Origin of the sequence: Comamonas sp. CMM02 (assembly GCF_014851485.1) — a bacterium.
In the GTDB taxonomy this organism is placed as follows: domain Bacteria; phylum Pseudomonadota; class Gammaproteobacteria; order Burkholderiales; family Burkholderiaceae_C; genus Comamonas; species Comamonas avium.
Genome location: NZ_JACUZW010000001.1, coordinates 344131 through 401287 on the forward strand (window position 1 = coordinate 344131; position 57157 = coordinate 401287).

Genomic DNA, 57157 nt, shown 5'->3' on the forward strand with positions numbered 1-57157 from the left:
CGGTTGCTCGTTTGCCCCTGCACACCAGCGGCCAGACGTGAGTCTTCCTGCGCAGTGGAGCACCGTGCAAAACCCGTCGGATGTGTCCGCAGTTTCTGCGGCTGCATCGCTGCAGTGGCAGTCGTTTGTCACCGATGACACGCTGCGCGGCTTGGTCACGCAGTCCCTGGCGAACAATCGCAACTTGCGTCAAACCTTGCTGGATGTGGAGGCCGCACGCGCCACCTATCGTGTTGAGCGCGCGGATCGCTTGCCTGCTGTGGGGTTGCAGGGCAACGGGGCACGGCAGCGTACCCCTGCAGATCTGAGCAGCACCGGCAGTTCGCAGGTGCAATCTTCCTACCAGGCGGGCATAGGGCTTGCCGCTTTCGAGCTGGATCTGTGGGGGCGTGTTCGCAGCCTGTCGGACGCTGCGCTCCAGGAGTATCTGGCGACCGAAGAGGCTGCCCGCTCCGTGCAGATCAGTCTGGTGTCTGAAGTCATTCAGGCGTACGTGACACGTGATGGTGCGCTGCACCGGCTGTCACTCACATCCAGCACCCTGAAGGCGCGTGAAGCTGGCCTGACGCTGATAAAGCATCGCCGTGAGGCGGGTGCTGCGACGGCGCTGGAGTACCAAGATGCCCTGGGTCTGGCTGCGCAGGCAAGGGCTGAGCAGGCTAGCGTAGAGCGGCAAGTGCGTCAGGCCAGCCATGCTTTAGGGCTGCTGGTGGGGGATGCCGCGGTTGCCCTGCCTGATAGTCCGAGCACTGCGACATTGCTGGTTCAGGACATTGCGGTGGGAGCGCCTTCTGAACTGCTGAACTATCGCCCTGACATCAAAGCCGCCGAACATCGGCTGCAGGCGCGCAACGCCAGCATCGGGGCGGCGCGTGCAGCGTTTTTCCCGCGCATTTCACTCACCGGCCTGTTCGGTTCTTCGAGTGCCGAGCTGTCGGACCTTTTCTCCGGGGGGCAGCGCGCCTGGTCGTTCACGCCACAGATCCATTTGCCGATCTTCGATGGTGGTCGTAACCGCGCCAATCTGGAGCTCGCAACGCTGCGGCGCGATAGCGCAGTCGCTGCCTATGAAGGCACGGTCCAGACCGCCTTTCGCGAGGTTGCTGATGCGCTGGCTGCGACCGATACCCTGCGGCGTGAAGAGAGCGCGCGCGAGCAGCTGGCCCAGTCAGGCATGGAGTCTCTTCGACTGGCCGAGGCTCGCTGGCGAGCAGGGGTGGATAGCCAGCTGCGGTATCTTGATGCCCAGCGCAGTGATTTCTCCAACCGCATGTCGCTCATTGAAACCTCTACGCAGAGGCAGATTGCCCTTGCCACGCTGTTCACGGTGCTTGGTGGCGGCTGGACGCAGCAGGTGCAGGAGACTGCGCCAAGCAGCGCAGCGGCAGCAGGCTGACGCAAAAGCTGCAGCACAGTGGCTGGGTGCTGCAGCTTTTGCGGCTTTTAAGTAAAGGCATTTTCAATGCCTTAGCCCTGCAGCGTTTGAGTGCACTGCGCCACGAGTGAGGCATCGGGTGGTGTGCATTGCAGCCAGCTCACCAAGTAGGGCCAGCGTCGTTACACCTGTGTCCTCCGGCCATTGCAGGTGTGGGTGTGGGCACGACAGGGTGAAACAAGCAGATCACCTTGTCTGCAAGGCTGTATCCGGCCTGCAAGCTTGCAGTCGGTACCCTGCGATGTGCCCACAACGCTCAAAGCCGGATGCCGGCTTTCTTGATGATGGCTGCGTTGTTTTCGCTTTCCTTGCGCAGCAACTCGCCAAAAGCGGCACTGTCTTGCAGCAAGGCGACGTTGTCTGTGGCTTTCAAAATTTCCTGAATCTCCGGGGTCTGCACCTGCTGCTGCACCACGGCATTGAGCTTTTCCACCACTGCTGCTGGCGTGCCTGCCGGTGCCATGAAGCCGAACATGGAGGTCAGGTTGGCCTCGGGTACTCCCAGCTCGGCCAGCGTGGCGGCTTTGGGCTGGTTGGGTGCCCGCTGCGGGCCGGTGGTGGCCAGTACGCGCAGCTTGCCTTGTTCGATCAGGCTGTTGACGGTGGGGAACGGGTTGCCCAGCATGATTTCAAAATGCGCGCCCACCGCATCGGTCACCGTCTGTGCTACGCCTTTGTAAGGCACATGGATGAACTGCGCGCCGGTCTTGGCCTGAATCTGCTCGACCATGATGTGCCCCACCGAGCCCACGCCCGAGGTGGCAATCCGGATGCTGCCCGGGCTGGCCTTGGCCTGCGCAATCAGCTCTTGCCAGCTGCTGCCCTTGAAGGCGGTGGTTGCCAGCACGTAGACGGGCGAATACATCATCGGCACGACCGCCGTGATGTCTTTGAAAGGGTCGTACGACAGCTTCATCAGGTGTGGTGACAGCGTCAGTGGGCTGATGGCGCTGAGCGCCAGCGTGTATCCATCAGGGGCGGCCTTGGCCACTTCGGCCATGCCCACCGTACCCCCAGCACCGCCCTTGTTTTCCACGACAAAGCTTTGCCCCAGCGCATGACTCATCTTGTCCATGAGCTTGCGGCCCACGCTGTCCGTCACCCCGCCGGCAACATACGGGATCACCACCCGTACAGGTTTCTGGGGCCAGGGGCTTTGTGCCCATACGGCTGGCAAGCCCAGCGCGGCGGCGCTTCCGAGCATGAAGTGGCGACGTTGCATCATGATGCAATTCCTTTCAGTGTTTGCAGTGTGGCTGCGCGGGGCCTGTGCGCATGCTGCACGGCCCTTGGCGCTTGGCTGGGGTGCTGCAATTTTTATGCCGTGGTATTTGAAAAAGACAACGGCCTGCCAAGGTTGTACCGGGGCAGGCCGTTCATGCGGTGGGCTTAGGAAGCGTAGGCTTCCAGCGGCTTGTCGTTAGGCGCTTGCAGCAGTCCTTTGAGCGTGTCGCTCATGGGCAGGCTCAGAGACATGTTCTTGGGCGGAATGGGCTGTACAAACCACTTGTCATAAATCTTGGCCACTTCGCCCGACTTCATCATGCCGACCAGGGCATCGTCCACCGCCTTTTTGAAGGCTGGGTCATCTTTGCGAAACAGCAGTGCAATGGGCTCAGCACCCAGCACTTCACCCACAATTTTGTAGCCCTTGGGGTCCTTGGAATTGGCAATCACGCCAGCCAGCAGGTTGTCATCCAGCACGAAGGCATCAGCGCGGCCTGCTTCCAGCATCATGAAACTTTCAAAGTGGTCTTTGCCCAGTTGCGTGGGCAGATTCACGTTGTTGTCGCGGGCATATTTGCGCAGCAATTGCACGGCGGTGGTGCCTGCAGAGGCGGCCACGGTCTTGCCATCGAGCTGCTTGAACGAGGTAACAGGCGAGTCAGCACGCACAGCCATGCGCACTTCGCTGACGTAGGTGGTCACAGCAAAAGAAACCTGCTTTTGACGGCTCAGATTGTTGGTGGTGGGGCCGCAGCCCAGATCCACGGTGCCGTTTTGCACCAGAGGCAAGGTGTTTTGTGCCGTCATGGCCATGTACTCAATCTTGGCCTTGGGCACGATCTGGCCCAGCACCTTTTCGCACAGCTCTACGTGATAGCCCACAAATTGGGCGTTGGAGCCCAGCGCGTAGGCCATGGGCGCTGAGCTTTCTCGCACACCAATCACCACCTTGCCTTGCTGCTGAATTTTCTCCAGTGTGGTGGCAGTTTGTGCCTGCACGCTGAAAGCGGAGAGCACGGCGGCACAGGCCAGGGTCAAACGGGCAGACAAGAAACGCATAAGAAAAATCTCCATGGTGGGGGCTGAGCAATCTCCGTGCCGGTTGGTGAAAACCTGAGAGGCAAGGGGTGCGCGCTGTAGGGAGTGTCAAGCACTTGCGTCAACTATCTGGCAATTGCCCGTTGCGGCATAACGATGAAATGGAAGAAGGTCATGCGCTGGATGTATGACTAAGGTGTTACACCTAGCCCCAGGGCCGTTGCAGCCAGGGCTTGGCAGCAGTTGCCAGCGCGTGCAGCGCTGCACGCCTGCCAATCTTCCGTTGGGGCCGCTGGGGCCGTTGTGTGGGCGGGTGCAGGTGGCCCGAGGTGCCGCCTGTGGGCGCACGCGAAGATCAAGGGGGTGCGTAGCAGCGCTGGCGGAGGCACAGCCAGGCACAACGAACCACAAGGACGCACGCTGGCAAAGCAGCTGTGCACCAGAAAGGTGCGTGTGCGTTCTCTTATGCAGGGCAGGCGGCGGCGTCTTCCCACCAGCCGCTGACCAGCCCCTGTGGTTTGCGCAGGGCGCGTACCCAGGCGCAATCGGGCCATGCCTGCATCTGTACATTCATGCCCGCAAATACGCCATAGCCTTCGCCCGCGCTGATTTCTCCATCGGCCTGCAAGCTCTCGCCAGCCCGAATGCTGCAAGCGGCGCGCAGATCTCCCAGCGTCTTGATGCCCCAGCCCGCCTGAATGTGGTTGCCGCAGTTCACTTCGCCTTGCGTGGCGATGCCCTGGCCAACGTCCAGCAAGCCTTGCACGCAGACATCGCCCCCTGCACGCAGGCCTTTGGTGCATTGCAGCATGCCTTGCACCTGTACCTCGCGGCCAATGATGGCATCGCCCTGCAACTGCACCTTGCCCCCGCAGCGCAGCTCCCAGCCGGTGCGCAGCGATTCGGCATACACGTCGCCTTGCACCTCCACGCTCCAGGCCGTTTTGATGGTGCCGCCCGCCTTGAGCAGGCTGTCGCAAAAAATGGCACCACCGCTTTGAATGTCTCCGCCCACCTCCACTGTGCCTGCGCGAATGCCAGCCCCCACCTGCAGTTTGCCTCCCACCAGCAACTGCCCGGGCACGCGCACATCACCGTGCACGATCAGCGTGCCGGCAAAGACAAAGTGCTCGGCCTCCAGATGCTCCAGCTCCAGCACCGAGTGGGTAGCGCCAAAGTTCTCCAGCAGCCAGCGTGCGTCCTCAATGCGTCCGGCGGCCACCTGGGTGTCCATGGCGCTTTGGTAGTCCTTGCCACTGAGGTCATTGCGTACAAACCAGCGGTAGCCAGCAGCGCAGGGATTTTTGCCGCGCAGAAAAGTTTGGGTCAGTTCCATGTCCATGGGTCAAGCTCGTCCATTCCGGGTGAATGAGAACGGGCGCATGGCGTGGCTAGGCGGTGTCTGTACAGACGTAGTGGGGCCGTAGCGGTGTGTATGCGCCCTTGCGGTTGCAAGAGGTTGATGCCGTGCGGAGGAGAGAGTGTGTGGTCTTACACCTTCCGCACGGCGGCGGAAAGCATGGCCGTAACGCCACTGAGACTGATGAATGCCGTTGGAACACCATGGCTTTGCGCATGCTGGCGGCGCAAAACGCAGGCACGCGACTGTGGCGCTGCGGTCAAGGCAGTGCGGCGCAGGGCGGTGGCGGATGGTGCAAGCGTGGAGTGCATGGTGGGCACACATTATCGGGGGCATTGCTTTTCAGCATGTTGCAGTGCGACATTCGCTTGCGTGGGGATACCTTGCCCCGCAGCAAGGCATACAGCTTTGGGTAACATCGGCTCCCCTGCGGGCGCGCGCGGTCAGCGCATCTACCTTTGCCCGGCACCTATTTGTTCGTGCAAGCCCACGCCTTTGAGCTGGTGGTCTTGTGCGAAGTGTTTCGAGAACCATGTCCATGACATCCCACACCCCTCCCTCGTTTCTCAGTCGCATCGCTATTGCGATCGGCAGTTTCTTTGCCATCTTGGGCAATGGCCGCCTGGCCGCTGACGTGGCCCGCGTGCGCAATGGCGAAGCCCTGGCCGCCGATGTGGCACCTCAGGAAATCCGCGTTGAAGTGCCCGTCGAGAAAATTGTCGAAGTGCGCGTGGAAGTACCCGTAGAAAAGATCGTCGAGAAAACCGTGGAAAAACGGGTCGAGGTTCCCGTCGAAAAGCTGATCGAAAAAACCATTGAAGTGCCCACCAGCACTGCCGCGCTGCAACTGCTGGGTCTGATGCAGCGCGAAGCGCGTTTTGTGGACTTCATTCAGGAAGACGTGGCCCCTTATACCGATGCCGAAATTGGTGCCGCAGCCCGCGTGGTGCACGAAGGCTGCCGCAAGGTGCTGCGTGAGCACTTCGCCATCCAGCCTGTGCGCGTGGAGGCAGAAGGCACTCGCGTGACGCTGGAGGCCGGCTTTGACGCCGCCGCCGTGCGCCTGACTGGCAATGTGCTCGGGCAGGCACCGTTTACCGGAACCTTGGGCCACCGGGGCTGGCAGGTCACTGAGGTGAAGTTGCCCCAGCTGACCGACACGCAAGCGGCCAAGGTCATCGCGCAAGCCGAAGTGGAGCTGTAAACCATGAACATGTTTGCCTCGATTGCCGCTTCAGGCAACGCCGCCGCATCGTCTGCTGGACCTGTTGCAGATGCGCATACCGGCGCAGCCCATGCAAACCCAGCAAGCGCTAACAGCCAAAACGGCTTGCCAGCTGGCACAGCCCAATACAGCATTGGTATTGACCTTGGCACCACGCACTGTGCGCTGTCGTTTGTCGATAAAACCGCCAGTGATGGTGAAAAAGTCGTGCAAGGCGTGCTCAACGTGCCGCAGCTCACTGCGCCAGCCAGTGTCGAAGCCAAGCCCCTGTTGCCGTCATTTCTGTACCTGCCGCATGACAGTGAGCTGACCGAAGCCGAGCGCACCCTGCCCGGCGCCCCCGCGGCCGGCTACATCACGGGTGAATTCGCCCGCACACGCGGCGCGGCCACGCCCATCCGCCTGGTCAGCAGCGCTAAAAGCTGGCTGTGCCACCCCGGTGTGGACCGCCGCGCTGGCATCTTGCCGCCTGACGCGCCAGAAGAAGTCAGCCGTATCTCGCCGCTGACAGCGTCGATTCGCTATCTGGAGCACCTGCGCTGGGCGTGGGAGCAAGCGCACCCCGAGGCCCCATTTGCGCAGCAAGACATTACCGTCACCATCCCCGCCTCGTTCGACCCTGCCGCACGCGAGCTGACGGCCGAGGCCTGCAAGGCTGCGGGTTTTCATCACCTGACCCTGCTGGAAGAACCCCAAGCCGCGCTGTACAGCTGGATTCAGGCCAGCGGCGGCGACTGGCGCAAGCAAGTCAAGCACGGTGATGTGATCCTGGTGGTGGACGTGGGTGGTGGCACCACCGACCTGTCGCTCATCGCCGTGCTGGAGCGCGATGGCAGTCTGGAGCTGCAGCGCATTGCCGTGGGCGAGCACATCTTGCTGGGCGGCGACAACATGGACCTGGCGCTGGCCTATGGCGTGGCCCGCAAGCTGGCCGCTGAGGGCAAGCAACTGGACGCATGGCAAACCCGAGCCCTCTCGCATGGCTGTCGCGCTGCCAAGGAGCAGTTGCTGGCCGACGGTACCTTGCAATCCGTGCCCGTGGTGGTGCCTAGCCGGGGCAGCAAGCTCATCGGTGGCTCCATCCGTACCGAAGTCACGCGCCAGGAAGTGCTGGCCATGCTGGTGGAGGGCTTCTTTCCCAAAGTGGCTGTCTCCGACAAGCCCCAAACCCGTGCTCGCGCTGCGCTTACACAGCTGGGCCTGCCGTATGCGCAAGACGCGGCAGTCACACGCCATCTGGCCGCCTTCCTCAGCCGCCAGGTGAATGCCCTGCAGGATATTGACGGCCTGAATGTCGATCAGGTGCAAGGCTCTACCTTCCTGCACCCGACGGCCATTTTGTTCAACGGCGGCGTGCTCAAGGCTCCGCAGATTGAGCAGCGCATTCTGGAAGTCATCAATGGCTGGCTGGACGACGAGGCCTGCGAGCCCGCCCGTTTGCTTGTCGGTGCCAATCTTGACCTGGCCGTGGCCCGTGGTGCGGCCTATTACGGCCACATCAGCACCACTGGCCGCGGTGTGCGCATCCGTGGCGGCACGGCGCAGTCGTACTACGTGGGCGTGGAATCGAACATGCCCGCCATTCCCGGCATGGAGCCACCCATGTCTGCCCTGTGTCTGGCACCGTTTGGCATGGAAGAGGGCACTGAGGTTGCGTTGAGCGACTTGGAGCTGGGCCTGGTGGTGGGCGAACCTGTGCGCTTGCGCTTCTTTGGCTCATCCGTGCGCCGTGCAGATGGGGTCGGCACCATGCTGGACTTCTGGGGCCCCGAAGAACTGGTGGAACTGCAGGAAATTGAGTTGAACCTGCCCGCTGCTGGCCGTGCTGCCGGAGAGGTTGTGCCTGTGACTTTGGAGGCACGGGTGACCGATATCGGGACGCTGCAATTGAATGCGGTTCCAGTCGGCGGCACAGACCGCTGGAAGGTGGAGTTTGATGTGCGTGCGGAGACTGCTGACGAGGCTTGATCTTCCTCATCGCTTCAGCGGTTGAATCCAACGGTTGATGTGGTTGCAAAGCCTGCTGGCCGATGGTCAGTGGGCTTTTTTGTTTTATGGGCGTTTTGAGGTTCTGGCGCGCGTGTGGCTTGCGCAGGGAGTTCTGTTTTTGTTGTTGCTGTGATGTTGTTGGCAGAGGCCGGTAATCGCCCCGGCGGGCGAGTAACTTTCTTGTTCGCGACAAGAAAGTCACCAAAGAAGCGCGTCTGCCGACGGCTTCCGGCAGAACTCACTGCGCGCTTGCAGCGCTGTGTTCAAACAGCTGCCGGAAATATGAGGGGCTTCCACGAAGTGGTGCGCGACGCCTGCGCGCGCAGCTGTTGTAGAAGTACGTGATCTCGTTTGCTGGCGTGGTGTGAGAAAGGTAGAAAATCGTTAGATTTGAATCAAGCGCTCGATGTCGATCAACAAGCAGAGCATCGCTAATAACAAAGAATAAGGAGTGGATGCGTGCGCACTATCAATTACAAGCTTTGGTTGAGCTTGCTGGCAATGCTTGTTGTGCCATCCCTTTACACCACACTACGCGTTTTTTTTCTTAATAAAGCGCCTGATACCAGTCATATAAATATTGCTGCGCAATCGGTGTGGTTGGGGTTGATTTATGAAGTGCTTTCAGAGGCGTTGCTGATACCGCTTTATTATTTCTTTGGACAAGTTTTGCACCAAGTGGTTCAGCTTAAACAACGCGTTTCAAGTGCTTTTGTTGCCAGTTTTTTGCTGTACAGCTTCGCAACGGTAAGCGTTTGGTTTTTTGCTCCAGACCTGCTGGAGGCTATGCAGCAGCAAACGGTGGGGCGGGACGTTGCGATACGCTTCATACGACTTGAGGCGCTTTCATTCATGGTCGGTACTTTGAATGATGTGGCCTTGGTGGTGCTGACCGCAATGTCTTTGTACCGCTGGATCACAGCGATGGTGATTATGCGCACGGTACTTACCATCGTTTGTGATGGCTGGCTGGTTTCCCAGTTACCTGGGGCGTTGCAACTGGGTGTTATCGGGGTTGCACTGACCAACTTAATCGTTGGTACTTCGTTGTTTGTGTTTGCCTTTATGTTGCTGCGTCGGCTGGGTCTGCTCAGCCTTTCTGGTTGGCGAAACTCTATTGACTGGTTTAAGCCATGGCTGCGTGTTGCTGGCTATTGTGGATGCGAGGCTGCGCTGCGAAATCTGGTTTACGCATGGGTCATTCTTCGTTTGATTAATCACAGTGGCTCCGCGCCCGTGTATTGGAATGCCAATCAAATCATTTGGGGTTGGTTGTTGCTTCCGATTTTGGCTTTGGGGAAAGTAGTGCAGCAAGACGTTGCAAATACCCGTGGTGAACTAGCTCTCCGCCGGGGAAAATATGTGATGGTCGTGGTTCTTTCTATGCTGTCTTGGCTGTTGTTAACTCCAGCGTGGGGCTGGTTAATCAGCCAAGTTCTAGGGGTGAAAGATCAAGCCCCTGTACATGACGTTTTAGCGCAGCTATTGCCGTTTTATGTCGTATTTAGTATCGGTCATATGCTGCAGTGCTACCTCTATGGAATGGGGCGAACAGACTTGATTTTTCGACAATCTCTTTGTGTGAATGTAGGCTATTACGGGGTTGTCGCTGTTGTCCTGAATTGGGCGGAAATCACGCTCAGTGTCACTGGCATCATCTGGATTTTTGGTTTGGGCGTATGCCTTGGGTTATTGATTACTTTGTGGCAAATACAGCGAACTGGCTATGGGAAGAAGTTGGGATTTTCAGCGCAACAAAAGACTTTATGAGGATGGGGAATCTGGCTTGTTGAGGCTTTATTTCGTTTTCTGCTTAGCTTGAACCATGGCGTGATAAGCAATCAATAGCAGCTTGTCTTCACCAGAAATCACGGGGCGATCTTTGCCGTGGGTGACGCAGTGCAAGGGGGCTTGCTACGATTCCAGCCTCTGTCGCGCACCGTTTGTATTGAGATTTCATGCCCGTAGTCCCGCCGTCTCCTGCTTTCATTGTTGGTATTGATCTGGGCACCAGCCACACAGTGGTGGCCAGCGTGCCGCTGGGCGGATCGGCCAAAGACATTGCCCTGCTCCAGATCGCACAGCGCAGCACGGCGGGTGAAGTGCTGGCGCAGCCGCTGCTGCCTTCGGTGCGCTACCAGGCGGCACCCGGTGAACTGGGTGATGCGTGGCAGTTGCCGTGGCCGCCTCAGGGGGCAGAAGCCGCCACCCCAGCCGTGATTGGTCGCTGGGCGCGTGATCTGGGCGCTGCTGTACCCATGCGCCTGGTGGCCAGTGCCAAAAGCTGGCTCTCGCACACGGGGGTAGATCGCACGGCCGCCATCCTGCCGTGGGGGGCGGGGGACGATGTGGCCAAGGTGTCGCCGCTGCAAGCCAGCGCTTCGTACCTGGCCCATGTCAAAGCCGCGTGGGATGGGCAGCACCCCAGTGCACCGCTGCATCAGCAAACCGTGGTGCTCACCGTACCTGCCTCATTCGATGAGGGCGCGCGCGCACTGACGCTGGAGGCCGCCAGTCTGGCCGGTCTGCAGCAGGTGAATTTGCTGGAAGAACCCAAGGCAGCCTTTCACGACTGGCTGTTGCTGCAAGGCGAGCAACTGGCTTCCCAACTGGCCGACAGCCGTCTGGTACTGGTGGTGGATGTGGGCGGCGGCACCACTGATTTGACACTGATCCGCGTGGAGGCTGCAGACTCTGAGGGCGAACTGCCTGTGCTGACGCGCACTGCCGTAGGCGAGCACCTGATGCTGGGCGGCGACAACATGGATCTGGCGCTGGCGCACCAGCTGGAGCCCGCACTGGCGGGGGCAGGCCAGCGCTTGCCAGCGGCGCGTTTTGCGCAGCTGGTGCAGCGCTGCCGGATCGCCAAAGAGCAATTGCTGGCACAAGATGCACCCGGGCATGTCACGGTCACGCTGCTGGGGGGCGGCAGCCGTTTGCTGGCCCAGAGCCAGTCCGTCACGCTCACACAGGCGCAGGTGCAGCAATGGGTGGTGGAAGGTTTTTTACCGCCTGCTGCCATGACCGATCACCCCGCCAAACGCCAGGGCGCGTTGCGCGGCTTTGGTCTGCCGTACCCGGCAGACGCTGCCATCAGCCGCCATCTGGCGCAGTTTCTGGCGCAGCACGCAGCGGGCGCTTTGCCCGATACCGTGCTGCTCAATGGCGGCGTGTTTCACGCCCATGCGCTGGTAGAGCGCTTGACACAGCAGCTCAGCGACTGGCGCGGCAGTCCCGTGCGCGTGCTGCACAACCCGCATCCTGACTGGGCCGTGGCCCGGGGTGCTGCCGCCTATGGGCTGGCACGGGTGCAGGCAGAGCACGCACCGGCAACCGATCGGCTGCCTGCATCCGAGCAGTCAGCACAAACAGCGGCCACAGCCATATTGCCGCAGATTGGGGGTGGCTCGGCCCGCAGCTATGGGCTGCTCTTGCCCGGCAAGGCCGGGCAAGCCCCGGATATTCTTTGCTTGCTGCCCAGGGGCACGCCAGAGGGGGTGCGCATGGTGCTTTCGGGCCGCCGTTTTGCATTGCGGCTGGGGCAGGCGGTGCGCTTTGTGCTGCTGGCTAACAGCCAGCACCGTGCCCCCATGCAGCCGGGGCAGTTGATCAAGCTGGAGGGCGAGGGCTGGGTGGAGCTGCCACCACTGTCCATGGTGCTGCCAGCGCCGCAAGGCCAGGTCATGGCGCAGGTGGAAGTGCAGTTGCAAGCTTGCATGACCGAAGTGGGCACGCTGGAAGTGCGTTGCACCCGCATTCAAGACGGTGTGGCCGACCCAGCGCAGTCCTGGTTGCTGCCTTTTAGCGTGCGTGGTGCCGTGGGGCAGGCGGCACAAGAAAACCCGGCGGCTGACGCTGATGCAGAAAGCACTGCAGACCAAAAAGACCCAAAAGACTCAAAAGGCCTGAAAACAGCCGACACCCTATTGCCCCAAGCAGTGGCGCAGCTGGACCGTATCTTTGGCACGCAAGCGCAAGCAGTCACGAGCAAAGAAGTGCGTCAGTTGCGCCAGTCGCTGGAGAAATTGCTGGGCGGGCGCGAGGGCTGGGATGTGGGCCTGCTGCGGGCCCTGTTTGATGCGCTGCTGGCCCGTGCCAAGCGCCGCCGCCGCAGCGCAGACCATGAGCGTGTCTGGTTCAATCTGGCTGGCTGGTGCCTGCGCCCCGGTGTGGGGGCGCAGCTCGATAGCTGGCGGATTGCACAAGTGTGGTCACTGTACGAGCAGGGTCTGGGCCACGCCAAAGAGGCCGCCAACTGGACGGAGTGGTGGGTCTTTTGGCGCCGTGTGGCGGCCGGTCTGAATGAAGAGCAGCAAATGCAGGTGCTGGAAGCCGTGGCCGGTGCCATGCAAAAGACTGTGCAGCAAACCACCCAGCGCAGCGTGGCAAGCGGTGGCGGTAAAGCCAGCTTGGGCAGCTATGACGACATGCTGCGCCTGTTTGCCGCCATGGAGGCTGTGCCCTGGTCCTACCGCCAGGAGATGGGGCAGTGGATGCTGCAGCGCCTCAAGCGCCCCGATGAATCCGTGCAGACCTGGTGGGCCATTGGGCGCGTGGCTGCACGCCAGCCGCTGGCCGCCAATGCGCATCTGGTCATGCCGCCAGCGGCTGCGCAAGAGTTTCTGGATGCCACGCTGCAGCAAGACTGGCGCAAGAACGAAACCTCCATGTTTGCGGCTGTACAGATTGCGCGCATGACGGGTGACCGTGCACGCGATGTACCCGATGCGGTGCGTCAGCAGGTGCTGGAGAAAATGCGCGCTTCAGGTGCGCCTGAACGCTGGGTGACGCTGGTCGAGCAGGTGGTGCAGATGGAGGCCGAAGACCAAAAACGCAGCCTGGGTGATAGCGTGCCACCAGGGCTGGTGTTGCTGCCACCGGGCAGCCGTGCGCCAGCGTAAGCGCTGGCATTCAGTATTTTTTTGAACATGGGCTGAGGAAATCAGCCCTCTTTTATGCACCAAGGTTGGCTGGGTATGCGATGGTTTGTCGGGTGGATGGGCTGTTTTTTTAGCCTGTTTCTGTACAGCAGTGCGGTCTACGGGCTGCTGCATGGAGTGCTGGGACAGACGCTGGTGTTTGGTGCCTTGTATCGCATGTTCATGTACCACGATGCCTATGCCTTTCAATACATTGCGTTGTTTTGTGCAGTGCATGCCTCGGTCGCTATGGCGGCCATCTATGGCCTGCCGCAAAGCCTGCGCAGTCACCGCTGGCTGCTGGCAGCAGGCACTTTGCTGGTGACCATCGCTGTGGCTTCTGTCCTGGGCGGTGTGCTCTGGAAAATCCATGACATGCTGGCGGGCTACTTTCCTTCTGGGCCAAGGCTGTGGCAAGACTTGCTGTGGGGCGCTGAAATGGGCTTTTATCTGGGCTGGCAGGTGCTGGCCATGTCGCAGCCCTACAGCTTGCTGTGCCTGCTGGGCTTTGTGTGGGTCACGCTCAAGTGCAGCCAGCTGGCGCACGGGCCCCGCAGCGCGCATATGCTCTGACACCGCCTTGTCTGCAACCAGCCATTGGCCCGCGTACTGGCAGCTATGCCTAGGCGCACTCGGGCTGTAGGGCATGGCTCGCCCCGTTGATCTGTTTTGAAATCTTGCTGTGATGTCTGCTTCTAACTCCGTGCCCGTTTCCGTGTTTCGTTCCCGCTTGTGGCTGGCGCTGCTGGCGGTGCTGGTCATCGCTGTGGGACTGGCTTCGCGCCGTGGCTGGTCGCCGTTTCCTGCGGTGCTGGGCAATTACCCGGGCGACATGCTCTGGGCATGGCTGGTGTTCTTGTGCATGGCCTGGCTGCGGCCCGCCATGGCGCGCGGGCGGCTGGTGGCTGCTGCTTTGCTGATTGCGTTTGCGGTGGAGTTGCTGCAGCTGTACCAGGTACCGTGGATTCAGGCCGTGCGCGCCACCACACCGGGTTATCTGGTACTGGGCAATGGGTTTGATCCTCTGGATCTGCTGGCCTACGTGGTGGGCATAGGTCTGGGCGCATGGGTCGATGCATGCTGGCCCTGGGCGGTGCCGCGTACGGCTGCAGGGCAATCGATGCAGCCCTGATCAGCGCTGGCCGCTTTGTGACAACACTCTTGCTCGCACTGCCTAAAATTGGCGCGTCACAACACGCAGCGAGGGGATTGCAATGGGATTGCTAGATGGCATGCTGGGCAACGCATCCAAGGTGGATGCGGCCAAGTTTGAAACGGAATTTACGCAAATTCTGGCTCCGGGCGAGAAGATAGAGCACGTCTACCAGCTGATTCGTGACTACTTCGTCTTTACAGACAAGCGACTGGTGCTGGTGGACAAGCAGGGCATCACCGGCAGCAAGGTGGAATATCACTCGCTGCCGTACAAAAGCATTACCCACTTCAGTGTGGAGACGGGCGGCACCTTCGATCTGGATGCGGAGTTGAAGATCTGGATTTCCGGCACGGCGGCACCCGTGCAAAAGCAATTCAACAAAAAACTGAGCATCTACGAAGTGCAGTCGGTGCTGGCCAGCTACGTACTCAAATGACTATGAAACCCTTACTGCGCAGATCTGTTTTCGCCCTTTTGGCTTTGGGTGGACTTGCCCCATTGGCGTGGGCACAACCGGCCACCTGGCCCACCAAGCCCATCACGTTTGTCGTGCCGCAAAACCCCGGCGGTGCCAACGATGTGATTGCGCGCGCGGTGGCGCAAAGTCTGGGCACCTCGCTGGGCCAGCCCGTGATTGTGGAAAACCGCCCCGGTGCCAACGGCAATGTGGGCACCAGCCAGGTGGCCCGCAGTGCTGCCGATGGCTATACGTTTTTGGTGACGGCACAAAGCGCATACACCATCAACCCGGCGCTGTATTCCAGGGTGCCGTTTGACCCGATCAAGGACTTCACGCCGGTGATGCAGCTGGCTGTAGCCCCTTATCTGCTGGTGGTGAACCCGAACTTTCCGGCCAAGACGCTGGACGAGCTGGTGGCCTATGCCAAAGCCCACCCCGGCAAGGTTGAATATGCATCGGCAGGCAATGGCACGCTCAACCACTTGCTGGGAGAGATGCTGAAAAAGCAGCGTGGTGTGGACTTGCTGCATGTGCCTTACAAGGGCGCAGCCGCTGCGGCCACCGATGTGGTGGCGGGCCAGTTGCCCGTAACGTTTGGCAGCTTTCCCGGTGTAATGCCCTTTGTGACCAGCGGCAAGCTGCGCGTGCTGGGCGTGGCCTCTGACAAGCCCACGCCGCTGGCCCCTGAGGTTGCAGTGCTCAAGGAGCTGGCGGTCACATCGTGGTACGGCTTGCTGGCCCCGGCTGGCACACCCCGGCCGGTGGTGGACAAGGTGTACACGGCCATCACTCAGGTGCTGGCCACCCCGGCGATGCAAGAGCGCCTCAAAACACTGGGCGCTGAGCCTGTGCAATCGAGCCCCGCCAGTTTTGCCGCCAGCTTGCCCGCTGAGCTGGCGCACTGGAAAAAGGTGGTGGATGCCTCGGGTGCTCACATCGACTGATGCGTGACTGACGGCGGTGCCCAGCGCCTGCCGTGGCCGCTTGGGCATGCCATATGCTGCGTGGGCGACTGTGAATGGTTCCGGCTGCGCTGCGCATTTGCTATGTTCCAGCGCAGTCGTTTTTTCTCTGGAGTGCCTCCATGCCAACGCCCAATCTTTTCAAACGTGCCCTTAAAGCAGGCCAGCCACAAATTGGTCTGTGGTCCACACTGCCTTCGCCTTATGTGAGTGAGCTGGTTGCAGGCAGTGGCTTTGACTGGCTGCTGCTGGACACCGAGCACACGCCCACTGATGTTCCGCAGATGGTGCAGCAACTGCAGGGCGTGGCGGCGGCGCAGGTGCGCGCAGGCTGCGCACCTACACAGGCGGTGGTGCGGCCAGCGTGGAATGACAAAGTGCTGATCAAGCGCTATCTGGACATTGGGGCGCAAACGCTGCTGCTGCCTTTTGTGCAAAACGCCGATGAAGCCCGGGCTGCGGTCGACGCTGTGCGCTACGCACCGCAAGGGGTACGCGGCATGGGGGGCAGCATGCGCGCCTCTAACTTTGGACGTGACAGCGAGTATGTGGCCAAGGCGGCCCATGAAATTTGTCTGCTGGTGCAGGTGGAAACGCGCGATGCGCTGGTGAATCTGGAAGAAATTGCCAGCGTGGAGGGGGTCGATGGCGTATTCATTGGCCCGGCAGATCTGTCGGCCAGCCTGGGCTACGCAGGGCATTCCACGCACCCGGACATGACGGCCATCATCGACGACGCCTTGCACCGCGTGCGCAGCTGCGGCAAAGCGCCGGGTATTTTGGTGACCAGCCCCGAGCGCGTGCAAAGCTGCTTGCACCAGGGCGCGCTGTTTGTGGCTGTGGGCATGGACATGCTGCTGCTGCGCGCAGGCGCCGATGCGCTGGCTGCGCGTTTCAAGCCATCGCAAATCAACGCTGGCGCTAGTGCTTCTATGTATTGAGCCGTTCATCGGGCTTTCTACAATGCTTGAACTGCGGCGGCTCGGGCGCTAGCGCTCAGTGCCTCTTTAAAAAAGAAGCGCTCAACGCTTACCTGTAAACGTTTTCAAATACTTTTGTATCTGAAAACATTAACTGGTAAGCGATAGCAGCTATTAAAACCTTCTTTGCACCGCGTTGTCTCTGGACGGCCTTCTTCATTCCTCAGCTGAGAACATTCCATGTCCCATTCTTATCCTGACACCCAATTGCTCATCAACGGTCAATGGCAGCCAGCGGCCAGCGGCAAGACCATTGCCGTGCACAACCCGGCCACGGGCGCTGTGATTGGGCAACTGGCGCATGCAGGCATCGAAGACCTGGACCGCGCGCTGGCCGCTGCTGAAAAGGGCTTTGCCATCTGGAAGAACACCAGCGCCCATGAGCGCCAGGCCACCATGCGCAAGGCAGCAGCGCTGCTCAAAGAACGTGCCGACGATATCGCCGCGCTGCTGACACAAGAGCAGGGCAAGCCACTGGCCGAGGCCAAGGGCGAAGTGCTGGCGGGCGTGGGCATCATTGAATGGTTTGCCGACGAGGCCCTGCGCCTGTATGGCCGCATCGTGCCTGCACGCCGCGGCGATGTGCAGCAACTGGTGATCAAGGAGCCCGTGGGCCCCGTGGCGGCCTTTACGCCGTGGAACTTTCCCGTCAACCAGATCGTGCGCAAGATCAGCGCTGCGCTGGCCACGGGCTGCTCTTTCCTGTGCAAAGCGCCAGAAGAAACCCCGGCTTCGCCCGCTGCGCTGTTTCAGTGCTTTGTCGATGCGGGCGTGCCCGCTGGCGTGATTGGTCTGGTCTATGGCGACCCGCACGAAATCTCCAGCTACCTGATCCCCCATCCCGTGATCCGCAAGATCACCTTCACCGGCTCTACGCCTGTTGGCAAGCAACTGGCGGCCATGGCGGGCGCGCACATGAAGCGCAGCACCATGGAGCTGGGCGGCCACGCCCCGGTGATCATTGCCGAAGACGCCGATGTGGAACTGGCCGTGAAAGCCGCCGGTGCCGCCAAGCTGCGCAATGCAGGCCAGGTGTGCATTTCGCCCACCCGCTTTCTGGTGCACAAGAGCCTGGAAAAGCAGTTTGCCGAGCAGGTGGTGGCGTACTTTGCATCCATCAAAGTCGGCAATGGGCTGGATGCCGATACCAAGATGGGCCCGCTGGCCAATCCTCGCCGCGTCACCGCCATGCAGTCGCTGGTTGCCAACGCGCAGGCCAAGGGTGCCAAGCTGTTGATGGGCGGCCAGACGCTGGGCGATGCAGGCAACTTTTATGCGCCCACTATCTTGGCCGATGTGCCGCTGGATGCCGATGTGTTCAACAACGAGCCCTTCGGCCCCATGATTGCCATGCGCAGCTTTGACAAGCTGGACGAAGCCATTGCCGAAGCCAACCGCCTGCCGTATGGCCTGGCCGCCTATGCGTTCACCGCATCGCTCAAGAACGCGCACCTGCTGACCCAGCAGGTGGAGACCGGCATGCTGTGGATCAACCAGCCTGCCGTGGCCTCTGCCGAAATGCCGTTTGGCGGCGTCAAGGATTCGGGCTATGGCTCGGAAGGCGGCATGGAGGCACTGGAGGCCTACCTGATCCCCAAGGCTGTCTCGATTGCGATGGTCTAAGACACCCAGTACGCTGACAGAAAAAAGGCCGCAGCTGCGGCCTTTTTAATTGGGTTAAAGCATTCGGATCAGGGTCAGGGGGCTGGCACATCGTCACCCAGCGGCCTGCCATCGCTGGCGCGCTCATCGGTGTTGACCAGGCCTTTCTTCACATCACGGTGGGCTTGCTGCATCTCAGGGGCCGGCTGCTGGTCCGTCATGTTCACGGACTGATCTCGCTCGTGGGGCAGCTTGCCTTGTGCGCCTGCGTCAGTGGGGCGCTGCTTGCGGGTCGTATCAATGTGGGGTTCTGCCTGTGTGGCGCTGGGCTTGTGCTGGGGCATGGCGGCCTCCTTTCAGGCTGCAGTGTGGCTGCATCGGGCGCGTGGCGCTGTAGTCCAGTGGCTGGCATGGGGGCTGGCAAATGAAAAGTTCTTTTCAAGCTGTTGCGCGCAAGTGCGCTGACTGGCAAGTCCTACAGCGCATGGCCGCAGCTTGCGGCACTATCAAGGCATCAGCCGTGTGCTTGCACTGCGCGCATGCGCAAAGCCTTTTTCAATCACAACATGGAGGACACGAATGACTTTAATCCCCGGCGAAACCCAACCCGGCTTTACCGAGCTGTTTGCCCAACTGGGCCTGCCCAATGATGAAGCCAGCATTGCGCAGTTCATCCGCCAGCACGCGCCTTTGGCCGATGACGTACTGCTGCACGAAGCACCATTTTGGTCGCCACAGCAGGCGCAGATGCTCAAGGAAGAGATACGGCTGGATGACGACTGGGCCATTGTCGTGGACCAGCTCAATGCCGCACTGCGTGGCAAACCCAGACTGGAAAAAGTCTGAACACCGGGCGCGCAGCGTCCCAATAAAAAGGCAACCTCAGGGTTGCCTTTTTATTGGGTTAGAAGCGCTTCACCCAATCACCCACTAGCCCAGCCAGTGCGCCAGGAGCAGGCCTGCACCCAGCAGCCATGCAAACAAGAGGGCTGCCAGCAGCAAAGGTTTGACGCCTGCAGCACGCACTGCGTGCACATGGGTGGTCAGGCCCAGAGCGGCCATCGCAATGGCCAGCAGCAGGTTGTCCAGCTGCACACCCAGCTTGACCAGACTGGCAGGCAGGATGCCCAGCGAGTGAATCCCGGCCATCACCACAAAGCCCAGCGCAAACCACGGAATCGTGACCTTGCCAGCGCTGCTGGTGCTGCCGCCCTGGGCGGCTTCATCGCGGGCCAGCCACCACGACAGCAGCAGCAAGAAGGGGGCGAGCATCATCACGCGCACCATCTTGGCAATCACTGCGGTGTCTGCCGCTTGCGGGCTGATAGCAGCCCCTGCCGCCACCACCTGTGCCACTTCATGCACGGTGGCGCCAACGTACAGCCCGTAGTTTTGTGCATCGGCCTGCAGCCAGCCATGGCTGGCGTTCCACTGGAACAAGGCGGGGTACAAGAAGGTGGCCACGGTGCCAAATACCACGACGGTGGCAATTGCCACTGACACATCCTGTGCGCGGGCTTTGGCAACGGGGGCGGTGGCCAGCACGGCGGCAGCGCCGCAAATCGAGCTGCCTGCACCCACCAGCAGCGTGGTGCGCCTGTCCATTCCCAGTACGCGCTGGCCCACAAGGCAGGCCAGGCCAAAGGTGCTGCACAGCACCAGCGCATCCATCACCACGCCACTCCAGCCAACCGAGGCAATGTCCTGAAAAGTTAGGCGCAAACCGTAAAGCACGATGCCTGCGCGCAGCAGTTGCTGCTTGCCCAGAGCCACACCAGGCGTGGCAACGCTGGCCATGCGCGGGTAAATGGTGTTGCCAATCAGCAAGCCCAGCACGATGGCCAGTGTGAGTGCACCCAGACCGTGTGAGGCAAACCATGGGTGCTCGGACAGGGCCACAGCCACAACGGCAACGGCTGCGCTGAGCCCCAGACCGGGCCCTATGCGGCGCAGCCATTCGGCGGGATGAAAGAGAAAATCAGAAAAAGTGAAAGTGTTCATATGCCATCCGAAGCGGTAATGCCTTGTCCGGATGCATGCACTTTAGATAAGTTGGTTATATTTGTATAACGAATAGTTTGAGTAAAAACTACCTGCTTTATGGGTAGATGAATCACGGGCTTGCCATGCTGCACCTGACGCTGCGACAACTTGAAATCTTCTGCGCTGTTGCGCAAAGTGGCTCCACCGTGGCGGCTGCTGATGCGGTGGGCCTGTCGCAATCGGCCACCAGTGCGGCTTTGCAGCAGCTCGAAGGCGCTTTAAATACCTTGCTGTTTGAGCGCGTGGGCCGCAATCTGGTGCTTAACGATGCAGGGCGTGCCTTGCTGCCACAGGCGCTGTCTTTGCTGGAGCAGGCCCGCAGCCTGGAGCAGGCACTGGGCAATGGCGGCGCTGGCTTGCCAGTGCGCCTGCGTGTGGCAGCCAGTACCACGGTAGGCAGCTATGTATTGCCCCCTGTGCTGGCGGCGCTGGCCCGCAGCCACCCGCACATCAGCGTGGACGTGCGCATCAGCAACACACGCAAGGTGGCACAGGCCGTGGAGTTGCTGGAGGCAGACATTGGCCTGATTGAAGGCAGCAGCCACTGGAGTGGGCTGCAGGTGCAACCCTGGATCAAGGATGAGCTGGTGATTGTGGCTGCCCCCAGTGATGCGCTGGTGCATGCGGCGCAGAGCAAGCCTGTGGGGGTGGGGGTGCTGCGCCAGGCGCGCTGGTTGCTGCGCGAAGAGGGCTCAGGCACGCGGGAGATGGTGGAGCATGCCTTGCTGCCACGCTTGCAGCAGCTGCAGGCCACGGCCACGCTGGGCAGCTCTGAAGCCATTGCACGCTGTGTGGTGCAGGCGCTGGGCATCAGCTGCCTGCCACGGGTGCTGGTGCAGTCCATGCTGGATGACGGCAGCTTGGTAGTGTTGCCCACATCGCTGCCCAAGATGGAGCGGTACTTTTCCATCGTGCAGCGCACGGGCAAACATGCATCGCCTGCGTTGCAGGCATTTCTTGATGCCTGTATGGCGCATGCACAGGTGTAGTTGCAAGTTCAGAATGCTTCTTAAAAAAGAGCTGCTAGCGCTTTGTTTATAAGGTTTTCAGATAGTTATATATCTGAAAACAAGTGCTGATAAGCGCTAATAGCTCTCTTTTTACTTGACTGGAATGGGTGTGCTGCGCGGCACAGGCACAGCGGCCACGCTGTTTTGGGGCGAGCCTTCAATCACGCGGTCGGAATACGTCATGTACACCAGCGTGTTGCGCGTGGTGTCCACCATGCGCACCACGCGCAGGCGTTTGAACAGCAGGGATGTGCGCTCGGTAAACACTTCTTCCTGCTGCTTGATGGGGGCGGCAAAACCAATGGGGCCAGTGGCCTGACAGCTGATGGACGCCTCTGAGCGGTCTTCCGCCAGACCCAGACCGCCTTTGATGCCGCCAGTCTTGGCGCGTGAGACGTAGCAGGTCACGCCAGAGACCTTGGGGTCGTCATAAGCATCCACCACAATCTTGTGATCAGGCCCAATGAACTTGAACACCGTATCGACCGAGCCAATCGTCTCGGAGTTGGCTGCGGCGTAACCGCAACCGAGCAGCAGGGCTGCGCTGGCAAGCCAGAGTCTGTGTGCTTTCATAGACCGCAAGCATACGGCCAGCCTGCGTGTTGTGCTGGTGCAAGATGCACCACTGCAGTTGCAGGTTTGCCCGCAGTGCCGTGCAGCCATGGCTGCACCACCGCACAATCGCCGCTCTTTTGGAGATGCGCAGGCATGGCTAGTAGCCCATGCCGCTGCGCCCATGGCCTGCTGCACGCAGGCCAATTTTTCGACTGTGTTGCCATGTCCCGTGATTCTTCTTTGGCGCAACCCTCTGTATTGGCTGCGCCCGCTTTGCTTTTGATGGCCGTCGCCTGCGGGCTGTGTGCCGGGGGCAATTACTTCAACCAGGCGCTGCTGCATTCCATTGCCCTGCATTTCGGGGTGGATGATGCCGCTGCGGGCCTTTCGGTCACCCTGGCGCAGGTGGCCTATGCCGTGGGCCTGCTGTTCATCACGCCGCTGGGTGACAAGTTCGAGCGCCGTCGCATGGCCGTTGTGCTGATGCTGCTGGCGGGCGCAGGGCATGCCATGGTGGGCTGGTCCAGCAGCTTTGCCATGTTCATGGCTGGCACCCTGATTGCAGGCTTGTTCTCTGTGGCCTCGCAGGTGCTGGTGCCCATGGCCGCTGCGCTGGCTGCGCCCGGCCATGCGGGGCGCAATGTGGGGCTGGTACTGAGCGGCTTGCTGGTGGGCATCTTGCTCTCGCGCAGCGTGGCAGGGGGACTGTCAACGCTGGGCGGCTGGAACCTGGTGTACCAGGTGACCGCCATCACCATGGTGCTGATGGCGGTGTCCATAAGCCATTTGCTGCCCACCTCGCGCCATGCTCAACCTATGCCGTATGTGCAGGTGCTGCGCTCCATGGGCGCATTGCTGCGCACCCAGCCTGCGCTGCGCTTGCGCACCACGGCCAGCGCACTGGCCTTTGCCTCGGTCAGCGTGATGTTTGCCACCATGGCGCTGGTCCTGTCCAGCGCACCCTTGCAGCTGAGCGACATGCAGATTGGCCTGGTGGCTCTGGCCGGTGTCACAGGTGCACTGATTGCCAATGTGGCAGGCAGTTGGGCCGATCAAGGCAAAGACCGCACCTTGCTGCGAGCCGGGGCTGTGGCGCTGCTGCTGTCATGGCTGCCGCTGTGGTGGGGACAGACCAGCGTGGCGTGGTTTGTAGTGGGCGTGCTGGTGATGGATCTGGGCCTGCAAGCCATCAACGTGACCAACCAGTCGAGCATTGCCAGCCTGCTGCCCGAAGCACGCAGCCGCATGAATGCGGTCTACATGACGGGCTACTTTGCAGGTGCATCTGCCGGTTCTGCCCTGGGTGTGTGGGCATGGAACCTGGCAGGCTGGCAAGGCGCGTGCAGCGTGGGTGCTGGCTTGGCGGCACTGGCTGCGGTGAGCGTGTGGCGAGGCGTGCGCTGGGCAAAGCGCCAGCAACGCCTCAACAACATGCAGACGGCTTAAGCGCGCTGGAGAGCATTCGTGTGCTGGCCGGCAGCCGAGCCATTGCGCAACGCCGCATGCTCAACCATCGGCTGCGTGCTATCGATGAAGAGCTGGCTCGTCTGAATGAAGAAATTCAGTTGCAGGGACGTCGCGCCGCACTGGCTCAGACACATCTGGTGCGCCAGCAGGAACTGGTATCCGAAAGTCGCCGGCGTTCTTTAGGATTTCACGGGTGCGGGGCAAGCTGTTCTAGCGCGTGACACTATAGGGCCTGAGTCCCAGAGCCTGACCGTCTATGGGCGCCGCAACGCCTGCAGGTGGGCATGCTGTTGGAAGCCGGCATCATCCTGAACAGGTGCCGACTTTATGAGTGGGCGCTGGAGCCTATTTATTCCGTTTCGGGGAAATGGCTCGAGTAGAGAATAAAACGGTGATTTCTATTGACAGTTGCGTGTCTGTATATGATTGTTTTTGAGGTTAAAAGTAGGAGACGGCGCAGAGTGGTCTATTAAATTCTTGGGGGAAAGGTTTATGTTGGGGGGATTTTCAGACTTCTGGCTAACTATGGTTCTTGACTTGCTGGCCTATGCAATCTTGTTTGGCGTTTATGTAGCGCTATTGCATGCGAAAGGGCGCAGTTATGACAGAAAGAGCGTAATACCTATTCTGATTTTGCTCCCGCTTGCATTGGTTGTTGGCGGCATAGCAAAGTCACAGCTGTTGTAATAAAAAATCGCGATAAGAAAAAAGCAGAGGTAAAGCGCGTGGACTCTCCACGCGAGATATGGAGCTGGTGGCTGGGTCCTCTGGCCCTGTTGGCGCTGCAATTGGTGCGGCCAGCGGCGCAGCAACATATATCGGGTCGGCGGCGATAGGTTCAGGAGAAGAAAGCCTGACAGGACTTGCCGGCAGTACAGTGACGGGTGCTGCTGTTGGCGGCCTTACTGCGCCTGCTGGAATATCGGCCATGCAGGCTGGTGCACTCACCATTGTCGGGACCCAGGTTGGGTATTACCGAGGGATGGCTGGAGGATTTGCACAAAGCGCAGCAGAGCAGGCTGGGACTGACCATGGAGTTGGCGCAGGCTGCATGCGGCATGGCCATGCTGGCTAATCCTGTAGCTGTGCGCCAGACATTCCATTAAGCTGAACCTCCCTTTGTTATCCAGCTGGGAGTAGCCATGAAAATCAGTGCGCGCAATGTTCTGCCAGGCAAGGTCGTATCGATGGTGAAAGGCCCCGTGAGTACCGAATTGACGCTAGAGATTGCGCCGGGTGTTCAGGTCACGTCTTCCATCACATCGACATCGGCCACATCTCTCGGGCTCAAAGAAGGTGATCAGGCGTATGCCGTCATCAAGGCCTCTTCCGTGATGGTGGCGGTGGACGACTAAAACCCTGCGCGGGCAATGAAAAATGCCTTGGCAGGCGTTGGTGCTTCGCCCGTTGAATCCATGTCTGAAATTGACCGCCAGTCGCCCCATATTGGGCCTGCTTCGGCTTCTCAGTAGCCAGTCAGAGCCCATGTCAGCTCGGCGCTTTCAGACTCCTTTGTCACACTCACAACCTGTCCTCACCGCTTATGACTCTCGCAGAAATTTGCATCCTGATTGCCTGCCTGCTTCCCATCGTCTGCGCTGGTATTGCCAAGTCCAAGGGCTTTGGCAAACCGCGCCGCGAAGGCGGCTTTGACAACCACAATCCACGAAGCTGGCTGGCTGACCTTCAGGGCTGGCAGGCACGTGCCCACGCGGCCCAGCTCAATAGCTTTGAGGTCCTGCCGCTGTTCATCGCTGGCGTTCTGGTGGCCCAGAACCACCAGGCCGCCCAGCACACCGTCGATGCGCTCGCGGTGGCCTTCATCGTCCTGCGTATCGGCTTTATCTGGGCGTACCTTGCTGACCGCGCCAACCTGCGGTCAGCCCTGTGGGCGCTCGGTCTGGCTTGCTGTATTGCGCAGTTCTTCGTGTAACAGCCGTTGTCTGTGTGCACAGCCGCCTGTGGGGGGGCGGCTCTGGGCTGGCTGCAAGATTTTCAGCCAAGCCGCTGCAATCGTTTGACGGCCACCCATGGGTGCTTAAAAATTCCCGTGCTTCACACGCTAAGTGCTGCTGGCAATGCCGAGCAGAACCCCAAAAAAGACCAGAAGGCCGCCGAACGCCCGGTCAATCCAATGGCGCACGGCCAGCAGGCGCTCGCGTACAGCGCCCGCCGAAAAACACATGGCCACGATGGCAAACCATGCAATATGTGCCACTGCAATAAAAAGGCCATAGCTCACCTGCATGCCTAGCGATGTGTCTGGCCGCACCACCTGTATGAAGAGGCTGACGATGAACACGGTGGTTTTTGGATTCAATGCATTCGTCAGAAACCCTGTGCGCAAGGCCTCCAGATCCGACACCGGCACCAATGCTGAGTGTGCGAAGTCTCCGGGCTTTTGCGTGCGGAGCATCTTGAGGCCAAGATGAATCAAGTACAGCGCCCCCAGCAGTTTGATTGTGGTGAACAGCCATGCTGACTGCTGGATAAGCAGGCCGACCCCCAGCAGGGTATAGCTGACATGCACCAGAACACCCAGTCCAATTCCCAAGGCGGTGAGCACGCCTGAGCGCCTTGACAGCAGCAAACTGTTGCGGCTGACCATGGCAAAGTCGGGGCCAGGGCTGATGACAGCCAGCAAAGTGATGGTGATAACAGCTATCCATTCGGTCATGGGAATACATTAGAGGTATTGGTGATTCAGCCAATGCTATGAGGCTGTAGCTCTGGTGCATAACGATGATTTCTGACATGAATGGTGAGCACAGCTCACAGAATATGGGTGCACGCCTGCCTTCACTGCTGGCACTACGCTGCTTTGAAGCAGCGGCACGCTTAGAGAATTTCAGCCGTGCTGCGGATGAGCTGCACTTAACGCACGGCGCTGTCAGCCGTGCTGTGCGTCTGCTGGAGGATGACCTCGGGGTTGCGCTGTTTGACAGGCGCAGCAGGCGCGTATACCTCACTGATGCAGGCCGTCAGCTTTCGAAAGCCGTGGCTGGAGGTTTCGGCCTCATCCGCAATGCCGTCAACGAATTGCGTGCCAATGCCCGGCAAGAAAAACGGTGGGTACTGTCCTGCGAGCCCACATTGCTTATGCGCTGGTTGATACCTCGGTGGCCAGACTTTCAGGCGCGGCATCCGCAAGTCAATATCCATCTGGTGGCAGGCGGCGGGGAGTTTTCTTTCGCCAGCGGCATTGACCTTGCCATACGCCGTAACGATTTTCAGTGGCCTGACCACTATGAAGTGGAGCCACTGTTTACTGAAAAAATTGGCCCAGTCTGCCGTCCAGACAAAGTCGGCGATTGGTTGAATGTGCATGCCAAGAGCGCACAGCTGCGCTCTGATGCACCTTTGCTGCATACCCATACGCGTCGCAGCGCATGGTCAGACTGGGCGATGGCCGCAGGGCAAGAATTGCCAGAAAAAAACAGTCTTTTCTTTGAACACTTTTACTTCAGCCTGCAAGCAAGCGTTGCCGGTTTGGGCATCGCGATGGGCCCATGGCTGTTGGTGCGTGATGACCTTGAAAGTGGCTTGCTGACCGCCCCTTTGGGCTTTGTAGAAGATGGTTCGCAGTACTGCATATTTTCCTCGCAACCGCTGCACCAGGCTGGGCCTGCAGCCATATTGCTGGAGTGGCTGAGAGACAAAGCATCGCAAGACGCAATGGGCACACCAAGCAAGACAGCGTAGTGGTGCCGCGACCGGCTGTTATGGGCAATGGCCTGGTTCCTCACCCAAAGGCTGCCGTCAAGCCATTGTGAAACGGGCAGGCGAAGGTGGTTCTTCAACCACGGACAGTTTTAGCCTCCCCCAGGGGGAACTCTGAAGTTATCGATGATCTTTTTCTCTGCGCGCACCAGAGCACTGCGGGCTATTTCGAGCCAATGCGTCAGACGGCTTTTCCATGTGCTCTTTACGGCTTCGCGTGGCTGACCAGGGGTGTTTTTTTGATCACTTTTCATGTTTGCCAATGCTCGGGAGCTGGCTAACATCTGTAAAGTTGAATTAAATGAATAGTCAATTCAGATAATCTGACGGTAAGACTTATGCGCAATCTCAATCTTGACCAGCTGCAGACATTGGTGGCGATTGCCGATCTCGGCACTTTTGCAGCGGCAGCACAAGCGCTGCATCTGGCTGCACCCACCGTCAGCCTGCATATCAAAGAGCTGGAGCAGCGCATGGATGCCACCTTGCTGGTGCGTGGCAGACGGCAGGCGGAGCTGACTTCTGCCGGGCAGTTGCTGGTGCGAGAAGGCCGCAAGCTGCTTTTGGCCTGCGACGATCTGATGGAGCATGTGCAGCGCCATGCCGCAGGCCGTGCGGGCACTGTGCGGGTTGGTGTCTCTGCAGGTGTGAGCACCCGGTTGCTGCCACTCATGCTGGAGGCATTGAGCCAGCGCAGCCCTGGCGTTGAAATTCGATTGGAGGCCGTAGGCTCTGCAGAGTCCATGAAGCGCTTGGCGGCAGGCACTCTGGATGTGGCCATAGTGGCCAGCCCTCAGCCGTCCAGTGCCGTGATTGCGCTTACGCCTTGGCGCAACGATCCTTTGATCGCCTTGCTGCCCGCGAGCTGGGAGGTGCCTGAAAAAGTCACGCCCGAATGGTTGTCGCAGCGGCGCTGGGCCTCTTTTTCAGCGCCCACGCAAATGCATGGACTGATCGCCACATGGTTCGCGCAGGCAGGCTATACGCCGCGCCCTTTTCTGGCGCTGACTTATCCAGGCGCGCTGAAAAGTTTGGCCGCTGCCAGCCAGAGCGCAGCACTGCTGCCGCTGGAGGAGGTGGAAGACCAGCTGCACTCCCCTGATGTGCAGATACGCCACCTCAGTCCTACGCTCATGCGCCCAATGGCTGTGGCCCACCGCGTGCAACCCGATCTGAACCCCGCTGTGTCCAGCGTGCTGGAGGTGCTTTCTTTATTTGGGAATGAACACCGGGGCGAGGAAATGCAGAAGCATCTAACAAAAAAATGAGCTGGATGCACCAGCCAAGAAATGACCGTGAACTGCCCTGCATAGGTGGCGGCTGGCGATCCGTTGCTGCCGCTCCGGATCAGAGCGCCAACAACTCATAATGTGCTCTAACAATTCCAAGCATCCATGCCCTCTCAATCAGCAGCGTTTTCCGCAGCGGTCAATCATCCTTCGCAGTACTCAGAATTCACCCATGCGTATCGGTGAACTCGCAGCTGTCACAGGCTGTACACCCAAAGCCCTGCGCCTTTATGAAGCGCATGGTTTGCTCGGCACAGTGGCACGGCGGCACGGCGGGGAAGTTACCGCCACTATGGCTTGAAAGATGTGCAGCGCGTGCAATGGATTCGCCAAGCATTGGCACTGGGATTTCGCCTGGCTGCACTTGAGCCGCTACGCACCATAGAAACTCCTGACGGTGCCGCAGCAGTTTTGACATTACTCCAGACCCGGCGAAGCGCCATCGCCGACGAGCTGGCGAGGCTGCAGGCTGCCGACACCGTGCTCGCCGAGCTGGCCGTGGAGCTAGCCACATGCGACGGTACAAACACGTGCCGCGCACCAGAGCCACTGGCGTAGCGCTTGACTCTGCCCCATAGGGCAAGGTGATGCTGGCGGTTTTCTGACTCAGCCTATGTGTATCACCATGCCACGCCGTATTCTCATCCTCCTCGGGCAGCCTTCTTCCAACAGCCTGTGTGCTGCTTTGGCTCGCACCTATGCCGACGCTGCGCGCCACTGTGGTGCCGAGGTGCGCCTGTTGGTATTGGGGGAAATGGTCTTCGATCCGATCCTGCACCATGGATATGAGCACCCCCAGCCACTGGAGCCCGACCTACGGGTGGCGCAGGCCGACATTACCTGGGCGCAACACCTCGTGTGGGTCTATCCGATTTGGTGGGGTGGACTGCCTGCGTTGCTCAAAGGATTTCTGGACCGCATCTTCCTGCCAGGCTTTGCGTTCAAATACCGAGCCAATTCTGCGCTGTGGGATCGCCTGCTCATTGGCCGCAGTGCCGAACTGCTGGTGACCATGGATTCCCCGCCTTGGTACTACCGCTGGGTGCAGCGCCAACCTGGCCACCGGCAAATGAAGCAGGCCATCTTGGAGTTCAGCGGAATCCAGCCTGTGCGCGTGCACAACTTTGGGCCAGTGGTCAAGTCCAGTGACGCCATGCGTGCGGACTGGATCAAACGTGTCCACATGCTGGGAACTCGTGCTGGCAGACGCTGAGAACGCATGCTCCTTATCCCTAAGTCGAGCTGATTGAGCAACACCAGCAGAGATTGCCCGATTGCAGATGCTCTAGGGCGTAACTGCTGTGCCCATGCTTGCGGGCATCATGTTGACCCAGAGCAAGGGGCCGAAGGCTTGCATTTTCAGCACCCGAATACCGCATAGCGGCACATTCATCGTCCTTCATAGGTGGTGGTTCACGACCCATTGCAGTCAGTCCTATACGTTCACATTGTCGATAAGAATGGGGGAATGAACGATACCAACCTTCCAGAGCGCCCCCTGTATGCAGCCGCATGTCATTGCGGAACTGTTCGTTTTTCTTTGCGTTTAACAGATGGCTTGAGAACAGCCCGTAGATGCAACTGCTCTTACTGCAGGATGCGAGGGGCAGTAGCGGTATCAGCCAACCTAGACGATATACAGGTCACGCATGGTAAAGATACGCTAACCCTGTATACGTTCAATACGGGAGAAGCCAAGCACTATTTTTGTTCAAAGTGCGGTATTTACACCTTCCACCAGCGTCGCTCATCGCCAGACCAATACGGAGTCAACGTGGCGTGTATAGATGGCATGAGTCCTTTTGACTTCGCAGAAGTGCCAGTTAACGAAGGCAGATCTCATCCGAAAGACAGAATTGGGGGTGGTTCTGCGATTGCAGGGTGGCTTAGATACGAAGCGAACCCCGAATCCGGCGAGCGCTGACCCTGCTTAGCACGTTCGCCTGCGTATGCTTCTGGCCGTACTGTCCTTAATAGGCGGCTCACTGCCCAAAGTTTTAATGCGCATGCATGCAGCTGTCAAACGCACAACCACAAAGCAAATGCATGTCCAGAAACGCTCTCCTTCGAAAGCTTGAGGGTGACTCAATTGTTCTTGCAAATAGAGTGTTTCATGCTTGCTCATGTGCACTGCACAACGCCAACAGGCTTGTAGTAGATCGCGAGTACGTAATTGAGGTGGTTGTCGATAGCATCAGCATGCTTGCATTACTCAGCCATGTCGCAACGACAGGCCGTTACCCATTTGGTAAATACGAATTAGTCGCATCTGTGTAGAATGCAACGCAATTTCATTGCCAGAGCCATCCCGTGCCAACCCCTCACAACTGCGACGCAGGTCAATCTGTAGGTCATATCTACACACTGCACCATGGCTGGCTTGTTGCATGGCTGCAGAGAAAGTTAGGGAACAGGGATGACGCGGCAGATATCGCACAAGACACGTTTACACGTCTGTGTGCCAGTACCAGAATTCAGTCCATTGAGCAGGCCAAAGAACCACGGGCCTATTTGACAACCGTTGCCAAGCGATTGATGTTCAATCACTTGGAGCGGCGTTCACTGGAGCAAGCCTACATCGCATCCCTGCAGCTTTTGCCTGAGGAAACCGCGCTGTCTACCGAGCAGCGCGCTATCTTGCTCGAAACGCTGGTTGAGCTGGATGCGCTTCTCAATGCACTGCCTGCGCCTGTGCGTACGGCATTTTTGATGTCTCAGCTTGATGGCATGTCGTATGAGGCTATTGCTGCGCAGATGCAGCTGAGCGTGCGAACTGTGGGCCGTTACATGGCACAGGGATTTAGGCAGTGTTTGCGCGTCATGATGGATGCATGACATGGCGAAACTGATCGACGAGAAGTTGCTTGATGAGGCCGCGCACTGGCTTGCCCGGATGCATGCATCTGACTTCAGCGCGTCAGAGCAGGCAGCGCTGGTGCAGTGGTGTACCCAAAGTGCAGCCCATGCGCAAGTATGGCGATGTGCGCAACATATAAAACGCCAGTTGCATGAGGTTCCGTCCTCGCTAGGCATGGCAGTTCTCAACCGTCCAGCTTCTGTAACGAATCGCCGGCACCTGCTGCGCAATACAGCCCTAACATTGGTAGCTGTGCCGGTGCTGGGCTGGCTCACATCGCAATCTTTGCCGTGGCAAGCCTGGAGTGCGGATTACCGTACCGCCAAAGGACAAAGGCGCACAGTTGTTCTGGCAGATGGCAGCCGTATCACGCTCAATACCGCATCGGCCATTAGTGCCAGTATGCGCAGTGATGCCCGCCTGATTGAGCACTACGAAGGGGAAATTTTGGTGGAAACCGCGCACAACGCTGTTTACCAGCATCTGCCCTTTATCGTGCAGACCAGAGACGGTCAGATGCAGGCACTGGGTACAAAATTCATCGTGCGTCAGCACGAGCAGGGCACCACGTTGTCAGTGCTGGAAGGCGCGGTACGAGCCACACCGGCTCACCTGGAGCAGGCCGCTACGGTTCACATACGTCAGCAGTTGCGGTTCACCGGTCATGCACTGGGAGCCACCACTGCACTGGACACCCACGCCGGAGCTTGGACTCAAGGCGTTCTATATGCAGAAAACATGCGACTGGAGGACTTTTTGCGGGAGCTTGGGCGCTACCGCAATGGAGTGCTGCACTGCACTCCAGAGGTGGCAGGTTTGCTGGTTTCAGGTGTCTATCAGTTGAGTGATACCGACCGCATTCTTCATCTGCTGGCACAAACACTTCCCGTGCGGTTGCAGATGCGCACACGATATTGGGTGAGCGTGGTGCAAGCCTGATCTTGGGCGGGTATTTTTACGTGGCACTCAAAAAGATGGTGCAAAGCTGTCCGGTTTTTGAATCTCGGCTGTTGTATGTAGTGAAGCCTTTTCATTACATATACGAGGATTGACAAATATGCCGGAAATTTGCGCGTTACGAGCTTGCCAAGCTCATTGCCAAAAGCCTTTGCGTCCCACAGCCCTAGCTGCAAAGGCCATGATGGCCGCCATTCTTGGTGCGGCAGTCATTGGCGCACAAGTCTTTCCGGCCCATGCCCAGAGCACACCTGCAGTGAATGCTGTTGTCGCGTTTCAGATTCCTGCCGGTCCGCTGGGTCAAGCGGTAATGAGCATGGCGGCGCAGGCAGGTGTCAATCTCAATGTCGATCTGCGCCAGCTCAGTACAAAGACCACCAATGGATTGTCTGGCAGCTATTCACTCGAAGAAGGCTTTGCGCGGCTGCTTGCAGATTCTGGATATCGCGTGCGTTTGGTAAGCTTTGGCAATTACTTGATCGAGCCGGCGCCTGCCAAAGTGGCCGCCACTGTGGAGCCTCCCAAAGCCCTCTCAGACACGAAAGAAGGAGGAGAGCTGGGGACTGTTACGGTCTCAGTCACTCGTCTGGAGCAGTCCACTGAAAACGCGCCTCAGAACATCAAAGTCATCAGCAAGGAGGACATAGAAAAACAGCTGGCTATTACATCCAGCACGACGCAAATCTTGAGCAATCTGATTCCGTCAATGACGCCATCCATGCAAAAGATGAGCAACTATGGCCAGACAATGCGTGGTTTGCAGCCGCTGGTCATGATTGATGGCATTCCGCAATCGAGCCCTATGTACACCAGCATTGGGCGCGATATGACGACGATTGACCCATCAATGATTGAAAGAATCGAAGTTATTCAAGGGGCCAACAGCAGCAATGGCATTGGCGGCATGGGCGGTGCGATCAACATCATCACCAAGCGGGCTCAGGCGGGCAAGCCACACCAGCATGTCACGATTGAGGCTACTACGCCGACCTCGCAGCTCAAGGGGGACACCATGTCATACAAGACCACGTATGGCATCAACGGCAGCAGCGGCAACCTGGAGTACCTGCTCAACCTGAGTTATCAGAGCCAGGGTGCGTTTCTGGATGGTTCCGGGAAACGCATAGGCACTTACGACGACCAGGGCGACCTGATGGACTCAAAGTCCTACAACTTGATGGCCAAGTTGGGTTACTGGATCGATGATGAGCAGCGCATTGGACTGACTATCAATCGCTATCGGATCAAGAATAAAAACAACTATTCCGTTATCTCTGGTGACAGAGACAACGGTATTGCTACGAGTTCTGGAAGAAACACTCCCATGGGGACAGCCCCATTCAATGACGCCTGGACAGTGGGAGCCAACTACGAGAACAACAATCTCAACGGCATGAAGCTGGATGCTTCGGTCTACTACCAGACGGTGGACTCGCTGTTCAGGGGCAATACCAAGTTCTTGGCCAATAAAGCTTATGACCAGAGCCGTGCTGAATTCGACAAATTCGGTGCCAAGCTTGCCCTGACCACAGCAGACTTCATGGACAAAAAGATGAAAGCGACAGTGGGTCTGGACTTGATGCAAGAGACATCCAAACAGACCCTGCTTTACAGCAATCTGTACTGGATTCCCAAGATCAACTACACCGACATATCGCCATTTGCCCAATTGGAGTACTCACCGCTTTCATCGGTCAAAGTTGTTGGTGGTGTGCGCTATGAGCATGCCAATATCAAAGTTGATAGCTTCACGACTTTGCCGCGCTATGGCGGAAAATTTGTCGAGGGTGGGACCTTCAGCTTTGGAAAGACGCTTTTCAACCTGGGCGCATCTTGGTCACCCATAGAACCTCTGAACCTGTTTGCCAACTACTCTCAGGGCTTTAAGGTGCCCGACATGGGCAAAGCCATTCGAGGTATCTCGGTAGATGGTGCCAAGCTATCTCAGGTGTCCTATTTCCAGCCTGATATCGCAGACAACTATGAAGTGGGTTTTCGCATCAAGGGGGAGCAGCTGTCACTTCAGGCAAGCTACTTTCATACCCGCGTCAAACCTGGCACTGTGATCTCTTACAGCAAAGATCAATGGGTAGCCAATCGCTACAAGACACAGATCGACGGTGTGGAGCTGAATGCCAGTTACCAAGTCAATCGGCAGCATCAACTTGGTCTGGGCTACTCACACTTGCGCGGTCGCTACGACATCAACAGTGATGGCAAGGTTGACACCAAGCTGGACGGAGCAAACATCGCACCTGATCGCCTGAATCTGAACTGGTCGGCCCAATGGAGCGAGGAGCTCACCAGCAGTTTGCAGGCCAACTGGTATTTCAAGCGTAGCTTTGATGGCAGCAACGCCGTGAACACCTATGACGCTAGCAAGTACCATTTTTCAGGCTACGGAGTTCTGGATTTATCGATTGGCTACAAGTTACCAAAGGGCCAGTTAAGCATTGGTATTGCCAACTTGCTCAACCGCAAATACATCACGTATTACTCACAAAGTGGCATTGTGGGCAACGACTATTACTTCGCAGGTCAGGGGCGCGCTCTGACCGTGGGCTACCGGCACGATTTCTGATGGCATCTCTGGATGCATTTCACTGCTGAATGTGAAGTTGCGTCACCCCACGGGGTGACGTTTTTCGCTCTCTTGCACGCTTATGACATTTAAAAAAATCTGCTTCCAGTTGCACTGGTGCATAGGCATTAGTGCAGGTTTTTTTCTGATATTGATGGGCTTATCAGGTGCTGCACTGAGCTTTCAGGAGGAGATTCTGGATGCGTTGAATCCCGGCAGCGTAACCGGCGCAAAAGGTGAGGGCGCGGTGCTGACGCCAGCCCAACTGCTGCAAGCGATACAGGCCCAGCTAGTCACCACGCCAAGAGAGGTTGAACGCTTGGAGCTGCACGCTTTTTCGGGTCGCAACCCCTTGATTACTTTTGCGGCCTTGCCAGGACAGTCGCATGGGGAGCGAGTCTGGGTTCATGCATACACCGGGCAACTGCAGACCATGTTGATTGGCAGCCGTTTCTTTGACTGCATGGAGAGGTTGCACATCTGGCTGCTGCTGCCCACTGGTATTGGTCAGCCACTGACCGGAATATTTTCAGCCTGCCTGCTGGTGCTATGCCTGTCGGGGCTATATCTGCGCTGGCCTCGTCGTAACGCTGGATCACTGAAAAGCTGGCTGCATCTGCGCCTTGCACTCCGAGGAAGGCCGTTGCTGTGGAGCCTTCATGCAGTTCTAGGCACTTGGGTTTTACTGCTGTATCTGGTGCTGGCTGTGACAGGAATGTATTGGGGTCTTACGCCTTTGCGTTCTTTGGTTGATGGTTGGGCCGGCATTGCACCACGCACGACAGCGGTAGCAGCGGCGGCTGCCTCCATTGAACCTCTGGTCAATGCCGATACGGGTACAGCCCCTCAATCATTGCACCTGCCTTGGAGCCGGTTTGAGCAGTTAGCCAGCCAAGCCGGAGGCTGGCAATTTGTGCAGATTCGTCTGCCACGCAAGGCTGGCCAAGACTACCAGTTCAACTGGCTTGGAACAGGCGCGCCACATGCCATGGCACGCAACCGAACGCGGATCGGGAATGACGGGCAAATCAAGCGCGATGAGCCCTATGCCAGTCTGAGCACAGCACGCCAAGCGCTGACCAGCATCTATCCGCTACATGTGGGCAGCTACTTCGGGCTAGCCGGACGCATTGTGATGATGCTGGCATCGCTACTGGTGCCATTGTTTGCGTTCACAGGATGGATGCTCTATCTGGATCGTCGCCGCAAAGCCCGCAGCGTCATAAATTCTGGTTTGCAACCTGTGGCAACGCCAGTGCCTGACCAAATACAGCTAACAGTGGCTGTGATCTATGCGAGTCAGTCTGGCTATGCACGCAGTTTGGCGGAGAGTACAGTGCAGCGCATTCGCCAATCTGGCCATGCTGTCGAGCTTATGTCGGCTGCCAAGCTCGGCCCGCTATCACTGAATAACTTTGCAACGACCTTGTGGGTTGTCAGCACCTTCGGTGAGGGGGATGCTCCAGACGATGCCCGCAGGTTGCTGTGCGTGCTCCAAAAAATCAAACTGTCTTACCCTGGCAACCATGCAGTTTTGGCATTGGGTGACAGTCGATACACGCATTTTTGTAGTTTTGGATTGAAGGTTCAAGACGCACTGAACCAGATCGGCTCTAAAGCGCTTTTTGATGCAATTTTGCAAGATGGAGAAAGTGCATTGGGCTGGGACCGCTGGTGCTCAGCACTCTTGCAACATGGGTTGTTGAAACAGGCTTTGCCCATCAGTGAGCCGCATGAAAGAGCATTCAGCGAATATCAGCTGATCAACCGTACTTATTGCAATCCACAAAGCCCGGGGGCACCGCTTTACAGGCTTGAATTACGGGCGGTTCACAAGACATCTGCGCATTGGCAGGCTGGCGCGATTGCTGAAGTTGTGATTCAGACCCAGACCGGGCAACGCAGCGTGAACGCGCTTCACACAATCGAACTTGAGCGGCCACGCCGTTATTCCATAGCGTCTTTGACGGAGGATGGATACATCCAGCTCTGGGTGCGACAGGTTCAGCACGGCGGACGCATTGGTCTGATGTCGGGCTGGCTCACACAAGGCATGCAGCTTCATGGTCGGATTCAATTGCGATTACTTGCTAATCCCAAGTTTTCAAGCGTCGATACGCTAGAAATGCCGGCCATTTTCATTGGCAGTGGCTCGGGTTACGCTGGCCTGAGAGCGCTGCTGCTAGAGCGTATTCAGTGCAGCCAGTATCAAAACTGGCTCATTTTTGGGGAGCGCGATCGGCAGGCAGATGGGTGGGCTGAAGCAGAGGTATCACCTTGGAAGGCTTCTGGTCAGTTGCTCCACGCAGATTTTGCTTACTCCAGAGATGCAGAGAACCCATGCTATGTCCAAAACCTGCTGGACAGAAATGCTGAGCGACTGCGTGATTGGGTCACTCAAGGTGCTGTCATCTATGTCTGCGGTAGCTACCAAGGCATGGGTCACGATGTGGAACAAACGCTTAAGGGATTGTTAGAGGGCGGGGTATTCCATGAGTTGCAAACCTCTGGGCGCTATCGAAGAGATGTTTATTAATGTCTATGGTCTGCGCACAGTGACTCCAAACGAAGCCGTGCACTGTCGGTTTTTATGCATTTAAAAATACAGCGGCCTCTCACTTCGCAATGGATAAATCAGCGCTAATAGCACTGGTGATCACTACTTTGCTGCTACGTAGCCAAAGTATCACCTTGTAGCAGGTGCCCTGGAAGTGCAGGGCTGCGAACGGACCTCATAAGTGGCGGCGCACAATCCCGAGTCGACGGTGGGTCAGACTCTCCAAAGCGTTCATTGATCCCAAAAAGCTTGGTCGCAGTCCTAGGCCTGTCGCTAGACAGCCCGATCTTTGCCTGCTCGCAAGCTATATTGCGTCCCGAGTTAACGATTTTCAGATTTCACGGGAATATTTATAGTTGGACTGTCCAAGCAGTCGTCCGTTTTTAAACCTAGGCCACAAGCTACTTCCAAGAGTAATCATGACCTGCCCCCTTCTGGCCCGCTCACCCAGTCGTTTGATGCGCTTTATCTGGGTCACCACTAGGCGGGGTCGGTGCTAGGCACTTTCCATATCCTTCGATCCAAACGTTGGCAGGCGCAGACATCTGCACGGCAATACGTGTTTTGCGTATTCGTACGTTCTTCGAGGCGCAATGATGGGAAGTGGCACCACTTTGAGTCATTGCCTCATCCACAGGCTGGGTGTCACAGGTTCCATCGCCAGTCAGGTTGAGCATGTCTTTGCTGAGGGGGCTTGCTCACGCCGATCCGCTTCGACATCTGAATCACTGACTTCATCCCAGGTCACGCAAATCGACCATATTCGCAGTGGCTGTGCATCCATGCTGATGTATAGCTTGCGCCTTGGGTGACGGCGTACAGCGCCGTGCTTTTTCATTTTCCTGCGCCTTCACCGTCACCCAGAAACTTGATGCCTGGGTAGTGCGCAACCAAGTGCACACCAGTTTGGCTGTTGCGCTCCTGCATGCGGCATCTAGACCCGCAGACTGCGCGATAGCTGGGTACTGCTCACGGCCATACCGATATGAGTTCTTGGTGGTCAAGCAAAACTCAATTGCAGCATCCGAGAACTTCGGGCTGTGTCCGTGTAGGCCGCTGGCAGAACCTAGCCAAAACATGCTTATGTTTACTCATACGTTCACACATACCTTCAATACCCCCGTGTTTGAAGTTATGCGGTGACCGGTGTAGCAGCGAGACTTGGGCTGGCTCATGCACGCAGCCTGCCAAGCAGCGAATCCTGCAACAACGCCTCTCACATCGCTCTGAGCAGTTGCCATGAGAAGGGTTGCTCGTGGTGCAATTAGTTTCGCTGTACGAAACATCATTGTATCCCTTGAAACTTTTTCCTAAAGTCGTGCACCACTTGGCGTAAGACCAAGATGGAAATCAATAAACGATATGGAGACAACGTATGACTATCACGACACGAGCATCTTTCATGTCGGCGCGCCTTTGTACTTTGGTGCTGGGCACGGCCGTATTCGCAGTCGCAATGGCCAGTGCGCATGGGCAGACCAGCTATCCTGTCAAGCCGATTCGTCTGCTTGTCCCATTTCCTCCAGGTGGAGGCACAGACATGATTGCGCGTTCTGTGGCGCAAAAAATCACTGAAAAGACCAGCTGGAACATTGTGGTGGACAACCGTCCAGGTGCAGGTGGAAACCTGGGGGTTGACGCTGCAGCCAAGGCTGCTCCAGACGGATACACCCTGGTGATGGGGCAGACAAGCAACTTGGCAATCAACCCGGCCTTGTACAAGAAACTTCCCTATGACCCGCTGAAGGATCTCACCCCCGTCGCTTTGGTGTCATCCTCGCCGGTGTTGATGGTCAGTGGTACTGGCACACCATTCAATTCCATTGCTGAAGTTTTCAAAGTTGCGAGAGCCAAGCCTGACGTCGTCACGGTTGGCTATGCAGGAAACGGCACGGTTGCGCACTTGGCGGTGACCCAGGTAGAGCAAGCAACAGGCGTGAAGCTGCGTCACATTCCATATAAAGGTATTGCCCAGGCAATCACTGATTTGTCGGGTGGACAGATTGATCTTTTTGTCGGATCAATTCCTTCATTAATTGGCCAAGTGCGCAATGAAAAACTCCATCCATTGATGGTCACTTCCAAACTGCGCGCAGGCCAATTACCGGCTACGCCAACCATGGCAGAGTCAGGCAGCAAAGACTTTGAAGCCATTACTTGGTTCGGAATTTTGGCTCCCGCAGGGACACCAGAGGCCATTGTGGAAAAGCTCAACAGCGCCATTAATTCAGCCCTGTCCGAGCCTGATGTGGCGGAGAGGTTGCGTTCGGAAGGCGGTGATGTTCTGGGAGGCAGTGCAGAAGCTTTCGGCAAGCTCATGCAAGCAGAAGTGCCTCGCTGGGCCAAGATCGTCAAGGACTCGGGTGCCAGCTTGAACTGAGGGCGCTTTACATACCTTGGATCACCCGCGCCATGCACGAAGACCGCTTAGCTTTGCCCGTGGGCAATGCCACGGTGTCAGTCACGTGTGTCTGGCCGGCTGCTGCATTAACAACCGTGGTGTGCAGCAAGACCAGGTAGCGCCTGGCGCAGGGGGCATGACTGCGTTGTGCAGTGGCTGAGCCAGGGCATCCATCAGGTGCTGAAAGATCAGCCCCTTAGCGCGCTGGCCGAGTGTCTGAACCTGGCACAGGTAGGTGGTGGTCCCACGTCCCCCTCCAAAAAATATCGGCGATCTGCAGAAGGTCAATCTGATCAATCTGGTCAATGGGTCCTGGGCCAAAAGGACAGACGCATTCAGGCCCGGTGAGCTGGCTGTTTTCGCTGTTGCCGTAGTTCACGAACTTCTTTCTGTTTCTCTCACCCTTTTGTAGTCACACCATGAACCAACTTCCCGAAGTTATTCGCGATATCGAGCGCGTTAGCGCCGACGTTGTCGCCAAGGCCGGCACCTTTCAGGCTGCCATACTGGCCGATGTGGCCGGTCGTCGCGGTACGATGCACAGCCGTGTGGCGCCCGTGCACCAGGACATGAAAGTGGCCGGCACCGCCTTCACCGTAGAAGTGCGTCCCGGCGACAACTTGATGATCCACGCAGCCATCGCACTGGCCAAGCCGGGCGACGTGCTGGTGATCGATGGCAAAGGCGATCAGACAGCGGCGCTGATGGGCACGCTGATGCTCAGTGCGTGCAAGAAAGTTGGCCTGGCTGGCGTCATCGTGGACGGTGCCATTCGTGACAAGCTGGAAATTCTGGATCTGGGCTTTCCTGTGTTCAGTGCCGGCTTCAATCCGGCTGGCCCCACCAAGTACGTACCCGGCCGCATCAACCATCCAATCTCCGCCGGGGGCGTCACCGTGAGCCCGGGTGATCTGGTCGTGGGCGATGCCGATGGTGTGGTTGTCATCGAGCGCGAAAAGGCCTCGGCCATGATGACACTGGCCGACAAGAAGGTGGCTGACGAAGCCGCACGCATCGAAGCTATCGCCCGCGGCGACACCGCATCGAAGTGGCTGCCCGCTGCACTGCGTGCCGCTGGTGTGCTCAAAGAGGGGGAGTCACTGTGAGCAACACCATCATCGTTACAGGCGCTGATCTGGCGCAGCAGGCGCTGGACTTGCTTGCTGGCTACGAGATCATCTACGCCGGCAAGGCTCCCACCGAAGAGGATATGGTGGCCTTGTGCAAGCAGTACGACCCCGTGGCCATCATCGTGCGATACGGCAAAGTGAGTGCGCCCATGATGGATGCGGCACCTTCGCTCACGGTCATCTCCAAGCACGGCAGTGGCACGGACACCATCGATAAAGTGGCAGCCAAAGAGCGCGGCATCGAAGTGGTGGCCGCCGTAGGCGCAAACGCGGCCGCCGTGGCCGAGCAGGCTCTGGCGCTGCTGCTGGCGTGTGCCAAGTCTGTTGTCACGCTGGATTCGCGCATGCATGCCGGCCACTGGGACAAAGCTGCGCACAAGAGCATGGAGCTGGGTGGCCGCACCATAGGGCTTGTGGGCCTGGGCGCCATCGGCCTGCGCTTTGCCAGGATGGCAGATGCGCTGGGTATGCGCGTGATCGGCTTTGATCCGTTTGCCAAAAATTTGCCGGACTATGTGCACAGCGTTAGCCTGGAGGCGATCTGGCGCGATGCCGATGCCATCTCGCTGCACTGTCCCCTGACCGATGAAAACCGCGGCATGCTGAACGCAGCCACGCTGGCGCAGTGCAAGCGTGGGGTGATCGTTGTCAACACCGCACGCGGTGGCCTGATCGACGAAGCAGCGCTGCTGGAGGCCGTTCGCTCGGGTCAGGTGATGTCTGCCGGGTTAGACAGTTTTGCGGTAGAGCCTATGGCAGCAGGCCACCCATTTCAGGGTGAGAAGAGCTTCGTTCTGTCTCCGCACATCGGTGGTGTGACGCACGATGCCTACGTGAACATGGGCGTTGGCGCCGCGAAGAACTTGCTACAGGTGCTGTTGCGTTGTACGGCGGCTGTGTGATTGACCGCTGAAAAATACTCATCAAGGCTGCCAGTCTTACCTGCCTGAGGAAGGTCGGTTGCTTTTGATGAGGTGAGTTCTTGCCTGATTAAGCGAAGAGTAGGTTGCAGGCTTTGTCACCGCAGGGCTTGCCAATGCAATGGATGTGCTGCCTGCGATGCGTTGATGCATGACGCACCGCCGGTGGCAGGCGGTGCTGCCATCAATCCAGTTCCTGAACCCCGCCACCAGAGACGGTGAGGATCTGGCCGCTGATCCAGCTGGCAGCAGGCGAGCATAAAAAGAGCGCTGCGTTGGCTATGTCTTGTGGCTCGCCGATGCGACCAATAGGGGTGTGCTTGAGCATCGTTTTCAGGATGTCATCGTTGAGTACGGATTCAAGCGCATCGGTGCGGGTCGCGCCAGGAGCAATACCGTTGACCCGGATGCCCATCGGCCCGACATCAAATGCAATATTTCGAATCAAGTGGTTGGTGGCGGCCTTCGATGCGCCATAGGCGGCCATGCGGCGATTCTTGTTTTCACCGGCCATGGAGGTAATGGCCAGCATGGAGCCGCCGCCCGTTTTCTCCATCTCCGGGGCCGCAAGCTGAGCGAGCCGGAAAAGAGAAAATACGTTCAGATCGAAGGCACGTCTGAAATCTTGCATGGGCATGTTAAAAGGTTTGGGGCCACCGCCGCCAGCGTTGCTGACCAGGATGGTCAACCGGCCAAAGTGCTGCATGGCCTGATGGATCAGGTTGCCCAGATCTTCTTCGCGCGTGACATCGCAGGCCACAGCAATCGCCTGGCCACCCCGCTCTTGGATGCCTTGGGCCACCGTCGTGGCTGTTTGCAGATGCAGATCACTGACCACTACTGCGGCCCCCGCTGCTGCAAAGGTTTCTGCAATGGCGCGACCTATGCCGGCCCCCGCACCTGTGACAACGGCAACTTGGTTGTCGAGTCTGAAGTGAGCTGGTTCATACATGGCGGGACTCCTGGGAAGACTGGCTAAGACGGTTGCGTGAACCGCTGGGGTACCTGTGGCAGTATGCAGAAAAGGCAAAAGAACTGCGAGCATCATTTTTCACCGGTGATGCACCATTTACTCAAACTTTGGAAGCACCATGAAGCTTGGTTACACCATCGTCTACGTTCCTGACGTAAAAGCGTCCCTGCAGTTTTTCTCTGACGTTTTTGGTTTTGCAGTGAAATTTCTGCATGAGTCCGAAACATACGGTGAGCTGGCCACTGGCGAGACGACGCTGGCATTTGCCGTGCATGAGCTGGGTCGCAGCAATTTTCAGGGCGGCTACGTTGCCGCATCAGAGTCAGACAAACCACTGGGTATGGAGCTTGGGCTGGTCACTGAAGATGTTGAAGCTGCACATGCCCGAGCGATAAAAGCTGGGGCATTGGAGCTTGCAGAGCCGACCAAAAAACCTTGGGGGCAGGTTGTCTCTTACGTCCGATGCCCGGATGGCACTTTGGTTGAGCTTTGTACGCCCATTGGTGCGTAAATCATGACTCTGAAGAGGCGCTTGCAGTCAACGGCTGCTTGATACTGCCGACACCAGCAGTGCTGGCGCAGTTGCTACAGCAACAGAATCTGCACCCCAGCTTGCACAGTGCGCTGTTGCAGCAAGCGATAGTGGTTTTGCACCATGCCAGCCAGCGCTAATGTGACCAGTGGGCAGACGTTTGCTGGCTTTGCTGCGTGGCGATGAAGTGCCGCTAGACAGCGCCGTGCCCAAGGCGGGGGCAGCACAGACTTTGTGGATTGCGTTGTCTGTGTGCTGGTGTCTGGCGAGTGAAGCAGCGCCCATCAAGGCAGAAAGCTGTGGCGGCTGCCACAGCTTTCTCAAGGCTTTTTATCTGCAGGCGGATCACCAGCTCGAACTGGTGGCCGATGACTTGGCCAGCCTGGCGCTGGACGCCGAGATGGAAGCCCAGGACGTAGCGCGCAGTGGCTTTAATCCGCTGATGTTGCCTTGAGCTGGTAGCGGCGATAGCAGCTATAGAGGTAGCGGCTATCACCGTCCAGCGGTTTTGCGTTTGACGCACCGCTGGACGGCATGCCTAGGCCCAAGGCCCCGCGTGCAAGCGTTGGGCGGCTTACTTGCTGGTGGGGGCGGCGCCCGCCAAAGCCTGCAGGGGAGCTCCTGTCAAGCGGTAGCGAATCCACTCTGACTGGGGCTTGGCGTCCAGACTGTCGTAGAACTCGATCGACGGCGTGTTCCAGTCCAGCACGCTCCATTCAAAGCGGCCGCAGTCTTTCTCCACAGCAATGCGCGCCAAGTGTTGCAGCAGGGCCTTGCCCGCGCCTTTGCCGCGTTGCTCGGGGGAGATGTACAGGTCTTCCAGATACAGCCCATGCTGGCCTTGCCAGGTGGAGTAGTTGAAAAAGTACACGGCAAAACCGACCGGAATGTCACCATCCAGGCAAATCAGTCCAAATACCTTGGGGTTCTGGCAAAACAGCGTGCGCTTTACATGTTCAGGGGTGGCCAGTACTTCGTGTTCAGCTTTTTCGTAAATGGCCAGTTCACGCACAAAGTACAAGATCAGATCGGTGTCTTCGGCGGTAGCGGGGCGGATGGTCAGGGCAGTCATCAGGTATTGGGGAAAAATCAAGGTAAAGCGGGGATGGGGCCATGGCCCCAGCGTTCAAAGCAGCGGCGCAGCACGTGGAAGTGGTCTTCAAACATCTGGCTTTCCAAGGCGGCGATGTCATTCACAGGCACCCAGCGCGCGGCGGCAGCGTCGTCACCCGCCTGCACGGCAGGCAGTGCGGCAAGCGGCAGGTGAAACATGAATACATGGGTGATGGTGCGCCCGCGCAGGCTGCGCTCGGGGTGGTCAAACACCTCGGTGCCCAGCAATGCGGCATGCATGTCGGCGGCGGTCAGCGGCAGGCAGGTTTCTTCATCCAGCTCGCGCAGGCACGACTGCCACAGGGTGTCGTGCGGCTCGACAAAGCCTCCGGGCAGCGCCCACAGGCCTTGCCCGGGTGCGCGGCCTCGCTGAATGAGCAGTACATGCTCTTTGCAAACCAGCAAACCATCGACTGTGACGAACACCGGCGGATAGGGCGCGGCAGACCATGCCGCCTTGTAGCCACTGACCATGCGCCATTCTTCACGCATGGCGGTGTAATGGGCCATGGTTTGCCACGTGCGCAGCCACGTAGCCACGGCAGCAGGTACCAGGGCGTCAAGCTGCGTCCACATCTGGGCTTGGGTGTGCTCGGCCAGATTCCAGTAAATGTCGCGCGTGGGCGTGCCGTCAAAGGCGCCCTGGCGCGGCAGGCTCAGCAGCGCCCAGTCGGGAAAGCGCGCCAGATAGTTGCTGCTGACATCTTTGAAGTGGCCCACCAAGGCAATGCGTGCACCAGCAGGTGTCTGGCTTTGCACGGCGGCAATGACGGCCTGAACCCAGCGGGGTTCGTCGTAATAGTCACGCACCGGCACGCAGCGCACGCGTGCGGTTTCTTCATCGCTGAGGCTGGCATGCACCAGCTGCGCACGCTCTTGGCAGGTAAATGGGTTTTTGGGGCTGCGCGCTTGCCAGGCGCTGCCCAGTACCACCACCACTTGCTGTGCGGTCTGCAGGGCTTGGCGCAGCAAGGCCAGGTGACCGTTGTGAAAGGGCTGAAAGCGGCCAATCAAAACGGCGGTGTGCGGGGCATTGTCAGGCAGGGGCATAAAGAAAAGTGAGCGCTTGGCGCTGTTTTTTTAACACTTTCAAAGTGTTTTGTATTGAAGATTGTTTATGGGTAAGCGCTGGCAGCTATATTTTTAAAAAATCAAATGATGGGATCTGCAATGTCAAACACCTGACGCAGGTAGGCCAGGTAGGTTTCATCGTCGCACATGGTTTTGCCGGGTGAGTCAGAAATTTTGGCTACAGGCTGGCCGTTGGCGCGCACCAGCTTCATGACAATGTTCAAGGGCGTCAGGCCCACGTCATTGGTCAGGTTGGTGCCAATGCCAAAACCCAGCTGAATGTGCGGTGCAAAGTAGCGCCACAGCTCCAGGGCTTTTTCCAGATTCAATCCATCCGAAAACACCAGGCGCTTGGTGTGCGGGTTGATGCGCAGCTTGCGGTAGTGCGCCAAAGCCTGTTCGCCCCAGTCAAACGGGTCTCCGGAGTCGTGGCGCAGGCCGTCAAACAACTTGGCAAAGTACAGGTCAAAGTCCTGCAAAAAGGCGTGCATGCCCACGGTGTCGGTCAACGCAATACCCAGGTCGCCCCGGTACTCCTGCACCCAGTCTTCCAGTGCAGCTTTTTGAAAGTCGCGCAGCCGCACGCCCAGAGACTGAAAGCTTTGCAGGTACTCATGCGCCATGGTGCCAATGGGCACGATGCCCAGCTCTTTGGCCAGCAGCACGCTGGAGGTGCCTTTGAACCACTGCGGCACCTTGGCGGTGAGTGTGGTGACCACTTCACGGTGCCAGGGCTCCGAGAAGCGGCGGCGCATGCCGAAGTCGGACAGCTCAAATGGGTGGGCCAAGATGGGTTCGTATTTGAGGGCGTGCAACTGCTCAATTTTGGCCTGCAGGCGATGGCGGCCTTCGTCCAGCGTGTCAGGGGTTTGCAGACGGCGAAAGTACAGCTCATTGACGATGGCCAGCACATGGATCTCAAAGCCCATCACATGCACTTGGGGGCCATGGGCTTCAATCGACAGGCCGCCTTGCGGGGTGGCCCTGACCTGCACAAAGTTGCGCTGAAACTGGAACAGGCGCAGAAAATCGACAAAGTCGCTCTTGATGTAACGCAGGCTGGCCAGATACTCCAGTTCATCCTTGGTAAAGCGCAGGCTGCACAGGTGATCCAGCTCTGCGTTGACTTCATCCTCCAGCAACGCCAGCGGGTAGGCCGTGGCATTGCGGCAGGCAAAACGGTATTCCGCCTGCGTTTGCGGGTGGCGGTGCAGCATGGCCTGCCACATGGTGAACTTGTAGAGGTCAGTGTCGAGCAGGCTGACAATGATGGGCATGCGGGGGCTCCGTAGAAATCTGTTTACAACGCCAGTGTGGCGGTGCTGCAAAGCTGCACACCCGCACTGTGCATGCGTTGCAAGAAAGCGTGGTGCTGGTCATCAAAGCCGTGAACAGGGCTCATGGCATCGGTCAGCAGCACGATGCGCTGGGCAAAATCATCGGGTGCGTGTTCTAGCAAATGCTCCATCGTGGCGCGCACGCAGTGGCTGCTGGCCTCTCCCGCTACCACCAGGCGCTGCGCTTGCAGCAGGCTGGAAAGAAGAGGGCGGTTAAGACAGGTTTCTGGCGCGAGCGGATGGGGCACTTCGGCTTCTAGAGCGCTGTAGTGCTCGGTCCATGGATTCGTGCCTTTGAAGACGTTGAGCACGGCGCGCTGTCTTTGGTGCTGCCATTGCTGGCAGGCCTTCAGTACATCGGCATGTACGCCATGGCCCCAGCTGCCAATTTCGCAGTGCACGGGCCACACCATGAGTGTGTATCGGCCTCTGGCCTCCAGTGCATCCATATAGGCCAGCGCGCGTGCAAGGTGCACAGGCTCGCGTGGCAGGAACACCCCCTGGCGCACCTGGGCAGCAGTCAGAGCGGTAAACGGTGCCACGGCGCTGCCATCTGCTTGCTGCCAGAACGTGGGGTGGGCAACGTCAAATGCCTGGTGCGAATCCAGTGTGATGCTGATGTGATCGATGCGAGTGCTGAACTGAAGCAGCCAGTGAGCAAGACGCTGCATGTCTGCATGGGCACCGGGTACGGGCAGTGAAGGGCGTAAATCGCCGCAGCAATAGGCAGCAGGCAGATCACAAAAATCATTTTGTGGATCAATCAGTAGCAGCTGGGTGGCAAGCGTCATGGCAATGGCACAAGGATGAGATGGCCTCGAGTGTAGAAGCTTGCACTGCTACAGCCCATGAAAAAGGCTGCTTGCGCAGCCTTTATGGCAAACAGCGATTGCCTGTTTATTTCATGATTTTGCGTGCTGCGCCCACTCCCAGCGCGGCCAAAACGACAAAGACCACGGCCAGGATCAGGAACAGGATGAATAAAATTTTGGCAATACCTGCTGCGCCTGCTGCGATGCCCGTGAATCCAAACAGGCCTGCAATCAGGGAGATGATGGCAAAGATGATGGCGTACTTCAGCATGTCCGTTTCCTCTATGTGTTGAGCACCTGTGTTGGTGCTTGTTGTCACCGTAGGCTGACAAGGCCGTTCTGTGCGTCGGCAAGCCATGTTTCACTGTGTAGGCCTGTTGCGTGCAGTGCATGTCTGTCAGACATGAAAAAGCCCGCACAAGGCGGGCTTCGTGGGCAGGAATGCGCGGGCGCGCTGAATTACTTCAGGCCGGCAGCCGCACGCAGCACGGCGGACTTGTCGGTGCGCTCCCAGGTGAACTCGGGCTCTTCACGGCCAAAGTGGCCGTATGCCGCCGTCTTGCTGTAGATGGGGCGCAGCAAGTCCAGCATTTCGATGATGCCCTTGGGGCGCAGGTCAAAGTGCGCAGCCACCAGCTTGGCGATCTCTGCATCAGGGATCACGCCGGTGCCTTCGGTGTACACCGTGATGTTCATGGGGCGTGCCACGCCAATTGCGTAGGCCACCTGCACCTGGCACTGGCGCGCCAGACCGGCAGCCACCACGTTCTTGGCAACATAGCGTGCCGCGTAGGCGGCCGAGCGGTCTACCTTGCTGGGGTCCTTGCCAGAGAAGGCGCCACCACCGTGGGGGCAAGCGCCGCCGTAGGTGTCGACAATGATCTTGCGACCCGTCAAGCCGCAGTCACCTTGCGGGCCACCGACCACGAAACGGCCAGTGGGGTTGATCAGGTACTTGGTGTCTTGCAGCCACTCTTTGGGCAGCACAGGCTTGATGATTTCTTCAATGATGGCTTCGGTGAACGATGCCTTCATTTTGGTGGCCGACTCGGACTGGTCTGGGCTGTGCTGGGTCGACAGCACCACGGTGTCAATGCTGTGGGGCTTGCCATCCACATAGCGCATGGTCACCTGGCTCTTGGCGTCAGGGCGCAGGAAAGGCAGACGGCCATCCTTGCGCAGCTGGGCCTGACGCTCCATCAGGCGGTGGGCGTAGTAGATGGGAGCGGGCATCAGCTCCGGGGTCTCGTCGCACGCATAGCCAAACATCAGGCCCTGGTCGCCCGCGCCAATGTTCAACTCGTCGTCGCTGGCTTTGTCTACGCCCTGTGCGATGTCCTGGCTTTGCTTGTCGTAAGCCACCAAGACGGCGCAGCCCTTGTAGTCAATGCCGTAGTCAGTGTTGTCGTAGCCGATGCGCTTGATGGTGTCGCGGGCTACCTGGATGTAGTCCACGTTGGCACCGGTAGTGATTTCGCCCGCCAATACCACCAGACCGGTGTTGGTCAGCGTTTCGGCTGCCACACGGCTGTGGGGGTCTTGGGTGAAAATAGCGTCCAGAATTGCGTCGGAAATCTGATCCGCTACCTTGTCGGGGTGGCCTTCTGAGACCGATTCCGAGGTAAAAAGAAAGTCGTTCGCCATTGAATAAACTCCGAGATTGGTTCATTGCGTTGCCGCGGCCAACTGGAGTCGGGCGAACGCTTTAGCAGTTTTGTTTTATGTCGCCCTGCAAGTTGCTCTGTTAACTCGGCGACAACTTGAATTGTAATGCTAACTTTATTCCGTATTCTTTCTGTAGTGCCTTTGTGGCTGGCGCATCTGTGTGGTGCAGCCATGGGCTGGCTGGCGTGGTTGTGTTCGCCCACGTATCGGCGGCGGTTTGGCATTAACAGTGCGCAAGCAGGCTATCGTTTTTCTGAAGTGCGAGCGGCGATTGGACACGCGGGCCGCATGGTGACGGAGTTGCCACGGCTGTGGCTGAAAGAAACGCCAGTCAACGCGATGCATGGCACCGAGGTGGTTGAACAGGCGTGGGCCAAAGGCAAGGGCATTTTGTTTTTGACACCGCATTTGGGGTGCTTTGAGCTGTCGGTGCAAGGCGCAGCCCATCGGTGGTCTGCGCAGCATGGCCCTATCACGATCTTGTACAGGCCTGCCAAGCAAGCCTGGCTGGCCGAGATGATGCTGACTGCACGCAATCGCGGTGGTATTCAGGCCGTACCCACTACGCTGGCTGGTGTGCGGCAAATGATCAAGGCCTTGCGCAAGGGCGAGGCTGTGGGCCTGCTGCCCGACCAGGTTCCACCCCATGGACAAGGCCAATGGGCCCCGTTTTTTGGTAAAGATGCATACACGATGACGCTGGCTGCGCGCCTGGCCCTGCAAACTGGAGCTACGGTGATTTTGGTGCGTTGCGAGCGTTTGCCTGCAGGGCGGGGTTACGAACTATTTTTTGAAGGATTGCCAACGCCCTTGGCGACTCAGCTCGATGAGGCCGTTGTGCAAATTAATCAAGCCATGGAACACACGATTCGCCAGTGCCCGACCCAGTATCTTTGGGGCTACGGGCGGTATAAACAGCCTCGACACGAAGCACAGCCCACATCGGCAGACAGTGGTGCCGCATGAGCTGGAGCAAATTGGGTATTGCGTGTATGCATGGGCTGGCCAAGTTGCCACTGCCGGTGTTGCGCGGCTTGGGCCGCGTGGTGGGGCGTGTGCTGTTTGTGGTGGCTGTGCCGCGGCGCAAGATTGCACTGCGTAATCTGGAGCTGTGTTTTCCGGAGAAGACCCGGGCAGAACGTCAGGCGCTGGCCAGAGAAACGTTCGTGGTGTTCTGCCAGACCTTTTTGGACCGCAGCTGGCTGTGGTTTGGCTCTGAAGCGCTGGTGCGCAGCCGCGTGAAATTGACCGGGGCCGTTCATGAGCTGCAGGGCGATACGCCCACCATCGTTTTTGCACCGCACTTTTACAGCATGGATGCTGGTGGTCTGGCTCTGCCGCTCAATACCGAGCGCGAGTTCACCTCCATTTTTGCCACCAACCCTGACCCCGTGCTTGATGAATGGTTCATGCAGGGGCGTCAGCGCTTTGGCAATGTACGCATGCTCAACCGCGCCGATGGTGTCAAACCCATCATCTCAGTGCTGCGTAAAGGCGGGTTGCTGTATTTGCTGCCGGATATGGACTATGGCAAGAACGATTCCGTGTTCGTACCTTTCTTTCATGTGGAGCAGACCGCCACCATTCCTTCGCTGTCGCGCTTTGCGCGGCTGGGCAAGGCCAAAGTGGTGGGCCTGTACAACCGCATGACACCAGACGGTTATGTGGCGCAGATGACCCCAGCATGGGAAAACTTTCCGACGGACGACCACGTTGCCGACACGGCGCGCATGAACCGTGAACTGGAGGCCGCCATTCGCACCATGCCAGCGCAGTACTACTGGGTGCACAAGCGTTTCAAAACGCGGCCAGAAGGCCAAGCTTCGCTCTACGGGCAAAAATAAGAAAAAGTGTCTTCAAATCAAATAGCTATCAAATAGCTGCCAGCATTGGCAGCTATTTTTTTTATGGCATACCCATATCGCTGCGGGTGATCTGGCGCACGGTATCTATCACCAGCTGTGGCATCTCATGCACCAGCCAATGACTGCCGTGTGAGATGCGCTGGATGTGCAGGTGAGCAATCCAGTCATCCAGCCCGTCCAGGAGTTCGGGGCGCAAAGCCACATCTTTCTCTCCCCAGAGGATGTGGGTGGGTACTTCAATGCGCAGCATGCTTTCGGGTAACGCCAGCTGGTGAGCGCCGGCGTCATCTCCTCGGGGAGGCACCAGCGGACTGGCGGCGTAATACGCACATGGCCCGTGCAGGCCCAGTTGCCAGTGCGCTAAGTATTGCGTGCGCAACGCCGGGGTCAGCCAGGCGGGCCATTGGCCCTGAGCATCGCGGAAAAAATCAAACAACTTTGCCCCCTGGTTGGCCAGCAGCAGCTCGGCTGCATCGGGCCTGCGCAGATAGTGCATGTACTGGCTGGCAGCCTGCTGTGCGGGGTTGCGTTGCAGCTCACGCACAAAGCTGCCGGGGTGCGGAGCGTTGATGATGAGCAGGCGCTGCATCAGGCGTGCATGCTGGTTGGCCAAATTCCATGCCAGTGCGCCGCCCCAGTCATGGGCAATCACACAGGCTGCTGGGCGACCCGGTGTGAGCTGCTCAATCAGGGCCACCAGATCTTGCACCAAAGCCCTGGGGCGATAGTCGTCTACCGCAGTCGGCTGGCTGGAGTGGCCATAGCCACGCAGATCGGGTGCTACGCAATAGTAGTCAGCGCCCAGTTGCTCCAGCAGGCCATCCCAGATGAATGCACCCTCCGGGAAACCATGTAAAAAGACCAGCAATGGCTGGTCTGGGTGGCCGCTGCTGCGGCAGCGCAAGGTAATGCCATGCGGCAAAGTGAGTGTGCCTGTGCGAACCATCAAGATCTCCCGCAAAGCAGCACCTGTGTGGTGCTGTTGCGCTCAATCTTCAGCAGGTTTTGTGGGTGCTGGCGTCTCAGGGGCGACGGCTGCAGGCTCTGTTTTCCCTGTGTTGACACCTTCTGGGTGGCTCCAGTGCCATAGCAGCTGCGCCACATCGTCCACGCCCTGTTTTTTCAGGGCCGAGAACATGCGCACCTCGCCACCACCGGCGTTGAGCTTGGTGATGGACAAAATCTTGGCTTGCTCGGCTCGTGTCAGCTTGTCTGCCTTGGTCAGCAAGATCAGGAACTTCAAGCCGTTTTCCACGCGCGGACGGATGGCATTGAGCAAAGCCTCATCCAGCTCCGTCAGGCCCAGGCGGGGGTCACACAGCAAAACGACCGCAGTCAGGCTTTCGCGCTGCATGAGGTAGTTCAGCATCACACGCTGCCAGCGCTCTTTGTCCGAGCGCGATACTGCGGCATAGCCGTAGCCTGGCAGGTCGGCCAGCACGGCATCTGTGACACCTTGCTTGCCCAAAGAGAACAAATTGATGTGCTGTGTGCGGCCTGGTTTCTTGGATGCAAAAGCCAGTTGCTTTTGCTGAGTCAGTGTGTTGATGGAGGTGGATTTACCAGCGTTGGAGCGGCCTACGAAGGCAATCTCAGGCACATCCACCACAGGTAAATGGTGCAGTTGTGCAGCCGTAGTCAGGAAGCGCGCCGTGTGCATCCAGCCCATGGCGAGCTTGGGATCAATAAGGTCAGAAGTTTGACCCGAAGCAAATGCGGGAGAGTTGGTCGTCATGGGGGGGTATTAAGCGTTAGGGCGTCATTGTAGAATCTGGCAGTTTTGCGCACATAACCAGACCCACAATATGAAGTTGCTCGCCTCTTTGCTGACGGCTGCCGCACTGGCAGCACCCGCTCTCCCGGCCTTCGCGGCGGGCGAAACACCAGCCAAGCCTGATCTTGTTAAGGGTCAGGCCAGTTTTGAAGCTGTTTGCGCAGCTTGTCACGGTGCGGATGGCAATTCGACTATTGTCGTCAATCCTAAATTGGCACAACAACATCCAGAGTATTTGCTCAAGCAACTCCATGATTTCAAGGACGACAAGCGTGTCGACCCCGTCATGAAGGGCCCCGCGATGATGTTGTCCGAGGAGGATATGACCAACATTACCGCTTGGCTGGCCAAACAGCCCGCTAAAAACGGCTTTGCAACCGACAAGCAATTGGTGGTATTGGGAGAGCGCATCTACCGTGGTGGCATCCCTGATCGTAAAATTGCAGCCTGTGTCAGTTGCCACAGCCCGAACGGCGCAGGCATTCCGGCGCAGTACCCCCGCCTGTCTGGGCAGCATGCCGACTACACCGCCAAGCAGCTGAATGCTTTCCGTGATGGAACGCGTGGCAACAACATCCAAATGCGCGATGTAGCAGCCAAGCTGAACGATCGTGAAGTCAAGGCCGTTGCAGACTACATTGCTGGCTTGCGTTAAATCAAGTTTTCCGCGCTTAAACGCGGAACTTGCCGCCCATAACAAACCCTAAAAAAGGCGGGTCCATCAAGTTGTGATGGCCCGCCTTTTTTTTATTTCGGGCCCTGAGTCTTTTTTCCATGTCTGATACCTCTTCTGGCAAGCCGCATGAAGTCGAGCGCCCGCAACTGATGCGGTCGGTGCTCGAGTTGCTGGCTTCCATGCGTTTTGCGATTTCGCTGCTGACCGTCATTTGCATTGCTTCGGTCATTGGTACGGTCTTAAAGCAGCACGAACCTTCGGTGAACTATGTCAACCAGTTTGGTCCATTCTGGGCAGAGCTGTTTGCGGCACTCAAGCTCAGTGCGGTCTACAGCGCCTGGTGGTTTTTGCTGATTTTGGCGTTTCTGGTGATCAGCACCAGCTTGTGCCTGATTCGCCATACACCCAAGTATTTGGCTGATCTGCGTAACTACAAAGAAAACATCCGCGAGCAAAGCTTGCAGGCTTTCCACCACAAGGCTCAGGCACAGCTGGCAGAAACACCGCAGGCAGCGGCGCAGCGCATTGGCGGCATCTTGACGCGCAGTGGTTGGAAAGTGAAGCTGCAAGAGCGTGAGACGGCGAATGGCAAAGGGTACATGCTGGCGGCCAAGGCGGGCGCTGCCCACAAGATTGGCTACATGGCAGCCCACGCGGCCATTGTGCTGATCTGCATTGGGGGCTTGCTCGATGGTGATCTGGTGGTGCGTGCCCAGATGTGGCTGGGCGGCAAGACGCCTTACACAGGGGGTGGCCGTATTTCGGATGTGCCCCAGGAGCACCGTCTTTCGCTGCGCAACCCTACCTTCCGTGGCAATTTGATGGTGGCAGAAGGCACGCAAGCGGGCACAGCCATCTTGAACCAGTCAGATGGCGTGCTGCTGCAGGAGCTGCCGTTTTCCGTAGAGTTGAAAAAGTTCATCGTGGAGTACTACGACACGGGCATGCCCAAGCTGTTTGCCAGTGACGTGATCATTCACGACAAGGAAACGGGCGAGCAGATTGAGCAGCGGATCAAGGTCAACCACCCGGCCAATTACAAAGGCATTGAGATTTACCAGTCCAGCTTCGATGACGGCGGCTCTACGGTCAAACTGCGCGCAGTGCCGTTTGTTGAAAATGGCGAGACCTTTGAGGTCACAGGCCAGATTGGTGGCACAACGCAGCTGCTGCGTGGAGGCTCCAGCAAGCCAGAAGATGTGCTGACGCTGGAGTTCACAGAACTGCGCACCATCAATGTCGAAAACTTTGGCGCGGCCAAGTCGCCCGGCGCTGAGGTGGATGTGCGCAAGGTGGACTTGCGCAGCTCGGTGGAGTCCCGCCTGGGTGGTGGGCACAAGACCGTCACCGATAAAAAACTGCGCAACATTGGCCCCAGCATTGGCTACAAGTTGCGGGATGCATCGGGTCAGGCCCGCGAGTTCCAGAACTACATGAGCCCCGTGGACTTTGGCGATGGTGTGCCCATGTTCCTGCTGGGCGTGCGTGATACACCGGCTGAGGCCTTCCGCTACCTGCGTGTGCCTGCGGATGACCAGGGCAGTATTCAAGGGTTTTTGCGCCTGCGCGCAGCCTTGAACAACCCAGCGATGCGTCAAGAGGCGGTGCGCCGCTATGCCCTGCAAGCGGTGGCTGCAGACCGCGCAGATCTGCGCGAAGCACTGGGCCAGTCGGCATTGCGCGCTGTGGGTTTGTTTGCAGGCACAGGCAATTCAGAAGGCAAGCCCGACGGTGGCTTGCAGGCCATTAGCCAATTCATGGAAACCAATGTGCCAGAGGCTGAGCGTGAGCGCGCCAGTGAGGTGCTGATTCGTATTTTGAATGGCGTGCTGTTCGATCTGGCACAGCTGAGCCGTGAAAAAGCGGGTCTCAAACCACTGGAGCCCGGCGAGCAGACACTGGCCTTCATGACGCAATCGGTGTTCTCGCTCAGCGATGCGCAGTTCTATCCGGCCCCCATGACGTTCATGATGGAAGACTTCACGCAGGTGCAAGCCAGCGTCTTCCAGGTGGCGCGTGCACCGGGTAAAAAGATTGTGTATCTGGGCTGTCTGTTCCTGATCATTGGCGTATTTGCCATGCTGTATGTGCGCGACCGCCGCCTGTGGGTGTGGCTGACTGCGCAAGGTGATGCAGCAGCCCGAGCAACCATGGCGCTGTCATCCAATCGCAAGATCATGGACACTGACCGCGAGTTTGAGAATTTGACTGAGAAATTGCTGGCCGCGCCTGCGGCACAGCCATCCCCCACGGAGCGTTCTGTATGAGTAGTGCAACTACTTCCACCATGACATTGAATGAAGGCTACTTTGTGCGCCGCAACTGGTTTGACTGGTTGTTTGCAGCACTGGTAGTCATGGGCGGTGTGTTTGCACTGCAGCGGTATTACGGGGCCATGGATGTCTATGAAAAAGGCATCCTGATTGGGACCATCCCCACCATGATCTGGCTGGGCTGGTTCTGGCGGCCGCTGGCCAAGCTGATGCTGGCGGTTGCGGCCTTGTCTTTGCTGGCGATATGGCTGTACCAGGGGCCAGATGGGGTGGCGCACATTGACCGCTCAGACACGGTGTTTGGTCTTAAATACCTGCTGTCCAGCCAGTCCGCCATCTTGTGGATGAGTGTGCTGTGCTTCATGGCCACCATCTTTTACTGGATCAGCCTGTTCGCCAAGGGCGAGCGCGATGCCTTTGGCACCATTGGCTCGCGCATCACCTGGGTGGCAATCACGCTGGCGCTGGTGGGCACCATGACGCGCTGGTTTGAAAGCTATTTGCTGGGCCCGGACATTGGCCACATTCCGGTGAGCAACCTGTACGAAGTGTTCGTCATGTTCATCTGGATGACGTCGCTGTTTTATCTGTACTACGAAGAGCAGTACAAGACCCGTTCGCTGGGCGGTTTTGTCATGCTGGTGGTCAGTGCCGCTGTGGGCTTTTTGCTCTGGTACACCGTGATTCGTGAAGCGCATGAGATTCAACCTCTGGTGCCTGCGCTGCAAAGCTGGTGGATGAAGGTGCACGTGCCCGCCAATTTTGTTGGCTACGGCACGTTTGCGCTGGCAGCCATGGTGGCCTTTGCCTACCTGATCAAGCAGCAAGCTCAGGAAACCAAGTGGTACAAGCTGGCACCCCTTTGGCTGCTGGGCGTGGCGCTGTGCTTTGAGCCGCTGGCATTCCGTCAAAGTCAAGAAACGGGCAGCAGCTACTGGCTGGTGTACTTTGGTATTTCGGCGCTGATCGTGGGTGCGATTTTGGCAGCCCGTAAAACCATTGCAGCACGCCTGCCTGCCTTTGAAGTTCTGGACGATGTGATGTACAAATCCATCGCCGTGGGCTTTGCCTTCTTTACCATTGCCACCGTGCTGGGTGCCTTGTGGGCCGCCGAAGCCTGGGGCGGTTACTGGAGCTGGGACCCCAAGGAGACCTGGGCACTGATTGTGTGGCTGAACTACGCCGCCTGGCTGCACATGCGGCTGATGAAGGGCCTGCGCGGCACG

The 57157-nt window shown here is 58.3% G+C and carries 52 protein-coding genes (2 of these 52 running past the window's edge); 35 read left to right on the forward strand and 17 right to left on the reverse strand.

Annotated elements, in window-relative coordinates:
- Nucleotides 1-1396, forward strand: partial view of an efflux transporter outer membrane subunit gene (locus tag IB213_RS01530; protein WP_370551168.1) — the 3' portion only. The gene continues 59 nt to the left of window position 1, outside the view; the window shows 1396 of its 1455 coding nt (coding positions 60-1455); its start codon lies off the left edge, out of view; its stop codon occupies nt 1394-1396.
- 295 nt (nt 1397-1691) lie between these two features.
- Here IB213_RS01530 and IB213_RS01535 read toward each other — a convergent pair whose 3' ends face one another.
- From IB213_RS01535 to IB213_RS01550, 4 genes are all read right to left on the reverse strand, one after another.
- Nucleotides 1692-2660 (reverse strand): tripartite tricarboxylate transporter substrate binding protein, encoded by a 969-nt coding sequence (locus IB213_RS01535; protein WP_192405171.1) that lies wholly within the window; start codon nt 2658-2660, stop codon nt 1692-1694.
- Nucleotides 2661-2824: 164 nt separating this feature from the next.
- Nucleotides 2825-3721: a transporter substrate-binding domain-containing protein gene (locus IB213_RS01540; protein ID WP_191722595.1), complete on the reverse strand. Its 897-nt coding sequence runs from the start codon at nt 3719-3721 to the stop codon at nt 2825-2827.
- Between the two features lie 442 nt (nt 3722-4163).
- Nucleotides 4164-5036 (reverse strand): FapA family protein, encoded by an 873-nt coding sequence (locus IB213_RS01545; RefSeq protein ID WP_225560918.1) that lies wholly within the window; start codon nt 5034-5036, stop codon nt 4164-4166.
- A gap of 155 nt (nt 5037-5191) precedes the next feature.
- Entirely contained in the window at nt 5192-5371 is a 180-nt protein-coding gene (locus IB213_RS01550) for a hypothetical protein (protein ID WP_191722597.1), read from the reverse strand.
- Nucleotides 5372-5598: 227 nt separating this feature from the next.
- On the opposite strand from IB213_RS01550, the gene IB213_RS01555 reads away from it, so the two are divergent.
- From IB213_RS01555 to IB213_RS01600, 10 genes are all read left to right on the forward strand, one after another.
- Complete coding sequence (locus IB213_RS01555; protein ID WP_192405173.1) at nt 5599-6264, forward strand: DUF2760 domain-containing protein; 666 nt, start codon at nt 5599-5601, stop codon at nt 6262-6264.
- A 3-nt stretch (nt 6265-6267) separates the two neighbouring features.
- Nucleotides 6268-8253 (forward strand): Hsp70 family protein, encoded by a 1986-nt coding sequence (locus tag IB213_RS01560; RefSeq protein ID WP_192405174.1) that lies wholly within the window; start codon nt 6268-6270, stop codon nt 8251-8253.
- Nucleotides 8254-8733: 480 nt separating this feature from the next.
- On the forward strand, nt 8734-10044 hold the full coding sequence (locus IB213_RS01565) for an MATE family Na+-driven efflux transporter (protein ID WP_192405175.1): 1311 nt from the start codon (nt 8734-8736) through the stop codon (nt 10042-10044).
- A 188-nt stretch (nt 10045-10232) separates the two neighbouring features.
- Nucleotides 10233-13175 (forward strand): Hsp70 family protein, encoded by a 2943-nt coding sequence (locus tag IB213_RS01570; protein ID WP_192405176.1) that lies wholly within the window; start codon nt 10233-10235, stop codon nt 13173-13175.
- A gap of 75 nt (nt 13176-13250) precedes the next feature.
- Complete coding sequence (locus IB213_RS01575; RefSeq protein ID WP_192405177.1) at nt 13251-13766, forward strand: hypothetical protein; 516 nt, start codon at nt 13251-13253, stop codon at nt 13764-13766.
- A gap of 112 nt (nt 13767-13878) precedes the next feature.
- Nucleotides 13879-14325: a DUF2809 domain-containing protein gene (locus IB213_RS01580; RefSeq protein WP_192405178.1), complete on the forward strand. Its 447-nt coding sequence runs from the start codon at nt 13879-13881 to the stop codon at nt 14323-14325.
- Nucleotides 14326-14407: 82 nt separating this feature from the next.
- Nucleotides 14408-14785, forward strand: coding sequence for a PH domain-containing protein (locus IB213_RS01585; RefSeq protein WP_192405179.1), 378 nt, complete (start codon nt 14408-14410; stop codon nt 14783-14785).
- Complete coding sequence (locus tag IB213_RS01590; RefSeq protein WP_370551132.1) at nt 14782-15753, forward strand: Bug family tripartite tricarboxylate transporter substrate binding protein; 972 nt, start codon at nt 14782-14784, stop codon at nt 15751-15753. Before IB213_RS01585 ends, IB213_RS01590 begins: the two co-directional genes overlap by 4 nt.
- A 140-nt stretch (nt 15754-15893) precedes the next feature.
- Nucleotides 15894-16712 (forward strand): aldolase/citrate lyase family protein, encoded by an 819-nt coding sequence (locus IB213_RS01595; RefSeq protein WP_191722605.1) that lies wholly within the window; start codon nt 15894-15896, stop codon nt 16710-16712.
- Nucleotides 16713-16931: 219 nt separating this feature from the next.
- Nucleotides 16932-18374: an NAD-dependent succinate-semialdehyde dehydrogenase gene (locus IB213_RS01600; RefSeq protein ID WP_191722606.1), complete on the forward strand. Its 1443-nt coding sequence runs from the start codon at nt 16932-16934 to the stop codon at nt 18372-18374.
- A gap of 74 nt (nt 18375-18448) precedes the next feature.
- Here IB213_RS01600 and IB213_RS01605 read toward each other — a convergent pair whose 3' ends face one another.
- Nucleotides 18449-18697, reverse strand: a complete 249-nt coding sequence (locus IB213_RS01605; RefSeq protein ID WP_191722607.1) for a hypothetical protein — start codon at nt 18695-18697, stop codon at nt 18449-18451.
- Nucleotides 18698-18932: 235 nt separating this feature from the next.
- Here IB213_RS01605 and IB213_RS01610 point away from each other — a divergent pair, with 235 nt between their 5' ends.
- The gene (locus IB213_RS01610) at nt 18933-19199 is read left to right on the forward strand and encodes a DUF2789 domain-containing protein (protein WP_192405181.1); all 267 of its coding nucleotides are present in this window, start codon (nt 18933-18935) and stop codon (nt 19197-19199) included.
- An 84-nt stretch (nt 19200-19283) separates the two neighbouring features.
- On the opposite strand, the gene IB213_RS01615 is transcribed toward IB213_RS01610, so the two are convergent.
- Entirely contained in the window at nt 19284-20354 is a 1071-nt protein-coding gene (locus IB213_RS01615; RefSeq protein WP_192405182.1) for a YeiH family protein, read from the reverse strand.
- Nucleotides 20355-20479: 125 nt separating this feature from the next.
- Here IB213_RS01615 and IB213_RS01620 point away from each other — a divergent pair, with 125 nt between their 5' ends.
- The gene (locus IB213_RS01620; RefSeq protein WP_192405605.1) at nt 20480-21385 is read left to right on the forward strand and encodes a LysR family transcriptional regulator; all 906 of its coding nucleotides are present in this window, start codon (nt 20480-20482) and stop codon (nt 21383-21385) included.
- A gap of 111 nt (nt 21386-21496) precedes the next feature.
- Here the strand turns inward: IB213_RS01620 and IB213_RS01625 are convergent, their stop codons facing one another.
- The gene (locus tag IB213_RS01625) at nt 21497-21979 is read right to left on the reverse strand and encodes a CreA family protein (protein WP_191722610.1); all 483 of its coding nucleotides are present in this window, start codon (nt 21977-21979) and stop codon (nt 21497-21499) included.
- A 204-nt stretch (nt 21980-22183) separates the two neighbouring features.
- On the opposite strand from IB213_RS01625, the gene IB213_RS01630 reads away from it, so the two are divergent.
- The 3 genes from IB213_RS01630 (at nt 22184) to IB213_RS01640 (ending at nt 25361) form a co-directional block, all read left to right on the forward strand.
- The gene (locus IB213_RS01630) at nt 22184-23407 is read left to right on the forward strand and encodes an MFS transporter (protein ID WP_191722611.1); all 1224 of its coding nucleotides are present in this window, start codon (nt 22184-22186) and stop codon (nt 23405-23407) included.
- 1163 nt (nt 23408-24570) lie between these two features.
- Nucleotides 24571-24783: a molybdopterin-binding protein gene (locus IB213_RS01635; protein WP_191722614.1), complete on the forward strand. Its 213-nt coding sequence runs from the start codon at nt 24571-24573 to the stop codon at nt 24781-24783.
- Between the two features lie 188 nt (nt 24784-24971).
- Entirely contained in the window at nt 24972-25361 is a 390-nt protein-coding gene (locus IB213_RS01640; protein WP_191722615.1) for an MAPEG family protein, read from the forward strand.
- A 129-nt stretch (nt 25362-25490) separates the two neighbouring features.
- On the opposite strand, the gene IB213_RS01645 is transcribed toward IB213_RS01640, so the two are convergent.
- On the reverse strand, nt 25491-26105 hold the full coding sequence (locus tag IB213_RS01645; RefSeq protein ID WP_192405183.1) for a LysE family translocator: 615 nt from the start codon (nt 26103-26105) through the stop codon (nt 25491-25493).
- Nucleotides 26106-26170: 65 nt separating this feature from the next.
- On the opposite strand from IB213_RS01645, the gene IB213_RS01650 reads away from it, so the two are divergent.
- The 12 genes from IB213_RS01650 (at nt 26171) to IB213_RS01705 (ending at nt 41822) form a co-directional block, all read left to right on the forward strand.
- A complete protein-coding gene (locus IB213_RS01650; protein WP_192405184.1) occupies nt 26171-27130 on the forward strand; it encodes a LysR family transcriptional regulator in 960 nt (319 codons plus the stop codon).
- A 356-nt stretch (nt 27131-27486) separates the two neighbouring features.
- Nucleotides 27487-28416, forward strand: coding sequence for a LysR family transcriptional regulator (locus tag IB213_RS01655; protein ID WP_191722618.1), 930 nt, complete (start codon nt 27487-27489; stop codon nt 28414-28416).
- 193 nt (nt 28417-28609) lie between these two features.
- Nucleotides 28610-28738: a MerR family DNA-binding transcriptional regulator gene (locus IB213_RS17985; protein WP_225560919.1), complete on the forward strand. Its 129-nt coding sequence runs from the start codon at nt 28610-28612 to the stop codon at nt 28736-28738.
- Nucleotides 28739-29062: 324 nt separating this feature from the next.
- Entirely contained in the window at nt 29063-29650 is a 588-nt protein-coding gene (locus IB213_RS01665; protein WP_192405185.1) for an NAD(P)H-dependent oxidoreductase, read from the forward strand.
- 255 nt (nt 29651-29905) lie between these two features.
- On the forward strand, nt 29906-30361 hold the full coding sequence (locus IB213_RS01670; protein ID WP_192405186.1) for a GFA family protein: 456 nt from the start codon (nt 29906-29908) through the stop codon (nt 30359-30361).
- Between the two features lie 431 nt (nt 30362-30792).
- Nucleotides 30793-31272, forward strand: a complete 480-nt coding sequence (locus IB213_RS01675) for a sigma-70 family RNA polymerase sigma factor (protein ID WP_192405606.1) — start codon at nt 30793-30795, stop codon at nt 31270-31272.
- A 1-nt stretch (nt 31273) separates the two neighbouring features.
- Complete coding sequence (locus IB213_RS01680) at nt 31274-32233, forward strand: FecR domain-containing protein (protein WP_192405187.1); 960 nt, start codon at nt 31274-31276, stop codon at nt 32231-32233.
- Between the two features lie 202 nt (nt 32234-32435).
- Complete coding sequence (locus IB213_RS01685; protein ID WP_225560920.1) at nt 32436-34832, forward strand: TonB-dependent receptor; 2397 nt, start codon at nt 32436-32438, stop codon at nt 34830-34832.
- Between the two features lie 82 nt (nt 34833-34914).
- Entirely contained in the window at nt 34915-37368 is a 2454-nt protein-coding gene (locus IB213_RS01690; RefSeq protein WP_192405188.1) for a PepSY domain-containing protein, read from the forward strand.
- A gap of 1396 nt (nt 37369-38764) precedes the next feature.
- The gene (locus tag IB213_RS01695) at nt 38765-39769 is read left to right on the forward strand and encodes a tripartite tricarboxylate transporter substrate binding protein (RefSeq protein WP_192405189.1); all 1005 of its coding nucleotides are present in this window, start codon (nt 38765-38767) and stop codon (nt 39767-39769) included.
- A 440-nt stretch (nt 39770-40209) separates the two neighbouring features.
- On the forward strand, nt 40210-40896 hold the full coding sequence (locus tag IB213_RS01700; protein ID WP_192405190.1) for an RraA family protein: 687 nt from the start codon (nt 40210-40212) through the stop codon (nt 40894-40896).
- Nucleotides 40893-41822 (forward strand): NAD(P)-dependent oxidoreductase, encoded by a 930-nt coding sequence (locus tag IB213_RS01705; RefSeq protein ID WP_192405191.1) that lies wholly within the window; start codon nt 40893-40895, stop codon nt 41820-41822. The genes IB213_RS01700 and IB213_RS01705 overlap by 4 nt, the downstream gene beginning before the upstream one ends.
- 202 nt (nt 41823-42024) lie before the next feature.
- On the opposite strand, the gene hdhA is transcribed toward IB213_RS01705, so the two are convergent.
- Nucleotides 42025-42792 carry a 7-alpha-hydroxysteroid dehydrogenase gene (gene hdhA, locus IB213_RS01710; RefSeq protein ID WP_192405192.1) on the reverse strand — a complete coding sequence of 256 codons (768 nt, stop codon included), beginning with the start codon at nt 42790-42792 and terminating at the stop codon, nt 42025-42027.
- A 139-nt stretch (nt 42793-42931) separates the two neighbouring features.
- Here hdhA and IB213_RS01715 point away from each other — a divergent pair, with 139 nt between their 5' ends.
- Nucleotides 42932-43324: a VOC family protein gene (locus IB213_RS01715; protein ID WP_192405193.1), complete on the forward strand. Its 393-nt coding sequence runs from the start codon at nt 42932-42934 to the stop codon at nt 43322-43324.
- Between the two features lie 169 nt (nt 43325-43493).
- Nucleotides 43494-43799 carry a formate dehydrogenase accessory protein FdhE gene (fdhE, locus tag IB213_RS01720; RefSeq protein ID WP_192405194.1) on the forward strand — a complete coding sequence of 102 codons (306 nt, stop codon included), beginning with the start codon at nt 43494-43496 and terminating at the stop codon, nt 43797-43799.
- Between the two features lie 120 nt (nt 43800-43919).
- Here the strand turns inward: fdhE and IB213_RS01725 are convergent, their stop codons facing one another.
- From IB213_RS01725 to metK, 6 genes are all read right to left on the reverse strand, one after another.
- Nucleotides 43920-44417: a GNAT family N-acetyltransferase gene (locus IB213_RS01725; RefSeq protein WP_192405195.1), complete on the reverse strand. Its 498-nt coding sequence runs from the start codon at nt 44415-44417 to the stop codon at nt 43920-43922.
- 17 nt (nt 44418-44434) lie between these two features.
- The gene (locus tag IB213_RS01730; protein WP_192405196.1) at nt 44435-45508 is read right to left on the reverse strand and encodes a bifunctional nicotinamide-nucleotide adenylyltransferase/Nudix hydroxylase; all 1074 of its coding nucleotides are present in this window, start codon (nt 45506-45508) and stop codon (nt 44435-44437) included.
- A 101-nt stretch (nt 45509-45609) separates the two neighbouring features.
- Nucleotides 45610-46806 carry a nicotinate phosphoribosyltransferase gene (gene pncB, locus IB213_RS01735; RefSeq protein ID WP_192405197.1) on the reverse strand — a complete coding sequence of 399 codons (1197 nt, stop codon included), beginning with the start codon at nt 46804-46806 and terminating at the stop codon, nt 45610-45612.
- 23 nt (nt 46807-46829) lie between these two features.
- Nucleotides 46830-47657: a cysteine hydrolase gene (locus IB213_RS01740; protein ID WP_192405198.1), complete on the reverse strand. Its 828-nt coding sequence runs from the start codon at nt 47655-47657 to the stop codon at nt 46830-46832.
- Between the two features lie 106 nt (nt 47658-47763).
- Complete coding sequence (locus IB213_RS01745; protein WP_191722630.1) at nt 47764-47949, reverse strand: DUF1328 domain-containing protein; 186 nt, start codon at nt 47947-47949, stop codon at nt 47764-47766.
- Nucleotides 47950-48137: 188 nt separating this feature from the next.
- Entirely contained in the window at nt 48138-49322 is a 1185-nt protein-coding gene (gene metK / locus IB213_RS01750) for a methionine adenosyltransferase (RefSeq protein WP_191722631.1), read from the reverse strand.
- 126 nt (nt 49323-49448) lie between these two features.
- On the opposite strand from metK, the gene IB213_RS01755 reads away from it, so the two are divergent.
- Nucleotides 49449-50309, forward strand: coding sequence for a lysophospholipid acyltransferase family protein (locus IB213_RS01755; protein WP_191722632.1), 861 nt, complete (start codon nt 49449-49451; stop codon nt 50307-50309).
- Nucleotides 50306-51187, forward strand: coding sequence for a lysophospholipid acyltransferase family protein (locus tag IB213_RS01760; protein ID WP_192405199.1), 882 nt, complete (start codon nt 50306-50308; stop codon nt 51185-51187). The genes IB213_RS01755 and IB213_RS01760 overlap by 4 nt, the downstream gene beginning before the upstream one ends.
- Before the next feature lie 61 nt (nt 51188-51248).
- Here the strand turns inward: IB213_RS01760 and IB213_RS01765 are convergent, their stop codons facing one another.
- Nucleotides 51249-52154: an alpha/beta fold hydrolase gene (locus tag IB213_RS01765; protein WP_192405200.1), complete on the reverse strand. Its 906-nt coding sequence runs from the start codon at nt 52152-52154 to the stop codon at nt 51249-51251.
- A 42-nt stretch (nt 52155-52196) separates the two neighbouring features.
- On the reverse strand, nt 52197-52943 hold the full coding sequence (yihA, locus tag IB213_RS01770) for a ribosome biogenesis GTP-binding protein YihA/YsxC (RefSeq protein ID WP_191722635.1): 747 nt from the start codon (nt 52941-52943) through the stop codon (nt 52197-52199).
- 70 nt (nt 52944-53013) lie between these two features.
- On the opposite strand from yihA, the gene IB213_RS01775 reads away from it, so the two are divergent.
- The 3 genes from IB213_RS01775 to ccsB all read left to right on the forward strand — a co-directional run.
- Nucleotides 53014-53637, forward strand: coding sequence for a cytochrome c (locus IB213_RS01775; protein WP_192405201.1), 624 nt, complete (start codon nt 53014-53016; stop codon nt 53635-53637).
- Nucleotides 53638-53756: 119 nt separating this feature from the next.
- Nucleotides 53757-55925, forward strand: coding sequence for a cytochrome c biogenesis protein ResB (locus tag IB213_RS01780; RefSeq protein WP_192405202.1), 2169 nt, complete (start codon nt 53757-53759; stop codon nt 55923-55925).
- Nucleotides 55922-57157: the 5' portion of a c-type cytochrome biogenesis protein CcsB gene (gene ccsB, locus IB213_RS01785; RefSeq protein WP_191722638.1), read on the forward strand. Its footprint extends 102 nt past the window's final position; 1236 of the gene's 1338 nt are visible here — the first part of the coding sequence; the start codon lies at nt 55922-55924; its stop codon lies beyond the right edge, outside the window. Before IB213_RS01780 ends, ccsB begins: the two co-directional genes overlap by 4 nt.

Bases quoted from the DNA above. Each gene is read 5' to 3' on its own strand.
- IB213_RS01545 (WP_225560918.1), bottom strand. From the start codon at position 5,036: ATGGAACTGACCCAAACTTTTCTGCGCGGCAAAAATCCCTGCGCTGCT.
- IB213_RS01640 (WP_191722615.1), top strand. From the start codon at position 24,972: ATGACTCTCGCAGAAATTTGCATCCTGATTGCCTGCCTGCTTCCCATC.
- IB213_RS01590 (WP_370551132.1), top strand. From the start codon at position 14,782: ATGACTATGAAACCCTTACTGCGCAGATCTGTTTTCGCCCTTTTGGCT.
- IB213_RS01715 (WP_192405193.1), top strand. From the start codon at position 42,932: ATGAAGCTTGGTTACACCATCGTCTACGTTCCTGACGTAAAAGCGTCC.
- IB213_RS01760 (WP_192405199.1), top strand. From the start codon at position 50,306: ATGAGCTGGAGCAAATTGGGTATTGCGTGTATGCATGGGCTGGCCAAG.
- metK (WP_191722631.1), bottom strand. From the start codon at position 49,322: ATGGCGAACGACTTTCTTTTTACCTCGGAATCGGTCTCAGAAGGCCAC.
- IB213_RS01635 (WP_191722614.1), top strand. From the start codon at position 24,571: ATGAAAATCAGTGCGCGCAATGTTCTGCCAGGCAAGGTCGTATCGATG.
- hdhA (WP_192405192.1), bottom strand. From the start codon at position 42,792: ATGTATGAACCAGCTCACTTCAGACTCGACAACCAAGTTGCCGTTGTC.
- IB213_RS01780 (WP_192405202.1), top strand. From the start codon at position 53,757: ATGTCTGATACCTCTTCTGGCAAGCCGCATGAAGTCGAGCGCCCGCAA.
- IB213_RS01630 (WP_191722611.1), top strand. From the start codon at position 22,184: ATGTCCCGTGATTCTTCTTTGGCGCAACCCTCTGTATTGGCTGCGCCC.
- IB213_RS01555 (WP_192405173.1), top strand. From the start codon at position 5,599: ATGACATCCCACACCCCTCCCTCGTTTCTCAGTCGCATCGCTATTGCG.
- IB213_RS01605 (WP_191722607.1), bottom strand. From the start codon at position 18,697: ATGCCCCAGCACAAGCCCAGCGCCACACAGGCAGAACCCCACATTGAT.
- IB213_RS01625 (WP_191722610.1), bottom strand. From the start codon at position 21,979: ATGAAAGCACACAGACTCTGGCTTGCCAGCGCAGCCCTGCTGCTCGGT.
- IB213_RS01540 (WP_191722595.1), bottom strand. From the start codon at position 3,721: ATGCGTTTCTTGTCTGCCCGTTTGACCCTGGCCTGTGCCGCCGTGCTC.
- IB213_RS01535 (WP_192405171.1), bottom strand. From the start codon at position 2,660: ATGATGCAACGTCGCCACTTCATGCTCGGAAGCGCCGCCGCGCTGGGC.
- IB213_RS01610 (WP_192405181.1), top strand. From the start codon at position 18,933: ATGACTTTAATCCCCGGCGAAACCCAACCCGGCTTTACCGAGCTGTTT.
- IB213_RS01585 (WP_192405179.1), top strand. From the start codon at position 14,408: ATGGGATTGCTAGATGGCATGCTGGGCAACGCATCCAAGGTGGATGCG.
- IB213_RS01570 (WP_192405176.1), top strand. From the start codon at position 10,233: ATGCCCGTAGTCCCGCCGTCTCCTGCTTTCATTGTTGGTATTGATCTG.
- IB213_RS01650 (WP_192405184.1), top strand. From the start codon at position 26,171: ATGATTTCTGACATGAATGGTGAGCACAGCTCACAGAATATGGGTGCA.
- IB213_RS01620 (WP_192405605.1), top strand. From the start codon at position 20,480: ATGCTGCACCTGACGCTGCGACAACTTGAAATCTTCTGCGCTGTTGCG.
- IB213_RS17985 (WP_225560919.1), top strand. From the start codon at position 28,610: ATGCGTATCGGTGAACTCGCAGCTGTCACAGGCTGTACACCCAAAGCC.
- IB213_RS01690 (WP_192405188.1), top strand. From the start codon at position 34,915: ATGACATTTAAAAAAATCTGCTTCCAGTTGCACTGGTGCATAGGCATT.
- IB213_RS01655 (WP_191722618.1), top strand. From the start codon at position 27,487: ATGCGCAATCTCAATCTTGACCAGCTGCAGACATTGGTGGCGATTGCC.
- IB213_RS01695 (WP_192405189.1), top strand. From the start codon at position 38,765: ATGACTATCACGACACGAGCATCTTTCATGTCGGCGCGCCTTTGTACT.
- IB213_RS01595 (WP_191722605.1), top strand. From the start codon at position 15,894: ATGCCAACGCCCAATCTTTTCAAACGTGCCCTTAAAGCAGGCCAGCCA.
- IB213_RS01575 (WP_192405177.1), top strand. From the start codon at position 13,251: ATGCGATGGTTTGTCGGGTGGATGGGCTGTTTTTTTAGCCTGTTTCTG.
- yihA (WP_191722635.1), bottom strand. From the start codon at position 52,943: ATGACGACCAACTCTCCCGCATTTGCTTCGGGTCAAACTTCTGACCTT.
- IB213_RS01670 (WP_192405186.1), top strand. From the start codon at position 29,906: ATGAACGATACCAACCTTCCAGAGCGCCCCCTGTATGCAGCCGCATGT.
- IB213_RS01685 (WP_225560920.1), top strand. From the start codon at position 32,436: ATGGCCGCCATTCTTGGTGCGGCAGTCATTGGCGCACAAGTCTTTCCG.
- IB213_RS01730 (WP_192405196.1), bottom strand. From the start codon at position 45,508: ATGCCCCTGCCTGACAATGCCCCGCACACCGCCGTTTTGATTGGCCGC.
- IB213_RS01580 (WP_192405178.1), top strand. From the start codon at position 13,879: ATGTCTGCTTCTAACTCCGTGCCCGTTTCCGTGTTTCGTTCCCGCTTG.
- IB213_RS01745 (WP_191722630.1), bottom strand. From the start codon at position 47,949: ATGCTGAAGTACGCCATCATCTTTGCCATCATCTCCCTGATTGCAGGC.
- IB213_RS01680 (WP_192405187.1), top strand. From the start codon at position 31,274: ATGGCGAAACTGATCGACGAGAAGTTGCTTGATGAGGCCGCGCACTGG.
- IB213_RS01725 (WP_192405195.1), bottom strand. From the start codon at position 44,417: ATGACTGCCCTGACCATCCGCCCCGCTACCGCCGAAGACACCGATCTG.
- IB213_RS01740 (WP_192405198.1), bottom strand. From the start codon at position 47,657: ATGACGCTTGCCACCCAGCTGCTACTGATTGATCCACAAAATGATTTT.
- pncB (WP_192405197.1), bottom strand. From the start codon at position 46,806: ATGCCCATCATTGTCAGCCTGCTCGACACTGACCTCTACAAGTTCACC.
- IB213_RS01560 (WP_192405174.1), top strand. From the start codon at position 6,268: ATGAACATGTTTGCCTCGATTGCCGCTTCAGGCAACGCCGCCGCATCG.
- IB213_RS01615 (WP_192405182.1), bottom strand. From the start codon at position 20,354: ATGAACACTTTCACTTTTTCTGATTTTCTCTTTCATCCCGCCGAATGG.
- IB213_RS01665 (WP_192405185.1), top strand. From the start codon at position 29,063: ATGCCACGCCGTATTCTCATCCTCCTCGGGCAGCCTTCTTCCAACAGC.
- IB213_RS01600 (WP_191722606.1), top strand. From the start codon at position 16,932: ATGTCCCATTCTTATCCTGACACCCAATTGCTCATCAACGGTCAATGG.
- IB213_RS01765 (WP_192405200.1), bottom strand. From the start codon at position 52,154: ATGGTTCGCACAGGCACACTCACTTTGCCGCATGGCATTACCTTGCGC.
- IB213_RS01775 (WP_192405201.1), top strand. From the start codon at position 53,014: ATGAAGTTGCTCGCCTCTTTGCTGACGGCTGCCGCACTGGCAGCACCC.
- IB213_RS01700 (WP_192405190.1), top strand. From the start codon at position 40,210: ATGAACCAACTTCCCGAAGTTATTCGCGATATCGAGCGCGTTAGCGCC.
- IB213_RS01755 (WP_191722632.1), top strand. From the start codon at position 49,449: ATGCTAACTTTATTCCGTATTCTTTCTGTAGTGCCTTTGTGGCTGGCG.
- IB213_RS01645 (WP_192405183.1), bottom strand. From the start codon at position 26,105: ATGACCGAATGGATAGCTGTTATCACCATCACTTTGCTGGCTGTCATC.
- IB213_RS01550 (WP_191722597.1), bottom strand. From the start codon at position 5,371: ATGCACTCCACGCTTGCACCATCCGCCACCGCCCTGCGCCGCACTGCC.